Source organism: Chryseobacterium potabilaquae, from assembly GCF_902728265.1.
GTDB classification, from domain to species: Bacteria; Bacteroidota; Bacteroidia; order Flavobacteriales; family Weeksellaceae; genus Chryseobacterium; species Chryseobacterium potabilaquae.
Map to the genome: position 1 here is coordinate 1 of NZ_CACVBR010000017.1, position 57,671 is coordinate 57,671.

General features: G+C 32.6%; 58 protein-coding genes and 1 riboswitch (1 of these 59 running past the window's edge). Of the genes, 27 read left to right on the forward strand and 31 right to left on the reverse strand.

Annotated features, from left to right (window positions below; translation table 11 throughout):
* Positions 1 to 109: 109 nt before the first annotated feature.
* From CHRY9293_RS10260 to namA, 6 genes are all read right to left on the reverse strand, one after another.
* Positions 110 to 1,477, reverse strand: a complete 1,368-nt coding sequence (locus tag CHRY9293_RS10260) for a hypothetical protein (protein WP_162032895.1) — start codon at positions 1,475 to 1,477, stop codon at positions 110 to 112.
* An 11-nt stretch (positions 1,478 to 1,488) separates the two neighbouring features.
* On the reverse strand, positions 1,489 to 3,417 hold the full coding sequence (locus tag CHRY9293_RS10265) for a type VI secretion system Vgr family protein (protein WP_162032896.1): 1,929 nt from the start codon (positions 3,415 to 3,417) through the stop codon (positions 1,489 to 1,491).
* A gap of 160 nt (positions 3,418 to 3,577) precedes the next feature.
* Positions 3,578 to 3,982 carry a type VI secretion system tube protein TssD gene (tssD, locus tag CHRY9293_RS10270; protein ID WP_183147907.1) on the reverse strand — a complete coding sequence of 135 codons (405 nt, stop codon included), beginning with the start codon at positions 3,980 to 3,982 and terminating at the stop codon, positions 3,578 to 3,580.
* Between the two features lie 226 nt (positions 3,983 to 4,208).
* Positions 4,209 to 4,541: a CCC motif membrane protein gene (locus CHRY9293_RS10275; protein WP_122546553.1), complete on the reverse strand. Its 333-nt coding sequence runs from the start codon at positions 4,539 to 4,541 to the stop codon at positions 4,209 to 4,211.
* Positions 4,542 to 4,576: 35 nt separating this feature from the next.
* Positions 4,577 to 4,858 carry a DUF2752 domain-containing protein gene (locus CHRY9293_RS10280; protein ID WP_122546552.1) on the reverse strand — a complete coding sequence of 94 codons (282 nt, stop codon included), beginning with the start codon at positions 4,856 to 4,858 and terminating at the stop codon, positions 4,577 to 4,579.
* 23 nt (positions 4,859 to 4,881) lie between these two features.
* On the reverse strand, positions 4,882 to 5,934 hold the full coding sequence (namA, locus tag CHRY9293_RS10285) for an NADPH dehydrogenase NamA (protein ID WP_162032897.1): 1,053 nt from the start codon (positions 5,932 to 5,934) through the stop codon (positions 4,882 to 4,884).
* An 89-nt stretch (positions 5,935 to 6,023) separates the two neighbouring features.
* Between namA and CHRY9293_RS10290 the strand changes: the two genes are divergently transcribed.
* The 3 genes from CHRY9293_RS10290 (at position 6,024) to CHRY9293_RS10300 (ending at position 9,763) form a co-directional block, all read left to right on the forward strand.
* Positions 6,024 to 6,506, forward strand: coding sequence for a cytidine deaminase (locus CHRY9293_RS10290; protein WP_122546550.1), 483 nt, complete (start codon positions 6,024 to 6,026; stop codon positions 6,504 to 6,506).
* 165 nt (positions 6,507 to 6,671) lie between these two features.
* A riboswitch (cobalamin riboswitch) is annotated at positions 6,672 to 6,849 on the forward strand.
* A 32-nt stretch (positions 6,850 to 6,881) separates the two neighbouring features.
* On the forward strand, positions 6,882 to 8,708 hold the full coding sequence (locus CHRY9293_RS10295) for a TonB-dependent receptor plug domain-containing protein (RefSeq protein WP_162032898.1): 1,827 nt from the start codon (positions 6,882 to 6,884) through the stop codon (positions 8,706 to 8,708).
* 14 nt (positions 8,709 to 8,722) lie between these two features.
* Positions 8,723 to 9,763, forward strand: coding sequence for an LVIVD repeat-containing protein (locus tag CHRY9293_RS10300; protein ID WP_162032899.1), 1,041 nt, complete (start codon positions 8,723 to 8,725; stop codon positions 9,761 to 9,763).
* A 135-nt stretch (positions 9,764 to 9,898) separates the two neighbouring features.
* Here CHRY9293_RS10300 and CHRY9293_RS10305 read toward each other — a convergent pair whose 3' ends face one another.
* Positions 9,899 to 11,317 (reverse strand): CCA tRNA nucleotidyltransferase, encoded by a 1,419-nt coding sequence (locus CHRY9293_RS10305; protein ID WP_162032900.1) that lies wholly within the window; start codon positions 11,315 to 11,317, stop codon positions 9,899 to 9,901.
* A gap of 143 nt (positions 11,318 to 11,460) precedes the next feature.
* Here CHRY9293_RS10305 and CHRY9293_RS10310 point away from each other — a divergent pair, with 143 nt between their 5' ends.
* Positions 11,461 to 12,438 (forward strand): hypothetical protein, encoded by a 978-nt coding sequence (locus CHRY9293_RS10310; RefSeq protein ID WP_162032901.1) that lies wholly within the window; start codon positions 11,461 to 11,463, stop codon positions 12,436 to 12,438.
* Between the two features lie 28 nt (positions 12,439 to 12,466).
* Here the strand turns inward: CHRY9293_RS10310 and CHRY9293_RS10315 are convergent, their stop codons facing one another.
* From CHRY9293_RS10315 to gldB, 9 genes are all read right to left on the reverse strand, one after another.
* Entirely contained in the window at positions 12,467 to 13,015 is a 549-nt protein-coding gene (locus CHRY9293_RS10315; protein ID WP_162032902.1) for an L-threonylcarbamoyladenylate synthase, read from the reverse strand.
* Between the two features lie 51 nt (positions 13,016 to 13,066).
* Entirely contained in the window at positions 13,067 to 13,573 is a 507-nt protein-coding gene (locus CHRY9293_RS10320; protein WP_162032903.1) for a DinB family protein, read from the reverse strand.
* A 30-nt stretch (positions 13,574 to 13,603) separates the two neighbouring features.
* Complete coding sequence (locus CHRY9293_RS10325) at positions 13,604 to 14,059, reverse strand: GNAT family N-acetyltransferase (RefSeq protein WP_162032904.1); 456 nt, start codon at positions 14,057 to 14,059, stop codon at positions 13,604 to 13,606.
* 8 nt (positions 14,060 to 14,067) lie between these two features.
* Positions 14,068 to 14,547 (reverse strand): nuclear transport factor 2 family protein, encoded by a 480-nt coding sequence (locus tag CHRY9293_RS10330; RefSeq protein WP_162032905.1) that lies wholly within the window; start codon positions 14,545 to 14,547, stop codon positions 14,068 to 14,070.
* A 17-nt stretch (positions 14,548 to 14,564) separates the two neighbouring features.
* Positions 14,565 to 15,704 carry a cystathionine gamma-synthase gene (locus CHRY9293_RS10335; RefSeq protein ID WP_162032906.1) on the reverse strand — a complete coding sequence of 380 codons (1,140 nt, stop codon included), beginning with the start codon at positions 15,702 to 15,704 and terminating at the stop codon, positions 14,565 to 14,567.
* Positions 15,705 to 15,743: 39 nt separating this feature from the next.
* Positions 15,744 to 16,070 (reverse strand): gliding motility protein GldC, encoded by a 327-nt coding sequence (gene gldC / locus CHRY9293_RS10340; RefSeq protein WP_122635917.1) that lies wholly within the window; start codon positions 16,068 to 16,070, stop codon positions 15,744 to 15,746.
* 24 nt (positions 16,071 to 16,094) lie between these two features.
* Positions 16,095 to 18,311: a thioredoxin-like domain-containing protein gene (locus tag CHRY9293_RS10345; protein WP_162032907.1), complete on the reverse strand. Its 2,217-nt coding sequence runs from the start codon at positions 18,309 to 18,311 to the stop codon at positions 16,095 to 16,097.
* A 14-nt stretch (positions 18,312 to 18,325) separates the two neighbouring features.
* Complete coding sequence (locus CHRY9293_RS10350; RefSeq protein ID WP_162032908.1) at positions 18,326 to 19,228, reverse strand: ABC transporter ATP-binding protein; 903 nt, start codon at positions 19,226 to 19,228, stop codon at positions 18,326 to 18,328.
* A gap of 137 nt (positions 19,229 to 19,365) precedes the next feature.
* The gene (gene gldB, locus CHRY9293_RS10355; protein ID WP_162032909.1) at positions 19,366 to 20,343 is read right to left on the reverse strand and encodes a gliding motility lipoprotein GldB; all 978 of its coding nucleotides are present in this window, start codon (positions 20,341 to 20,343) and stop codon (positions 19,366 to 19,368) included.
* Between the two features lie 56 nt (positions 20,344 to 20,399).
* Here gldB and CHRY9293_RS10360 point away from each other — a divergent pair, with 56 nt between their 5' ends.
* The 5 genes from CHRY9293_RS10360 (at position 20,400) to CHRY9293_RS10380 (ending at position 23,376) form a co-directional block, all read left to right on the forward strand.
* On the forward strand, positions 20,400 to 21,038 hold the full coding sequence (locus CHRY9293_RS10360) for a leucine-rich repeat domain-containing protein (RefSeq protein ID WP_228455510.1): 639 nt from the start codon (positions 20,400 to 20,402) through the stop codon (positions 21,036 to 21,038).
* A 4-nt stretch (positions 21,039 to 21,042) separates the two neighbouring features.
* Positions 21,043 to 21,573 (forward strand): GNAT family N-acetyltransferase, encoded by a 531-nt coding sequence (locus CHRY9293_RS10365; protein ID WP_185153211.1) that lies wholly within the window; start codon positions 21,043 to 21,045, stop codon positions 21,571 to 21,573.
* A gap of 54 nt (positions 21,574 to 21,627) precedes the next feature.
* Positions 21,628 to 22,422 carry an NAD(+) synthase gene (nadE, locus tag CHRY9293_RS10370; protein WP_122546534.1) on the forward strand — a complete coding sequence of 265 codons (795 nt, stop codon included), beginning with the start codon at positions 21,628 to 21,630 and terminating at the stop codon, positions 22,420 to 22,422.
* 71 nt (positions 22,423 to 22,493) lie between these two features.
* The gene (locus CHRY9293_RS10375; RefSeq protein WP_162032911.1) at positions 22,494 to 23,000 is read left to right on the forward strand and encodes a ribonuclease domain-containing protein; all 507 of its coding nucleotides are present in this window, start codon (positions 22,494 to 22,496) and stop codon (positions 22,998 to 23,000) included.
* Between the two features lie 88 nt (positions 23,001 to 23,088).
* Positions 23,089 to 23,376 (forward strand): barstar family protein, encoded by a 288-nt coding sequence (locus CHRY9293_RS10380; protein WP_162032912.1) that lies wholly within the window; start codon positions 23,089 to 23,091, stop codon positions 23,374 to 23,376.
* A 64-nt stretch (positions 23,377 to 23,440) separates the two neighbouring features.
* Here CHRY9293_RS10380 and pafA read toward each other — a convergent pair whose 3' ends face one another.
* A complete protein-coding gene (gene pafA / locus CHRY9293_RS10385) occupies positions 23,441 to 25,087 on the reverse strand; it encodes an alkaline phosphatase PafA (protein WP_162032913.1) in 1,647 nt (548 codons plus the stop codon).
* 123 nt (positions 25,088 to 25,210) lie between these two features.
* Between pafA and CHRY9293_RS10390 the strand changes: the two genes are divergently transcribed.
* The 5 genes from CHRY9293_RS10390 to CHRY9293_RS10410 all read left to right on the forward strand — a co-directional run bounded on the left by CHRY9293_RS10390 (position 25,211) and on the right by CHRY9293_RS10410 (position 29,357).
* The gene (locus CHRY9293_RS10390; protein WP_162032914.1) at positions 25,211 to 25,750 is read left to right on the forward strand and encodes a GNAT family N-acetyltransferase; all 540 of its coding nucleotides are present in this window, start codon (positions 25,211 to 25,213) and stop codon (positions 25,748 to 25,750) included.
* Between the two features lie 91 nt (positions 25,751 to 25,841).
* Positions 25,842 to 26,426 carry a TetR/AcrR family transcriptional regulator gene (locus CHRY9293_RS10395; RefSeq protein ID WP_162032915.1) on the forward strand — a complete coding sequence of 195 codons (585 nt, stop codon included), beginning with the start codon at positions 25,842 to 25,844 and terminating at the stop codon, positions 26,424 to 26,426.
* A gap of 68 nt (positions 26,427 to 26,494) precedes the next feature.
* Complete coding sequence (locus tag CHRY9293_RS10400) at positions 26,495 to 27,232, forward strand: SDR family oxidoreductase (protein ID WP_162032916.1); 738 nt, start codon at positions 26,495 to 26,497, stop codon at positions 27,230 to 27,232.
* Positions 27,233 to 27,487: 255 nt separating this feature from the next.
* Positions 27,488 to 28,471, forward strand: coding sequence for an SDR family oxidoreductase (locus CHRY9293_RS10405; protein ID WP_162032917.1), 984 nt, complete (start codon positions 27,488 to 27,490; stop codon positions 28,469 to 28,471).
* Between the two features lie 91 nt (positions 28,472 to 28,562).
* Positions 28,563 to 29,357 carry a helix-turn-helix domain-containing protein gene (locus CHRY9293_RS10410; protein ID WP_162032918.1) on the forward strand — a complete coding sequence of 265 codons (795 nt, stop codon included), beginning with the start codon at positions 28,563 to 28,565 and terminating at the stop codon, positions 29,355 to 29,357.
* A 387-nt stretch (positions 29,358 to 29,744) separates the two neighbouring features.
* Here the strand turns inward: CHRY9293_RS10410 and CHRY9293_RS10415 are convergent, their stop codons facing one another.
* The 3 genes from CHRY9293_RS10415 to CHRY9293_RS10425 all read right to left on the reverse strand — a co-directional run bounded on the left by CHRY9293_RS10415 (position 29,745) and on the right by CHRY9293_RS10425 (position 33,555).
* Positions 29,745 to 30,671 carry a malate dehydrogenase gene (locus CHRY9293_RS10415; protein WP_122546525.1) on the reverse strand — a complete coding sequence of 309 codons (927 nt, stop codon included), beginning with the start codon at positions 30,669 to 30,671 and terminating at the stop codon, positions 29,745 to 29,747.
* A 112-nt stretch (positions 30,672 to 30,783) separates the two neighbouring features.
* Positions 30,784 to 31,335 (reverse strand): biliverdin-producing heme oxygenase, encoded by a 552-nt coding sequence (locus tag CHRY9293_RS10420; protein ID WP_162032919.1) that lies wholly within the window; start codon positions 31,333 to 31,335, stop codon positions 30,784 to 30,786.
* 27 nt (positions 31,336 to 31,362) lie between these two features.
* Positions 31,363 to 33,555 carry an ATP-binding protein gene (locus CHRY9293_RS10425; protein ID WP_162032920.1) on the reverse strand — a complete coding sequence of 731 codons (2,193 nt, stop codon included), beginning with the start codon at positions 33,553 to 33,555 and terminating at the stop codon, positions 31,363 to 31,365.
* A 355-nt stretch (positions 33,556 to 33,910) separates the two neighbouring features.
* On the opposite strand from CHRY9293_RS10425, the gene CHRY9293_RS10430 reads away from it, so the two are divergent.
* Genes CHRY9293_RS10430 through CHRY9293_RS10455 form a run of 6 tightly spaced genes read left to right on the forward strand, consistent with a single transcriptional unit; the run spans position 33,911 to position 40,966 of the window.
* Positions 33,911 to 34,963, forward strand: coding sequence for a linear amide C-N hydrolase (locus tag CHRY9293_RS10430; protein WP_162032921.1), 1,053 nt, complete (start codon positions 33,911 to 33,913; stop codon positions 34,961 to 34,963).
* Between the two features lie 32 nt (positions 34,964 to 34,995).
* Positions 34,996 to 36,153, forward strand: coding sequence for a porin (locus tag CHRY9293_RS10435; RefSeq protein WP_162032922.1), 1,158 nt, complete (start codon positions 34,996 to 34,998; stop codon positions 36,151 to 36,153).
* An 18-nt stretch (positions 36,154 to 36,171) separates the two neighbouring features.
* On the forward strand, positions 36,172 to 37,602 hold the full coding sequence (locus CHRY9293_RS10440) for an anion permease (protein WP_162032923.1): 1,431 nt from the start codon (positions 36,172 to 36,174) through the stop codon (positions 37,600 to 37,602).
* Positions 37,603 to 37,619: 17 nt separating this feature from the next.
* The gene (locus CHRY9293_RS10445) at positions 37,620 to 38,276 is read left to right on the forward strand and encodes a succinate dehydrogenase cytochrome b subunit (RefSeq protein ID WP_162032924.1); all 657 of its coding nucleotides are present in this window, start codon (positions 37,620 to 37,622) and stop codon (positions 38,274 to 38,276) included.
* Positions 38,277 to 38,287: 11 nt separating this feature from the next.
* On the forward strand, positions 38,288 to 40,204 hold the full coding sequence (locus tag CHRY9293_RS10450; protein ID WP_162032925.1) for a fumarate reductase/succinate dehydrogenase flavoprotein subunit: 1,917 nt from the start codon (positions 38,288 to 38,290) through the stop codon (positions 40,202 to 40,204).
* A gap of 12 nt (positions 40,205 to 40,216) precedes the next feature.
* Positions 40,217 to 40,966, forward strand: a complete 750-nt coding sequence (locus tag CHRY9293_RS10455; RefSeq protein ID WP_162032926.1) for a succinate dehydrogenase/fumarate reductase iron-sulfur subunit — start codon at positions 40,217 to 40,219, stop codon at positions 40,964 to 40,966.
* Positions 40,967 to 40,994: 28 nt separating this feature from the next.
* Here CHRY9293_RS10455 and CHRY9293_RS10460 read toward each other — a convergent pair whose 3' ends face one another.
* Positions 40,995 to 41,765 (reverse strand): cyclase family protein, encoded by a 771-nt coding sequence (locus CHRY9293_RS10460; RefSeq protein WP_162032927.1) that lies wholly within the window; start codon positions 41,763 to 41,765, stop codon positions 40,995 to 40,997.
* A gap of 29 nt (positions 41,766 to 41,794) precedes the next feature.
* Positions 41,795 to 42,808, reverse strand: a complete 1,014-nt coding sequence (locus CHRY9293_RS10465; RefSeq protein WP_122546517.1) for a nucleoid-associated protein — start codon at positions 42,806 to 42,808, stop codon at positions 41,795 to 41,797.
* Between the two features lie 373 nt (positions 42,809 to 43,181).
* On the opposite strand from CHRY9293_RS10465, the gene CHRY9293_RS10470 reads away from it, so the two are divergent.
* The 3 genes from CHRY9293_RS10470 to CHRY9293_RS10475 all read left to right on the forward strand — a co-directional run bounded on the left by CHRY9293_RS10470 (position 43,182) and on the right by CHRY9293_RS10475 (position 44,191).
* Entirely contained in the window at positions 43,182 to 43,538 is a 357-nt protein-coding gene (locus CHRY9293_RS10470; RefSeq protein ID WP_162032928.1) for a DUF7674 family protein, read from the forward strand.
* 75 nt (positions 43,539 to 43,613) lie between these two features.
* A complete protein-coding gene (locus CHRY9293_RS18880) occupies positions 43,614 to 43,745 on the forward strand; it encodes a hypothetical protein (protein ID WP_262887569.1) in 132 nt (43 codons plus the stop codon).
* 50 nt (positions 43,746 to 43,795) lie between these two features.
* Complete coding sequence (locus CHRY9293_RS10475) at positions 43,796 to 44,191, forward strand: DUF7674 family protein (RefSeq protein WP_162032929.1); 396 nt, start codon at positions 43,796 to 43,798, stop codon at positions 44,189 to 44,191.
* 233 nt (positions 44,192 to 44,424) lie between these two features.
* Here CHRY9293_RS10475 and CHRY9293_RS10480 read toward each other — a convergent pair whose 3' ends face one another.
* The 4 genes from CHRY9293_RS10480 to dnaK all read right to left on the reverse strand — a co-directional run bounded on the left by CHRY9293_RS10480 (position 44,425) and on the right by dnaK (position 49,088).
* Positions 44,425 to 44,937 (reverse strand): thioredoxin family protein, encoded by a 513-nt coding sequence (locus CHRY9293_RS10480; protein ID WP_162032930.1) that lies wholly within the window; start codon positions 44,935 to 44,937, stop codon positions 44,425 to 44,427.
* A gap of 300 nt (positions 44,938 to 45,237) precedes the next feature.
* A complete protein-coding gene (locus CHRY9293_RS10485; RefSeq protein WP_162032931.1) occupies positions 45,238 to 46,491 on the reverse strand; it encodes a type II toxin-antitoxin system HipA family toxin in 1,254 nt (417 codons plus the stop codon).
* 1 nt (position 46,492) lies between these two features.
* Positions 46,493 to 46,774 (reverse strand): helix-turn-helix domain-containing protein, encoded by a 282-nt coding sequence (locus CHRY9293_RS10490; RefSeq protein ID WP_162032932.1) that lies wholly within the window; start codon positions 46,772 to 46,774, stop codon positions 46,493 to 46,495.
* Between the two features lie 421 nt (positions 46,775 to 47,195).
* The gene (gene dnaK, locus CHRY9293_RS10495) at positions 47,196 to 49,088 is read right to left on the reverse strand and encodes a molecular chaperone DnaK (protein WP_162032933.1); all 1,893 of its coding nucleotides are present in this window, start codon (positions 49,086 to 49,088) and stop codon (positions 47,196 to 47,198) included.
* Between the two features lie 237 nt (positions 49,089 to 49,325).
* Here dnaK and ppk1 point away from each other — a divergent pair, with 237 nt between their 5' ends.
* From ppk1 to CHRY9293_RS10515, 4 genes are all read left to right on the forward strand, one after another.
* Complete coding sequence (gene ppk1 / locus CHRY9293_RS10500; RefSeq protein ID WP_162032934.1) at positions 49,326 to 51,398, forward strand: polyphosphate kinase 1; 2,073 nt, start codon at positions 49,326 to 49,328, stop codon at positions 51,396 to 51,398.
* A complete protein-coding gene (locus tag CHRY9293_RS10505) occupies positions 51,395 to 52,279 on the forward strand; it encodes a Ppx/GppA phosphatase family protein (RefSeq protein WP_162032935.1) in 885 nt (294 codons plus the stop codon). Before ppk1 ends, CHRY9293_RS10505 begins: the two co-directional genes overlap by 4 nt.
* A gap of 167 nt (positions 52,280 to 52,446) precedes the next feature.
* Complete coding sequence (locus tag CHRY9293_RS10510; RefSeq protein ID WP_162032936.1) at positions 52,447 to 53,100, forward strand: NAD-dependent epimerase/dehydratase family protein; 654 nt, start codon at positions 52,447 to 52,449, stop codon at positions 53,098 to 53,100.
* Positions 53,097 to 53,240, forward strand: coding sequence for a hypothetical protein (locus CHRY9293_RS10515; protein WP_162032937.1), 144 nt, complete (start codon positions 53,097 to 53,099; stop codon positions 53,238 to 53,240). The genes CHRY9293_RS10510 and CHRY9293_RS10515 overlap by 4 nt, the downstream gene beginning before the upstream one ends.
* 100 nt (positions 53,241 to 53,340) lie before the next feature.
* Here the strand turns inward: CHRY9293_RS10515 and CHRY9293_RS10520 are convergent, their stop codons facing one another.
* The 5 genes from CHRY9293_RS10520 to CHRY9293_RS10540 form a co-directional block, all read right to left on the reverse strand.
* The gene (locus CHRY9293_RS10520; RefSeq protein WP_162032938.1) at positions 53,341 to 54,882 is read right to left on the reverse strand and encodes a flotillin family protein; all 1,542 of its coding nucleotides are present in this window, start codon (positions 54,880 to 54,882) and stop codon (positions 53,341 to 53,343) included.
* A 29-nt stretch (positions 54,883 to 54,911) separates the two neighbouring features.
* A complete protein-coding gene (locus CHRY9293_RS10525) occupies positions 54,912 to 55,478 on the reverse strand; it encodes an NfeD family protein (protein WP_162032939.1) in 567 nt (188 codons plus the stop codon).
* A 266-nt stretch (positions 55,479 to 55,744) separates the two neighbouring features.
* A complete protein-coding gene (locus tag CHRY9293_RS10530) occupies positions 55,745 to 56,704 on the reverse strand; it encodes an alkaline phosphatase family protein (RefSeq protein ID WP_162032940.1) in 960 nt (319 codons plus the stop codon).
* Between the two features lie 219 nt (positions 56,705 to 56,923).
* Positions 56,924 to 57,172 carry a NifU family protein gene (locus CHRY9293_RS10535; protein ID WP_122546504.1) on the reverse strand — a complete coding sequence of 83 codons (249 nt, stop codon included), beginning with the start codon at positions 57,170 to 57,172 and terminating at the stop codon, positions 56,924 to 56,926.
* Between the two features lie 44 nt (positions 57,173 to 57,216).
* On the reverse strand, positions 57,217 to 57,671 hold the 3' portion of the coding sequence (locus CHRY9293_RS10540; RefSeq protein WP_162032941.1) for an Mrp/NBP35 family ATP-binding protein. The gene runs 652 nt beyond the window's last position; the window shows 455 of its 1,107 coding nt (coding positions 653-1,107); its start codon lies beyond the right edge, outside the window — the gene reads right to left on this strand; it ends in the stop codon at positions 57,217 to 57,219.

Here is a 57,671-nt window from a genome sequence, read left to right on the forward strand (position 1 = left end):
TGTCAATCATAACTATGTAATGGTTAAAAATAATAAAAAGTGAGTTCCGAAAAATTTCTTGAGCTGTAAGAGCTCTAAATTTTCCAGAATAACTTTTTAACTTACACAGTTAGTGAGACACTACCGTTTTAGGTGCTTTTCCTTTTTCAAAAATAAACATCCCATTTTCTAATAATCCTGACGGCGACTTTCCAGATGTAGGCAATAGAAATGCACCATCCGGATTCCAAAGAGATTCATCCCATCGGCTATCTCCTAAAGTAGCTCTGTACCAATCTTTTGGATTGAAAGGACTACTTACTTCATCATCTTCAATAGTCATATATTTTGATTTATACTCTTTATTTCCTCCATCCATCCAAGTAGATGTATAATTACTTCTACGCAAAAAGGCATATACTTTTGCATCTACATGTTCTGCTAACTTTTGAGCTAAACTCTCTTCAGGCTTTACTAATTTTATGGTTTCTGAATCATATTTATATCCCGGATTAGCAGTTACTACTCTCCCATCACTATTTCCTGTTCTACATGCATAAGAATATATTACCGGATGCTCCATGAAAGATTCTTTATTAAGCTGCGTCACATGTGATAATTTAAATCTCTGAGCTTCTTCATTTTTCCCGTCCAATCCAAAATCCAAAACACTAGGTAATCCATGTGAAAATATTTTTATTACCCCTATTTTCTGTTTACTTCTATTAATCGTTTTGTCACCATTATTTATATAATTAACTAATTCACTTACTGTATTTATGGGTTTAAAGTATATATTCTTATTTAATTTTTTTGCATCTCTTTTGATAATACTGAGTTGCATTTCAGTAAATTTATCTTTGAAGATAAGAATATTAGCATGTTTATGTTTTTTATAATTCTCCCGTATTTCTCTAACAGCTTGGGCCGGAAACATGAGTTTATTACCATACGATTCAGAATGTTGCTCAGTTCCTACAATAATTAATACTTCGCCTTGTTCAATTTCAACCCCAACACTTACATTCTCATTAGGAGCTTTAAAAAAAGCATACAACTGTAACTTGGAAGAATTATTATTTTCCAGAACTTTATGAGTAATCTCTTTAAATCCTTTACAGGAAACTTGCGCTAATTCTTTCATTGCCTCATCATCATACTTAACTCCCCATCTTAGATTCTGCAGTTCTTCTTTTTTAGGTTCTCGGTTGAACTGAATAGCTTTATAGGTATACCATTTGTTTTTCTCAACAACTTCTACCTTCTTGTTGTTTTCATCAAAAGGACCCTCAATTTTTAAGACTCTTAGCTCCAATGGTACCTGTCTTTCTCTATTTATCTGATAGTTGACTCCACCATTTTTACCATTCTGAAAAAATTGTCCTCCTACAACATTTTTAGTGCGTTTACTTTCTTGAAGGATCTGACCATTTGCATTGCCTGTGATATTTTTGGCAATGATGGTAATACGACCTTTATTTTTTTCCTGCTCAGCCATCTTCTCAAATTTTATGCACTATGTCCTTTTTCTCCCGATAAATTATGAATTGTTTCCTCACTGTTTTGTATATGATCTTTTCCTGCTACAGTATCAATATTTTCTCGGGCACTTGTATGAATGTCATCGGCTTCGTATCGATAATTTTCACTAGCTATTTTAAATATATTGGTAGCATTCAGACTATAATCCAATGTAGCACTCTGCCATATATTAGCTCCCGCTGTTTGAGTAATATTCATACCGACTGTATTACTTTTATTAATCCCTACGGTCGTATTCATGCTTTCCCTTACATTGATATTCATATTTTTACAATTAAGAGTCATAGTCTCAGGAGCTGTTATCGAAATATTACGTCCCGCCGTATCAAGATGAATTTCATTACCTGATTTATCTGTAATAATAATACTCTCATCTTCTGTAAAAACAATCCTATGACCACTTCTTGTCTGAATCGATTTCACTCGATTGTCCAATCCTCCACCTAATCCTATACCTCCATGAAACATTCCTCCCATAACAAAAGGTCGATCCGGATGACTGTGCACAAAGTTTACCATAACCTGATCTCCTACTTCAGGAATAGCCACGTATCCTCTATTCTGAATAACCTGATCTGTTCCTCCCGCATCTGGGCTCATTACTCGAATGAAATGAGTCACCTCTGCTTCTTGCCAATCAAATCTCACTTGTACTCTTCCCTGAGCTTCAGGATCGACATTAGATACAACAGTAGCCAATTGGGGTTCTGCTTTAGGTAAAATATAGTCAGATGGAGGTAAGAAACCTGTATCAGAAGCTATCCCTTCAAAACTCCCTGTATAATGCCCAAGAGTATCAATATCGTGAACTGCTTCCATTATCATAATTTTCGTAAAATATGATGTATCATTTGAGTCTGTTTTTCTCATTTGAATATCAGCAATACAACCTGGATATAAAAAAGGAATCGTTGTATTTCCAGATACCGAAAATACTTGAACCGATGCACTTCCCGATGCACTCTTTTGAGAGTATTCAACATCTAAGTGGGTCGATGCTTTTATAGGAGCAACTTGAAGTGATGGGGTCTTATAAATCTTTTCATTATGTTCATAAGCCACCTTTGCTAACTCCCCAATATGCTGAATAGGAGTAGTTCCTGATATTAACTTTTCATTCTTGCTACTACTATAGCTATAATATTGAGGCTTGGTATGAACAGCTTTAAGCTCTACTTTTATATCATTAACACTACTCCCATACGTAATTTGTATAGGGGTATTTTGCTGAGGAAGCTTCCCAAAATGCAGCACTTCTCCATCATAATAAAATTGTTCTCCATATGCTTCTGCCATTCTAACTAAATAATTATAATGAGTCTCATTATATTGACAACTATACATAATCTGAGAAAAATCATTCGTATCAATTCTTATATCAAAGCGACTGTTATCAATTCCTTGCTGTATTACTTCTTTAGCTATAATACCCATATTCACCGGCTGATCCCCTCCAAAACTCTGAATATGAGAAGCTCCATCCAATAAAATAGTTGGACTATGACCTGAAAGAATAATATTACCTAAACTCATTTTTTCCTGACTGAAAGAAATCCCTGTGATAATCCCAACAAAAGTTCTTTCGGGGCTCTCTTGAATATCTTTATAAGAAATAATCGCTGTAAGGCGCTTTCCCAAAAGCGTATTTACTTCTTCAAGGGTATGAGTTTCTCGACCTCCTAATGCATCATTAGGTAAAATAACCTGGAATTCATGATGCTGTTGAGTGTATTGTTTTAAATGAAAGTGTTTATAATGAGAAATGCTTTTTCCTTCAATAACCAAAGACAGTTTTACTAAACGATTAATACCTGTAAGATAGTTCTCTGAAATTCTTTTTGCATTTTGTACAGGACTAAAAGATTCTCCTCTTGAGTTGTTAGGAGTTGTTGACATAATTTTATGATTGTGTTTTTAAGAATAAAAGTATACAAAACTTTTTTAATTTAAGTCTTGATATTTGACAGAATCTTTATTATAACAATAAGATACATGTCAGACAAAAAAGACCGCCTTAAAGGGACAGTCTTCTTTTATGAATTGTACTATGCATATTCTAGCTGGATGGCCATAGACCTTCATAAATAGAATTACCATAGTGGATTTGTTCCGCACTAATTACAAAACTGATCAACATGCTATTTTCACCAACCGCATCAAAATCTACTTCGTGTTGAATTACATAACCGTTTTCCCAGCTTAAAGTAATCAACGTTCCCTCTTCATGTGATTTGTTAAATGTTATTTCTCCGGCAGTCGGTTTATATTTCCCATTTAATAAACTCTCTAAAATATCTGATTTTTCAGTAGCTTCTACCGTAACTTTAATAATAGCATTTGAAGGATCAGAAGCAACCCTACCCGATACATCAGTAGATCTAGATACACTATAATTAAGTTTTAATAGTTTCTGACCTTCTCCTCCATTGAATTTTAAGATTCCTCTTGAGTTTGCTGCCATAATTTGTAAATTTTAATCGTTAATAATAATTATTTGAGGCGGCAAATATATATATCATGTACTAATCTAAAAAATTTCTCATGCCTGATTTTAGATTATGTAGTAATTCTACGATCATTGAAAAATAAGACTCATCATATAGCCTATTCCTTTTCGATTTCCTCCAATAAGCAAATAAAAAAGACCGCAAAAACTGCGATCTTTTAATGAGATTATCTTCTAATTTTTATTTCCCTGTTAATTCTTTTATTCTTTCCTGCATCAATTGAGGGTCTTTCATCGCATCCCAACCTATAAAAGAAAGTGCAAAGATTAAATATGCTATATATAGCACACTAATTACAATTCCAATGATTCCCAAGATTCTTCCTGTACTTAAATTACTATAATTAGAATACATAGAAGGATTTTGTTTATATAGCTCATTATCTTTTTTGTAAAGAACAAGTGCTATAATCCCGGCAACAACTCCCGGAATTCCGTAACAACAGCAACCTACGATAGAGACAATCCCTAAGATTAAAACAGCTGTTGCATTGGGTAATTTTTGTTGATCCATAGTTATTAGTTTTTAAATTATTGTGTTTATATATACTAAAAGAAATGTTTGTAAAAATAGGAAATTACCATGATAACAGAATTAATAATTGCTAAGAAAATCAACCCATTACCATAATTTCTTTTTTTATCTACAAAATTTATAATTACTAACGTAAAAAACAACAACAAAGTATATACAGCCGGAAACATATGAAAAGCCTCCGTAAATTTCCCCTCAAACACCATTACAATAGCTCTCTGCGTACCACAACCAAAACATTCTATTCCCAAAAATTTTTTACTGGGGCAGGATAACATAAAATCTTCAATCTTCATACTGAGTTTTTAGCATTATAAAATTAAGAAGAAATTTTGGCTCTATCATACTGACTCGGAAAAAAGCAGTTCTCTTTTTCATTCAATGCTCCTTGGATAGCTATGTAGGGATTTCTTAAAATTTCTCTCGCCACCAATATCAAATCGGCTTCTCCTTTTTGAAGAATTTCTTCTGCCTGTTCTATTTTGGTGATCAATCCAACTGTTCCTGTTTTTATATTGACTTCATTTCTGATTTTTGAAGAAAGCGGAACCTGATATCCATCAAAAACCGGAATTTTAACCCCATGAATATTTCCTCCACTAGAAACATCAACCAAATCCACCCCATGAGTTTTTAATATTCTCGCTAATTCCACACTATTTTCAAGATTCCATCCATTTTCTGCATATTCTGTTCCGGAAATCCGTACAAATAATGCCACATTTTCATCAAGTTCCTTATTAACAGAATCTACAATTTCCAATAAAAACCGTATTCTATTTTCAAAACTTCCTCCATATTCATCTGTTCTTATATTTGATAGAGGAGATAGAAACTGATGAACCAAATATCCATGGGCAGCATGAATTTCAATCACATCAAAACCTGCTTTTATTGCTCGTTTTGCTGCTTCCTTAAAATATTGAACAATGTCCTTAATTTCATCAATATTTAATACATGAGGAATTCTCTCCGTAGGATGATAAGGTATAGGGCTTGGCGCTACCGTTTCCCAGCCTTCTTCAACTGAAATTTGAATATTATTCCACGTAGATCCTTTTCTTCCTGCATGAGCAAGCTGAATCCCTATTTTACTATCGGATCTTTTATGAACAAATTCAACAATTTTTTGTAATTCTCTTGCTTGTGCATCATTCCAAATTCCCATGCAATGATTGGTAATTCTTCCACGAGGCTCAACTCCGGTTGCTTCAATAATTAATAATCCTGTTCCTCCTTGTGACCTACTTCCGTAATGTACAAAATGAAAATCATTGGCAAGTCCTTCTTCGCATGAATACATACACATGGGAGACATTACCCATCTATTTTTTAGCTCAACGTTTCTAAATTTGATCGACGTATATAACATATTTTGATTGTATATGGTAAGAATTAAAAATATTGCCTACGTTAGTAAAAAAGGTTAATTTTATCCCCCTTTTTTAATCTCAACAATATATGAAAAAAGAAATTCAATTAGGTTACGAATACTTTAAAAATAGTACTGAACTTAATGATATTGAAAAAAAATTATTTGAAAAAGCAAAATTGGCTCGTGAAAATGCCTACGCTCCTTATTCACAATTTTTAGTAGGTTGTTCCATACTTTTGGAAAATGGAGAAATTTTTTCGGGTAACAATCAAGAAAATGCTGCTTTCCCTTCCGGCCTTTGTGCTGAAAGAACCACTTTATTTTGGGTTGCCGCTAACTTTCCCAATATGAAAATAAAAAAAATATTCGTAATAGGCGGTCCTCGAGAATCTTACGAGAAAACACCTCCCATTCCCCCATGCGGAGCTTGTCGACAAAGCATCATAGAGTATGAAACTAAACAGCATGAAGATATAGACCTTTATTTTTCAAGCATGAATGAGGAAGTAATTAAAATACAAGCTATCAAAGACTTACTCCCTTTTTATTTTGATGCTACGTTTCTGTAAACTACAAAAAAGACACAAGTGAATAAATAAATTAATTCCACAATTTACTTTAAAAAAATAAATACAATACCAAAAATAAAAGTAAAATATAAATATCAATTTTGTATTGTTTTCATTTTTTCATGATTACACCCCTATCTTTTTTGCTTTTTATATTAATAAATTTATCTTTGTAAAAATTTTGGTTTCCAATAGATTTGGAATTAATAGGGAATTGGGTGAAAATCCCAAACTGTCCCCGCAACTGTAAATCGCAATTAAAGTTTCTACGAAAATACCACTGTGAAAATGGGAAGGTGTAGAAAGCGAAAGTCAGGAGACCTGCCAAATTTTATAATCAAAAAAATATTGCTTTCGGAGGAAAGGCAAAATATAATGAATATAAAAAGACCTTTAGTACTACTTTTATTATCCTATACTCTCTTTCTTTCTGCCCAAGAGAAAGTTATAGATACCATTTACTTATTTGACAACCAGATGAAGAAGGTAAAGCTTTTTCATAATGTTACAAGTATCAGTCCTAATGATGTAGAAAAAAACTCAACCAATTTATCCGAGCTTTTACGTTTCCAAACTTCTGTCTATATCAAAGAAAATGGACGGGGTGCCGTTTCTTCTCCATCCTTTAGAGGTACTCTAGCGGGTCATACAGCATTTGTGTGGAACGGAATTAATATTAATTCCAATTTTTTAGGTCAGGGTGATATCAATAATATTCCATTATTTGGATATGATCAGTTGGAAATAAAAGCAGGTGGAGGAAGTGTTATTTATGGAAGCTCAGCCATTGGAGGAAGTATCCATCTCAACAATACTTTGGATTTTAATAAAGGCTTTGAAGGTTCAATATATTCAGAAGCAGCCTCATTTGGCACTTATAATAATTTCGTTAAAACATCTTTTAGCAATGATAAATTCAGTATTAAAGTTTCTGGAAATCATTCTATAAGCCAAAATAATTACGAAGTTAAAGAAAAGGAATACATCAATAGAAACGGAAGATATTATAATACTGTAATCAATATCGGAACTTCCTACAAAATTGCTCCTCATCAAACCCTATCTTGGCAAAATCAAATTTATGATGCTTCACAATACTATCCTATTTTTGTAGAAAACGGAAATAAAACTAAATACAACTCACAAACATTAAGAAATTTAATTTCTTGGGATATTAATAAAAGTAAACTTTCTAATAGCTTAAAAGCAGCTTATACCGAAGATAATTTCCAATATTTTGGAGATATTGATCAACCCAGAACAAGTGGTGCTACGGGAAAAAATTATATTATTAAAAATGATTTCAGCTACTTTTTGACTCCCAAAATAAATGTTAATGCTATTGGTGAATTTCAGGTGAATAAAGGAGAAGGATATCAATCGGGTATTGGAAATATCAGCAGAAATATAGGTTCGGTAGCTGGTTTGCTAAGATACTTCACGACAAAAGACATTTATTTCGAAGCGGGAATAAAAAAAGATTTTATTGAAGATATTAGTTCACCTCTTCTATTTTCTTTTTCAGGGAAGTGGCATGCCAAAAAATGGTATAACCTAGGAATACATGTTTCGAGGAATTTCAAATTTCCTTCTTTTAATGATCTTTATTGGGACAAAGGAGGAAATAAAGATCTAAAGTCAGAAAGTTCTATCCAGGTCGATATGGATCATGAGTTTCATTTTGGTCATTTTAAAATTATTGTAAGTCCTTATTATATGGACATCAAGAATCTCATCAACTGGTTGCCTACACCTTATGGATATTGGGCAGCTTTCAATACAACCAGCGCAGAGTCTTATGGCTTAGAGTCCCAACTTACTCTTAATAAACAATTTGGCAAACATAGATTTGCATTAAATGCAGGATATACCTATTCAAAATCAATTAATAAGTTAACTAAAAAACAATTGATGTATGTTCCTATTCACAGAATTTCAGGACATCTAGAGTATCAATACGATTTTTTGAAAATCTATGTTCAGGGATTATTTAATGGATTAACTTATACCACAACAGATGAAAAAAAAGCAGATGCAATAGACCCTTATTTTGTACTCAATACAGGTATCTCTGCTACTTTATTAAAAAAATATACTTTAGGGATGAAAGTGAATAATATGACAAACATTGTCTACGAGACCGTAGCGTATTATCCTATGCCCAAAAGGAATTTCAGTGTTTTTGCTACAATACATTTTTAAACTAAAAAAATATCATGAAATTAACTAGACTTATACAACTGTTTTTTGTATTTACTTTATTACTGAATATCTCTTGTAGTAATGATGAAGATGCCGCTCCAGAACTCTATTACGGAGATGGTTTTTTGATTACCAATGAAGGTAACTACAAAACACCCAATGCAGAAGTAACTTTTGTAAGTGCCGATTTAAGTATCAAACAAGATAATATTTTCTCAGCCAATAATTCAGGTTCAAATTTGGGAGATGTTTTACAAACCATTACTTTCAATGGAGACAAAGCATATCTTCTTCTCAACAATTCTAATAAAATCCAAATTGTCAATCGTTACAATTTCAAAAAAGCAGGCGAGATCACCAGCCAGCTCAATACCCCTCGCTACATGGCTTTCGCTAATAATAACATCTATGTTACCAATGATAAATATGACGGTGAAAAATTTGTCAGTATTTATAAATCATCAGATTTATCTTTTATTAAAAAAGTTTCTTTTACTGATACTGTCGAAAGAATAGTAGAGGCTGGAAATAATATTTTCGTACAAAATGCTTCTTATGGATACGGAAATAAGATTACTTATATCAACACTACAACTAATGAAATCCAATCAACTATTACATTACCGAATGGTAATATCAACAAAATAATAGCCTATAATAATATCGTATATGCTATTGCCGCAGGAGTTTCTGATTCCTATATCTATCAAATATCAAACACGGGAAATATCACAAAAATAACGACTTTAGCCGGTATATCTGATGCCAAAAACTTAGAAATTGAAAATAATAAATTCTATTTTACTTCTGAAAATAAAGTATATACAATGGACATGAATGCAACCTCAGCTCCTTCTTCTCCATTATTTAGTGTTACCAATAGTATAGATCCTTATTCTAATTTATATGGATTCAATGTGGTGAATGGAAAAATTTTTGTTTCAGATGCCAACGGATTCACAGAAGATAGTAAAGTTACTATATATACCACTTCAGGATCTATAATTAAGACTTTTACAGCAGGAAAGGCCACTAACGGATTTTACTGGAATTAAAAAACGAATATCTAATATATTTCAATGCAACCAGAAAATTTCCGGTTGCATTTTTTATTATTTTGTATTTTCAAATACTGAAATTGAAAAGTAAATTAATAAAAATCGGTATAGAATTAAATGCACCTAAAACATTTATATTTTTAGACCCAGTTTTTCAGCTTCGGCAAGAACAAACTGAGTTGCCTCTTCTTTTTCATTGGGAATATCACCTTCAAGTATTGCTTCTTTTACCTTTTCTTTTAAAATCCCAATTTCACGACCTGGCTTAAGGTTAAACATTGCCATAATTTCTTCACCAGAGATGGGTGGTTGAAAATTTCTTACATGATCTTTCTCTTCCACTTCTTTTATTTTAACAGCAACGTATTCAAAATTCTTTTTGAAACGTTCCTGTTTTTTTGAGTTTTTAGTCGTAATATCAGCTTTACAAAGAGTAAACAAATCTTCTAAATCTTCTCCTGCATCAAATAAAAGTCTTCTCAATGCAGAATCCGAAGTATCATCAGTAATTAATGCAATAGGGCGTGAGGAAAGCTTTACCATCTTCTGAACATATTTCATATCGTTCCCCAACGGTAATTTTAATCTTTGAAACAATGTTTTAGTCATTTTTGAGCCTAAAAATTCATGCCCATGGAAAGTCCATCCCGTTCCTTCAACAAATTTCTTCGTGGGAGCCTTACCAATATCATGAAGTAATGCGGACCAACGAAGCCAAAGATTATCTGTATTTTCAGAAATGTTATCAACTACTTCCAAGGTATGATAAAAATTATCTTTATGGGTTTGCCCTTCTACTTCTTCTACTCCTTTTAAATCAATTAACTCAGGGATGATTAGTTTCATCAATCCTGTTTGTTCCATTAATTTTAGCCCAATAGACGGCTTTGGGGAAAGCATAATCTTATTAAACTCCACCATAATTCTTTCCATAGAAACAATCTTAATCCTTTCCGCTTCTTGTCGGATTGCATCCAATGAATTCTCTTCAATCTGAAATTGTAAAGTGGAAGCGAACCGAATAGCTCTCATCATTCTCAACGGATCATCAGAATAAGTTTGAGCAGGCTCCAAGGGAGTTCGTAAAATTCCTTTTTCCAAATCATTAATCCCATTGAAAGGGTCAATTAACTCTCCAAAATTATTTCGACTTAAAGAGATGGCCATTGCATTCACTGTAAAATCTCTTCTTTTTTGATCATCTTCAATCGTACCCCCTTCTACTTCCGGTTTTCGGCTATTTTCTGTATAGCTTTCTTTTCTAGCTCCAACGAATTCCAGCTCCAAGTCCTTATACTTAATCATGGCCGTACCATAGGTCTTGAAAATAGAAACTTTCAATTTAGGATCTATTTTTTTTGCCACGTTTTCAGCAAGTTCAATTCCATTTTGCTCAGTAACAAAATCAATATCGGTGGAAGCTTTTCTCTTCATTAGCAAATCTCTAACATATCCACCCACAATATATACAGATTGATTGTTTTCGGCAGCTACCTCAGAAATTATTTTAAAAAGCTTTAGATTTCTATTTTGGTTAAGATTGATTGTCATTATTCTTTCGGATGTAAGATTTCAGGTTTCAAATATGAAAAATGAAATTTTTACAAAGATAACAATTAGATTAAATTTTAAATAATTAAAGAATCGTTTACAAAATCTTCTTATCTTTATTAAATAACTAAAAACTAACGATCATGAAAAAGATTTTATTCATAGGTTTCCTATGTTCATTTTTGATTCTTTTTTCTCAAGCCAAAAATGTTCACTATACAGATTTTATAGATTTTACCGATAGCTCCGGGGTAGAATACAATTGTATGATGATTACCGACGAACATGGTGACGATGGACGCGCAGATGCTACTGTAAGAATTCTCTACAATACGGACGATAATGAACATCTGATAGAGTTTTATGCAGATTGCTATTATGAAAAATTAAAAAATGGAAATACACGCATTTCTTTCATACCAACAGCCAACACTCCGGTAAAAATTATCAAAGGAAAAGATGTAAGCTATAATCCGGACACTTTTATATATGAAATTGATTCCAAAACAAGTAAAATAACAGGAAAACAATCGGATAAAAGCAACAGTCCACCCGTTCCTATTTTCTATAGAAATGTAGGAATGTCTACGGAGGAAAGAATGGAGGAAATTGACAAATTTTATTTCAGAGCCGAACCTATGTATGGTCTTCTTAAGAAGTTTTTTGATAAAAAAATGAATGATGCTAACAAAATCAATTCATACTATGATGCTTTGGGCTGGTTTGGAAGCGATGGCACTGCATATCAGGCATTCATTGTTACATTGTATAAAAACCAACAATTTCTAAATGGTGTTGTAAGAATACGATATGAAAAAGACGGTGAAATCAAAATTGTAGAATATGATGCCAATTGTGATCTTGTGGTGCAAAAAGATGACAGCATTAGTATTTCTATCGAACCCAAAACTACAGACGTAAGAAATATTAAAGGTAATGCTAGCTACAGTCCTGATAGTTTTTCCTATACCGTAGATGCCAATGATAAATTCATAAGCGGAAAACAATCTGATGATAATTCTACAGCAGATTTATCTTATATTAAAATCACCAATAGATCAGAATTTGCATTAAAGTTTTATTCAGAAAAAGATGAAATTTATCAAAAGTACCTGAAATAAATATAGTATCTTGCAAGCTTGTGGACCTTTACTCGCGAAGAACTTTTATTCTGTTGTCACTCCAAATTTTGATTACTGAGGACCCGGAATATTTTGATACTTTTTCGCGGTCTTCTTCTACTGCATAATCCACCAAATCCACAATTTTAGGAGAAATATCCCCAAATCTTAAAGGACTCTTATCTCCACTAAAATTGGCAGAGGTAGACACTAAAGGTTTATTCAACTTTGTAATTAATTTTTTACAGAAATCGCTTTTTACAAGACGAATTCCAATACTTCCATCATCAGCCAATAATTCTTTGGGTAATCCCCTAGGATTTTCATATACAATGGTTACTGGTTTTTCACTTAAATCAATAATTTCCCAAGCCAATTCTGGAACATCCACCAACTCTTGGAGACGTTTCTCAGATTCAACCAAAATAATCATAGACTTATTTTTTTCACGTTTTTTAATATCAAAAATTTTATGAATTGCTTCTACATTCGTTGCATCACATCCAATTCCCCATATGGTATCTGTCGGATACAAAATTGTCCCTCCCGCTTTTAATATTTCGATAATACTCTGCATTTTATATTATAGATCGTTTAGATTTTAATAAACTAATTTACTATTAAATTCTTATAATAATTTGGATAAATATCTTTCTTTAATAATATTTAAATGATGGTAATTATGTCCAACAATAAGTTTACCAATAGTTTCCACAGAAATCCTATTTCCATTGGCCATTCCCATGTTGTTTAAAGCTGATTTATCCATTGTTTCCAATAAAATTTGAGAGGACTTTCTGACCCATTGATATTCCTCTAACAAAGTTTGTAAAGTTCTTTCATTAGCAAAGGAATTTTTAGCATAATTCTCTTCATCAAAACCAGGTAATTCATTTTTATCGCCCCTGGCAAAAGCCAAAATACGATATTGAAATACTCTTTCTGTATCGGATAAGTGTAAAAGCAACTCTTTTAACGTCCATTTTCCTGTATCATAGGCAAAATGAGCTTGCTCTTCTAAAAGATTCGAATAAATTTCAATTGTTTTTTCTTTGGATTTGGCCAACTCTTCCAACCAATTCGTAGAAGGTATGTTATCTAAATATCTTTGAATATATTTTTGAAAATCTGTCATTACAATATACAGCTAATAAATAATGTTAATTTAATCTTTCTCCGAATTTGTCCATTCATAAAAGTTTACAGAATCATACAATTCGAAACCACAAGAAGGATATAATATATTTCCGATATCATTCTTTTTTCCTGTTTCCAATAAAATTCCGCAAGCATGGGTTGATTTACACATTTCTTTTGTCTTTTCTATCAAATCTTTCGAATATCCTTTCCCTCTGTAATGATCATTTATGTATAAGTCATTTAGCAACCAATATCTTTTCATTCTTGTTGAAGAAAATATTGGATATAACTGGGTAAATCCAACCAATACCCCTTCGATCTCAGCAACAAAAATTTCAGAATCTTTATTTTCAATTCTTTGTTGTAAAAAATTTCTTGCTGAAGAAATATCAGATTCTTTATGATAAAAAATCCTGTATTGATCAAATAATTCTGCTAATTGAGGTAAATCTTGTAGAGTTGCTTTTCTTATATTTTTCATAGTTAATTTCAGTGATGATCATAGCTAAATACCCGCTTCATTTTCCATTGTTTATTTTCCAATAACCATAAAACAGTAAATTTTGCACGACTTCCTTTATTCCATTTTTCATTATAAAACTCATAAAAATCATGTTCTCCTTCCTGTATAAACGAATAGAATACATTATTCCTATACATAGGAAATACTTTCATACTGTTAGGAACCAATTCACGTTTTACTATATTAGGTCCTCCACAAATATTATTTTTAATGGAAGCCGTAAAAGCTTCTTTGCCTAAGGTAATTCCACCTTTATCATGGTAAAATTCAAGATCGTCACTTACTATAGAATCATAATGAGAAAGATTGCATTGGTTAAATCCAATATCGAATAGTAAACTATCCAATTTTTTGGACGTTTTATAAAGTTCATCCGTTGTTTTTATTTGAGAAAATACCACGTGACAAAAAAAACTAAAAAACAGTACAATTCGAAACTTTCTCATTATGCTTTATTTTAAATTTAAGAAAAAGCTTTTTCCAAATCCGCGATAAGATCTTCTGCATCTTCAATTCCTACACTTAAACGCACCAAATCATCTGTAATTCCTAATTCAGCACGTTTTTCAGCAGGAATAGAGGCATGCGTCATTAAAGCTGGATGATTCGCTAATGACTCTACTCCTCCTAAAGATTCTGCTAAAGTGAACACTTTTAGTCTCTCCAAAAACTTGATTGCATCTTCTTTCTTACCTGATTTAAAAGTGAATGAAACCATTCCTCCTGCTTCTTTCATCTGAGATTTTGCCAAATCATATTGTGGATGAGATTCTAACCCCGGATAAATTACTTTTTCTACTGCCGGATGTTTCTCTAAATACTTGGCTACCGCCAATCCATTATCGGAATGCCTTTGCATTCTTAATGCTAATGTTTTAATTCCTCTTAAAACTAAATAAGAATCATGAGGTCCTAAAATACCTCCACTCGCAAATTGAATAAAATGTAATTTTTCTCCTAATTCAATATCTTTAGCTACTAAAGCTCCCGCAATTACATCAGAATGACCTCCTAAATATTTTGTGGCTGAGTGCATTACAATATCAACTCCTAAATCAATGGGTCTTTGGATATAAGGTGTTGCAAATGTATTATCTACCGCCACAAGAATATCTTTTCCTTTTGCCATTTCTACCACAGCTTTGATATCTACTAATTTCATCAATGGATTAGTAGGCGTTTCAATCCAAATTAACTTTGTTTTATCTGTAATAACTTTTGAAATTTGAGAAACATCATCAAAATTCACAAAAGTAAACTTCAACTGATATTTTTCAAACAATCTTGTAAACATTCTATACGTTCCTCCGTATAGATCATCCACTGCGATTACCTCATCACCCGGATTTAAGAGTTTCAACACACAGTCAATAGCAGCAAGACCAGAACCAAAAGCCAATCCTCTTGCCCCATTTTCAATACTGGCTAAAGAATCTTCCAAAGCTTGTCTCGTGGGGTTGGCAGCTCTTGAATATTCATATCCTGAATGTATTCCCGGGCTTTTTTGTGCAAATGTAGATGTTAAAAATACGGGAACATTAACAGATCCTGTTGTAGATTCATGATGTTGTCCTCCGTGAATAACTTTTGTATTAAAATTCATAATTTTTGTAATTTATAATATTACTGTTTACCCCTAATGTTACATTTTAATGGCAGACTTGATAGCAAACTCTTCAGCCATTTGTTCAATCCATTGTGCTACATCTTCTTCACCTGTTGCTCTTTGGTAAGTACTTCCTAAAGAAATAATAATCTGATGGATAAACATTTTCATCTGATCAACGGGCATTTCCTTTGTCCAAAGATCAATTCTCAAAGCTTCCATTGCTTTTTCATCCCAAACAGAAATCATTGTTGCTTTCGTATCTTCTTTATCAACTCCTCCATCCTGTGCATTCCATGTTATGGTTTCCGGAATGTGATTTTCATCAAGTTCAACATCTATCGTTATTTGAGTTTTGCGCATATCTATATTAAATTTTTTGCTAAGTTAATACTTCTTTAGCTTATCTAAAATATCTACGAAATTATCATCACTTGGAAAAGGAGTATTAAGATTAAATATTTTACCTTTTGGATCTATAATCATAAATCTTGGAATCCCTTCTATTTTATATTGATTCATAAACTTTTCAGCATTAGGCAACCAATATTGCGGAATATGAGAAGGTGTTGTTTTGAGATAATTTATCCATTTCGATTTATTTTCATCTATACTTATAGAAATAAATTGAATTTCCCTATTGTATGCATATTGAAAACTTCTTGTATCAAAAATAGGTCTCACTTTTCTACAAGGGCTGCACCAAGTTGCCCATAAATCTATGACAACATATTTATCTTTATACTTAGATAATTTTACTTCGTTTCCTGTTTCATCCATAAGAAGGAGATCAGGAAATGGTGCTCCTTTTTGAGATAAATTAATTTGTTTTAATCTAGAATAGAGCATATTCTTATAATCTTTATTCTCTATTTTATTGATTTGAGAGGTAAAAATATGATTCCTTGAAGCACTATCTGTTTTTAATTCAATATTTTGTCCTAAATGTTTGGTCAACAGACGATCTTTATCTACTCCTTTCGGGAGGTGATCCAATTTTACAAAAAGTATACTATCCCTATTAGAAACAGATTCCTTCGCTGTAAGGAGTTGATCAAGTCTATACTGAAGATATATATCATCTTTACTCAATAGCCTTCCAGGCTTTTGCGCGTATTTATTGAGTTCATCTACAAACTCCTTAGAGTCTACTTTATCCGTAGTACTAAGAGGTGATAATTTCTTATACTTATCAATTTCTGCCAGATATCTAATAGCCAATAATTGTTTTCTATATTCTTTATACTCATCAGAAAGTCCTTCATTTTCAGGATCTATATAATGATCAATTTTTTTTAGATTATCTGTCCAATCTTCTTGGGCTACCTTATAAAATTCCGTAGGATCATTCGTTGGATTTTCTCTATCTAAAACGGAATAAAAATTAAATCCAAAACTTTCTAGTCCATTATCATACTCCAATTTAGCCTGATAAAACGCTTCCGCTTTTCTATTCGATTTCAAAAAAATCTTCTGCTTAGTTTCATTCCATTGAATATTTAAATCAACAACGTCACCATTTCCCATAAAAATAGAAAGTTTTTTACCCCCAAACTCTAAAATATAATTATCCAAAGGAAGTTTTTCTAAAGTCGTCCAACTAAATTGATTATTCTTTATAGGAACTACACCCAATTTTTTATGAAATTCTTCCGAATATATATGCATTGAATCCACTGCAAAAGTTGCTTTAATTGAGCCTTTAACGGTTACCCCTACTCCTTTACTAGTATATGATTTGGGCTTTTTTAAAATAAAAAATATTCCTGAAAAAATGGCCAAACTCACGACAGAAACTAAAATTTTACTTTTATTTTTCATAAAAGCATTTTTAAAACCTTTTCTACTATACCAAAAATATCCTAATACTAAAAAAACGATAGTCCAAAAAAGACTTACATGTTCAGAAAAAGAAATAAAATGCTCTAGCCCCCTTATATCACCTGATGCTTTAAACAATGATAATGAGTTGTAGGGAGAGTATAAAAAATTTTCTCCGGCATTCAGGAAATACAGATTCAGAATGAGTCCTAGGATTCCTATCAAAAAAGACCAAAGAAAACCCGAAAGAATAACAGCAAGGCACAATTGTAAAGCTGCAATACCTAAAATAGTAACAAAGACCTTTAAGTATGTTTTTAACATCCAAATTATATCTATACTTACCATTTTTGCAGGATCAGGATGCACAAAATAATCCAGTAAAGAAAACATCATATTAGAAATAAAATAGGATGTGATACACCATAAACTTAAAAATAATAAGATGACATATTTTGCAGTATATATTTGAAATCTACTGACGGGTTGAGTTTCTATCAATTGCCAACAGTTATTTTTATGATCGACCTGTGCAATTCTGCTTGCTGCAATAATTATATAGATAAACAATATAAATAATACAAAGTTTCCTATATTTTGTGAAATGGAAGATTCAAAAATTGAATAAGAAATTTCACCTTCTACTACCGTAACATCCTGAAATAAAGAGGGTACAAATTTTACAATGGGAATTATAGCCCCTAAAATAAGTGCCACATACGTGAGCTCCAATTTCCTTATTTTCTGCCATTCAACACTTATTGTTATCATTAATTTATTCATCTTTGATGTGTTTTCTAATTTTTTATAATATCCATAAACCATTCTTCAAAGCCCAAACTGCTTTTTAATTCAAAAATTTCGGCGCCAGCCATCACCATTTTTTTCACAAGAGTAATAATTTCCTCCTTAGACTCAACCACAATTTCCAATGTATTTTCGTCAATTTGATTGGGAGAATTTTTTTCAGGAATTTCTTTAATATAATGTTCCGCATTATTAATTCCTATTCTCATTCGCGTATGTTTATAAAGCGTAGTAAGATCTTTTACACTTCCGGAAAATTTTATTTCACCATGAGAAATAATGGCAAGATGTGTGATCATCTTCTCAATTTCCTGTAACAGGTGACTGGAAATAAATATAGTGACACCTTGTTCTTTATTCAATTTAATGAGCAATTCGCGAATTTCCATCATCCCATTGGGATCAAGACCGTTTACGGGTTCATCCAGTATAAGTAAATCAGGGTTTCCAAGCAATGTTATGGCAATTGCTATCCTCTGCTTCATTCCTAAAGAACATTTTTTCATTTTCACATGTCGGTTTTCCCACATATCTACAAGATGCAAAACCCTTTCACATTCTGATTCGGGAAGTTCTCTCAACTTAGACATGGCCAAAATATTCTCCCAACCTGATAAATGATCATAAAAAGCTGCGACATCTATAAGACTCCCAATTCGATGAAACCCTTCAGGATAAAGGTTGGATACACTTTGATTAAAAATTTTAATGCAATTTTTTTCATCAGGAATGGCTCCAATAAGCATTTTCATTGTGGTAGACTTCCCTGCTCCATTAGCTCCTAAGAAACCAAAAATACTTCCTCTAGGTACTGAGAGATTAATATTTTTAAGAATAGGCTTGTTTTTTGAAAATCCAAAATTAAGATCCTGTATTTCAATTATTTTTTCCATACATGTAATTTTTCTTCGCAAAGATATGATTTAGTAAGTGTTATAAATACAAAGTAGTAATACTTCTACATAGCATCTGATAAAAAAGACCTTACAAAATATTGAAAGGTCTTTACATCTATTAATATACGTTATAGTTATTTAGGTTTATAAGCCGATTCGTTGAAAATGGTAGTGGCATCCATTTTAAGAAAATCAATTAACTTTTTATCAGTTTGTTTCTGTAAATATTTTTTACAAATCTGCCAACCAATAAATGTTCCTACCATAGGTGATGATTCATTATCAATATCAGTATAAAATTTAGAAAAAGGACCTGGTGAGATGAACCGCTCTACTAATCTTGCATCATCACTGAAGATTAAATTGCTTTCTACAAAATAATTCCAAATATTAGCTTCATTGGCTACAGACCACTCGTATTGCTTTTGGGTATAGTTCATTTTAAGATACTCAGGATAGTTGGGAAGGAAAGCATCCTGAAGGATCATTATTTTTCCATTAAGAATTAACTGATCAAGAAATTTCTGGTGGTCAGGAGAAGACATTATGGCTTTTTCAGCAAAAATCTGTGAAACTTTTGGTACTATATTATTCGGGTTCATTGATTTTTGAAAATATAATTCTAACCCTTTATAATTTGAATTTCCATCTCCCATAAAACCTGTGACATCAATAAATAAAAGATTGCCTTTAGGATCATAAAAAATCGGATCTTGAACCATTTGTAATGCCGATGAGAATACATATACTTTCGGGCTATTAAATGATGGAAAATAATATTTTATATGCGAAAATAGATCTTGAAGATCTTTCTGTAATTTATTTTGATCTATTTTTCCTATAGCTTCTTTATATATTTTGATTTCTTCAGAGTCGGTTCTTCTTTTAACAAAATCTTCATCAGAAACAGTCCCTTGAAACCATGGAAAATCAGTTTGAAATTTCTCTAAAGAGATATTGGGATTATAAAATGCGCTTGAAATATCCTTGATTTCTACTTTCTCCGTTGGGGTTTTGATTTCTACGTTCCATCGATTTTGGTTTTCTCTTTTACAGGAGTCCAAAACCAAAACTAAAATTAAGGAAAGTGTAATAATTCTAAAAATCTTCATTATTTTTACCATAGAATTTAAGTTTACAAAAATAACGATTTAAACAGAATATAATGATGAAAAAGAAAATATTAACAATTCTCAGTTCCCTTGTGATCGTTGCTTTTTCAAATGCCCAAGGACTTAGTTTCAAGGATAAAAATTTTGAAAAAGCCGTTATAGAAAACTTCGACACCAATAAAGATCGAAAAATTGACCAATCTGAAGCCGACAACGTACAAAATTTATTTCTAACAGGAAAAAATATTGAATCTGTAGAAGATCTTGTCCACTTTAAGAATGCAAAAATGGTTTTAATGGACAGTAATATGATCCTCTTTATAGAATTAAAAAACCTCAAAGCATTAGAACTATTTTCATGTACAAATTGTAAAACTGTAGCATTCAAAGCAGAAAACCTTCCCTCACTCACTTCTCTATATCTTGATAATAATAAAATTGTGAATGCTTCATTCAAAGACATTCCAAAGATCAAGCAGCTTACTATCCCTTTTAATCAATTAAAAGCTATTGACACTAATTTATTAACCACACTTCAAGATTTGAATATTGAACATAATCAAGTTCAAAAGCTAGATATTTCAAAAAATAATAAACTCCAATCATTAAACGTAAAAGGAAATCCACTGAAAGAAACTGATATAAAAAAAGGAACAAAAACAGATATAACCATTTTTGGATTTCAACAACAATAAAAATATGCAACTAGAAACTGAAAGATTGATTTTGAGAAAATTCGAAAAAACTGATGTAGAACGACTATTTCTATTAGATTCGAATTCAGAAGTCATGAAATACATTGGAATGCCTCCATTAACTGATATCAAAGATTCTCTAAAAGTTATTGATATGATACAGCAACAATACATAGATAATGGAGTGGGAAGACTTGCTGTCATTGAAAAAAACAGTGATTTATTAATTGGTTGGAGCGGATTAAAATTATTAACAGACGAAATCAATGGATACAGCCAGGTGTATGATCTTGGATATCGATTTCTTCCCGAGTTTTGGGGAAAAGGATATGCTTTAGAGTCGGCAATTGCCTCTCTTAATTTTGGATTTAAGACCTTACCCATTGATACAATTTATGCTCATGCGCATGCTGAAAATATGAGCTCTAATTGTATTCTAAACAAATTAGGCTTCCTTAAAACCAGTGAGTTTACCGAACCTGATGGAATATGTTTCTGGTATGAACTAAATGCTCAAAAATATTTCAGTTCATAAAACCCCTTCAACATCATATAATATTATAAAACTTGAAATAGTAAAAAATAAATAATGCAGACACAAAAAGTAATAGATCACATTGTCAATTGGTTAAAAGAGTATGCTGTAAAAGCCAATGTGAAAGGATATGTAATTGGCGTTTCAGGAGGTGTTGATTCCGGTGTTGTTTCTACACTTTGTGCCATGACCGGGCTTGAAGTTTTGCTTCTCGAAATGCCCATCCGCCAAAAAGAAGATCAAGTCAATCGTGCTCAAGATCATATTGAAGATCTAAAAAGAAAATTTCCCAATGTGCAAGGAGAAACAATTAACCTTACTCCTGTTTTTGAATCCTTTGAAAATACTGTTCAGGATCATGTAGAAGGAAGATGGAGTAATAATCTAGCTCTTGCCAATACCCGATCACGCTTCAGAATGCTCACATTATACTACTTTGGTCAGCTTCATGGTTTATTGGTTTGTGGTACAGGAAATAAGGTGGAAGATTTTGGGATTGGTTTTTATACAAAATATGGAGACGGAGGTGTTGATGTATCTCCTATTGCAGATCTCTATAAAACAGAAGTGTATGCATTAGCAAAAGCGTTAAATCTTATCGAAAGTATTCAAAATGCTATTCCTACGGATGGGCTTTGGGATGCGGATAGAACGGATGAAGATCAAATAGGAGCCACTTATCCTGAACTTGAAAAAATTCAAAAAGACTACGATACCAAAACAGCAGAAGATTATAAAGGTCGCGATAAAGAAGTTTTTATGATTTTCGACCGAATGCATAAGGCAGCAAAACATAAAATGACTCCTATCCCGATTTGTGATATCCCTGAAGAATGGCGAGAAGGATAATAAAGTGAACCACCCTCCTTTTATAATTGATATTTGACATAAGAAATTAACCTCATAATTATTGAAAAAATATGAATGGTAAAATAAGATCCCTATTTTTTATTTGTCTGGGACTTCTCTTCGGAATGTCTGTAATGTATATTTATAATCATTTTATTACGGATAAAAAAGACAAATCCTTTGATAGTAGTCCATCATATAAGATTACTGAATCGCAATTAAATAATACAACTTTAAATTCAGATACGGTACATATTGGTACTTTAACTAATGAAAAAACAGTCATCCGCTATCTAAAGACTTATCATAAACTTCCCGATTATTACATTACAAAAAACGAGGCTAAAAAACTCGGATGGACTCCTTCAAAAGGAAATCTATGTGATGTATTGCCCGGAAAGGCAATTGGAGGAGATTATTTCGGAAATAGAGAAAACCAACTTCCAAAAGGTAAAAAGTATTTTGAAGCTGATATTAATTATCGTTGTGGAAACAGAAATTCAGACAGAATCATTTTTACTAAAGAAGGTGAGATTTATTTAACTAAAAACCATTATAAAAGTTTTACCAAAATGTAACTATCGAGTCGTATCGATATAGAACGATTCCCTAATTCAACAACAACTTTTAAATGCTTACAGATCAAAAACATTGACAATTAAAGAAATGAAAACAATATATATAGATTTTACAGAGATAGGAGATTACGATGATTTTTATACTCAACTCAAAGAGAAAATTTCTCTTCCTGACCATTTTGGGGACAATCTGGATGCTCTGTATGATATCATTACAGGAAATCTAGAAATGCCTTTACATCTTGAATTCGTTAATATGACTGTTGATCAACTTGAAGTTTTCGAAGATTTACTGACCACTTTAGAAGACGCTGAAGAAGAATTAGACAGCTTTAGTTTTAGCTATTATCTTGAACAATATGAAGATGAAGACTAGCATATACAAAAAAAGAGACTGTTTGAGCAGTCTCTTTTTTTGTATTTTTATATAATTTATAAATCTATTTTCCTATCACCTCTGTAATCGGATTTCCAATATTTCCGCTCGGGAACTGGATTTTTAACAAAGAAGAAACTGTTGGAGCAATATCTGTCATATTATACGGCTTATTACTTTCTCCCTGTTGAATTCCCCATCCCATAAAAATTAATGGAATGTGTGAATCATATGAATTCCAAACACTATGTGTTGTTCCTGTTTTAGAATAAGGAGGCAACATACCATCATGAGAAATTAATTGAATATCACCACTTCGTTGTCTATTAATTCCATTAATAATCTTTTGCTTAATAGGCTCTGGAATGGTTGCTTCTTGAACCGCTGTTACAGATACGGCATATAATACCGTAGGATTATTTTCTAATTCGTGAATCGTGAATTCAGTTATTTCATCCAGCTCTAATTTATTTTCTTTCATTAATTTTCTATCGAAATAAATCTGATTATTATCAATATTATTGATTAATTTATCCGTTCCAAATTTATCTTTCAGCTTTTGATTCATCTCTTTTTCCATATCTTCTCCGAAAAATCCTGTGAGGATCTTATGCTCTTTTAAGAATCCCACCGAATGAGCTCCTCCATGATCAGCAGATAAGAAAATTGTGTACTGTCCTTTTCCTACTTTTAGGTCGAGATAGCTAAAGAATTTAGCCAAATCTTGATCCAATCTTAAATATACATCCTCTACTTCAATAGAGTTAGGGCCAAATTTGTGTCCGGCATAATCAGTAGATGCTAAATTGATTGCTAAAAAATCCGTAATATTATCGTCACCCAATTTTTCTCCTTCTATGGATGCTTCAGCAAGTTTTAATGTTAATGTATTTCCAAAAGGAGTATAACGAATATTTTCTTTTTTAGCATTATAATCAGCTGCTAAATTATTATATGGAAAAGTGGGTGTTTTCGCACTTCCTAATAATCCTTCCCAAGAAGAATTGTCTGGTGAACTTTCCGTATATTGATTAATAGGCAATAACGTATTCCAACCATCAGCTACCAGCTTCTCCGGTATTTTCTTTGAATTAAAAGATTGTATCCATTGTGGCAACTCATTCATATACCAACTACTTGTAATAAAATTACCCGTAGTCGCATCAAACCAAAATGCACCGTTAGGAGTATGTCCGGCAGGAAGAATCGATGCCCTATCTTTCAATGAAAGCCCAATTACTTTTCCTTGAAAATTGGTTGCTAATCTAAGCTCATCCGTCACTGTAGTTGACCAAAGGTTCTTTGGAGAGTGGCTTCCTGATTCAACACTCGTTGTTCCCACAGGATGTACATTCTCATCGGTTGTACAATATACATTTTTACCCGTTTCCTTATCTGTCCAATCATTTCCGGCAATTCCATGAATAGCCGGAACAGAGCCTGTATAAATACAAGTATGACCTAAAGCTGTTACCGTAGGAATATAATTGATATGAACATTATTCAACGAATATCCTGTATTCAGCAATCTTTTAAAGCCGTCATTACCATATTTATTATAATAACGATATAAATAATCCCATCGCATTTGATCAACAACCAAACCTACAACTAATTTTGGCCTTTCCAGTTGAGTTGTTTTATTTTTTTGTGCATTAATCGTAATGGCAGATAGAAAAAGAGCTCCTGCTATCGAAATTTTCCCAAGCATTTAATAAATTTTTATTGGACACAAATTTACATCTTTTGAAATGTTTGGAATGTGAAATTTTATTTAATTTTGAAGTAATGATTTCTTTCATACTTTATAGACAAAAATCACAAAACTTTATACATGGTTGAAATAAAAAAATTAGAAATTCTTCTTTCTAACCCCACTCTTAATTGGGGACATAATGGATATAAAACCGATAAAATTTTTATGGTTTCAACCATTGAAATGGGGAATTCTTTTGAATTTAGTATTAGAGAGAAATTTCAGCCGTATTTGAAAACTTGGGATCTTCATGATCAAGATATTCTTGAGCTTAATGAAATTATTAGGAAAGGGCATTCTTTTGGAGCTTTTCATCATGAAGAACTTATAGGTTGGGCCATCTGTGATATAAGAGAAGATAATAATAGTTTATCTATTCAAAATATGTTAATTAGTGAACAATTCAGAAGGCAGAATATAGGAAGATTATTGATCAAAAATATTAACAAAAAAGCCAGAGAGTTACAATGCAGAATCGTAGAGCTAGAAATTCAGAATACCAATTATCCTGCTATTAAATTCTATCAAAATGCTGGATTTCGATGGACAGGAATTAATACTAAATTGTATAATGATTCGACAGAAACAGCCTTATTTATGAGCTTTGATGTCGTTTAACTCTTTATTGACAAAAACTATAAAAGATATTTATTTTTTTATTTTGTACCATTTGGTACAATTGTATATCTTTGTCTTATAAAATTACCATATGGCAGGTAGACCCAAAATATTTGACAAACAGCAAGCAATCGAAAAAGCCACTGAGGTCTTTAGAAATAAGGGGTATGACATTGCTTCTGCCGATGAATTATTAGATGCAATGGGAATCGGTAAAGGAAGCTTTTATTTAGCTTTCAAAGGTGGTAAGCAAGAACTATATGTTCGATCAATCTGTCAATTTGCAGAAAATTTCAGCCAAAAAATGACTCAATCCATTGAAAATTCTGAAGATCAGATACAATTTATAAAACAGTTGTTTTTGCATCTTGCTGATCCTAAAGACTGCCATGTGGAAAGAGGTTGCTATCTCGGGAATGCCTTGGTTCAACTTTCTGAAAAAGATGAAGCCATTAAAAAGATAACAGCCGAACTATTGAAAGGTTTACAGGAGATTTTTGCGAAAGCCATTAAAAAAGCACAAAGAAATGGACAGTTAAAAACAAAAGAAGATGCTCAAATTTTAGCTTGGCACTTAACCAATTTATGGAATGGAATTCATGTAACGAGACGAATGGAAATTTCACCAACCATTCTTCATTCTCTTATTGAAATGAACCTTCGATTATTAGAATAATTTTTTTATTCAATTTTGTACTAAATAGTACAAAATAAAATTAATATCCAATACTTTAAACATTTATTATGAACATTACAAACAACATCATTTTGATCACTGGCGGAGGTTCAGGAATCGGTTTAGAAATTGCAAAAGCATTAAGCCCTGCAAATACAGTCATTATTGTAGGAAGAAATAAAGAAAAATTAGATCTTGGGGCAAAAAATTTACACAATGTGTTTCCTATTCAGGCAGATATTACCAACGAAAATGATATCAACAGATTGTATGAAGAAATAAAAATAACTTTTGGAGGCTTGAATATTTTAATCAACAATGCCGGAAATGCGTATGTATACAACCTTGCCAATGATGGGGAAATTTATAACAAAGCCATGGCCGAATTTACGACCAATTATTTTGCTCCTCTGCGATTAACAGACAAATTTCTGCCTTTATTAAAAGAGCAAAACGAAGCGGCAATTATCAACGTTTCTTCCATTGTAGGATTTATACCCGGTTCACATATTCCCACCTATTCGGACTCAAAAGCAGCATTACATTCCCATACAAGACTCTTAAGATATGAATTGGCAAAAGAGACCCAGGTAAAAGTCTTTGAATTAATGCCTCCTTTAGTAAATACTGACTTTTCAGCAGAAATTGGAGGTAAAGAAAATGGAATTCCCGCATCTGAAGTGGCCAATGCTTTGGTAAAAGGTCTGAAAGAAAACATCTATGAAATACGTGTAGGAAATACCGAATTAATTTACAAGAACTTCTTTGCAGCCACAGAAGGCGCATTTACTGCTTTTAATAATTAAGTTTTTATTATTTCCGATTAGGAATTAATTTTTCATATTTTATTTTTATCTCTCACAGATTTTGTGAGAGATTTTCTATGTTACTTGGTATCATTTCAACTACTATCCTATTAAAGTTGATAAACTTTTATAGTGATATAAGAGAATTAAAATTTTTCAACAATTAATGAACTCCACAACAAACCAAAATTGAACTCTACAACAAAATATCCAACCGAAATAATCAACAACTTTGTATCGTAATATTTAAATAAAATGAAAAACTTACAAACAAAAACAACCGTTTTAGTAACAGGAGGTACTGGATTTTTAGGCGTTCATACCATCTTACAATTATTACAACAAGGATTTGAAGTAAAAACGACGCTTCGTTCATTGGCTAAAAAAGATAGCATTATAAAAGCATTGGAGAAAGAAGGAATTACCGATTTTTCATCTCTTTCATTTATTGAAGCCGATCTTATGAGTGATAACAATTGGGATCAAGCTGTAAAAGATTGTGATTATGTTCTCCATTTAGCTTCTCCTTTTCCCGCTCAAAATCCAGAAGATGAAAATGAGGTTATTATACCCGCTAGAGATGGGGCTCTACGCGTTTTAAAAGCGTCACGTGACGCAGGAGTAAAAAGAGTGGTTTTGACTTCATCTTTTGCTGCAGTAGGATATAGTATGAATACTAAAGATCATGTTTTCACAGAATCGGATTGGACTGATACAGATACAAGCTCCAACATTTCTGCTTATGTAAAATCAAAAACTATTGCTGAAAAATCTGCCTGGAAATTTATTGAAAAAGAAGGTAACGGTTTAGAATTAACGGTAATCAACCCTGTAGGTATTTTTGGTCCTGCCATTGGTAATATAACTTCTACTTCATTGGATGTGGGAGTTTCAAGTATCCTAAATGGAACCTTAAATTACACACCATCATTTACAATGAATATCGTAGATGTAAGAGATGTTGTCGATCTCCATATCAAAGCTATGCTCCATCCTAAAGCTTCAGGTGAACGTTTTATTGCAGCATCAGAAGGAGTAATGAGTTTCTATGATATTGTAGAACTATTCAAAAAAGAAAGACCTCAATACACCAAAAATATTCAAACATTGGAACCCATTGGAAAAGAGTTTTATAAAAAAATATCCAATGAAAAAGCAAAAACGATCTTACAATGGAATCCAAGAAACCATGAGGAATCATTGCTTGCCAGTATAGATAGTTTAATGACAAATCCATAAATTTGTAAAAGGAAGTTCCTGTAAAACAAGGGTTAAAACAGGAACTTGTTTTAATAATGGCATAGGAAACTAAAACATAAAAAAAGCAAAATTGAAATTTAATAATCTACAGTCTTGTCATTTAGGACCTGAAATATCTTCAGAACAATTTATTCCTGAGCATTTCTTTCTATTTTTGCTAAAAGGTTCTATGGCTTCATATGATGGTCATAAGCACTACACAATGGAACCTGGTGATTATTGCATTGCAAGAAAAAATCATTTGGTTCGATATACCAAATATAAAGAAGAGGATCAATTTGAAAAAGTAATCATTTCTTTTGATGAAATATTCTTAAAAAAATTTCTAGAGCGTCATCCTTATCAAGTGGAACCTATAAATAATAATGATTCTTTTCTATTCATTAATGAAGATAGGCTCATTAAAAGTTTTATTCAATCATTAGAACCTTATTATCAAGGTATGGCACAATTAGATCATGCTTTTGAAGATATTAAGCGAGAAGAACTTTTAATGATTCTATTAAAAAATAATCCTAGCCTGAAGAATATTTTCTTTAATTTTAATATTCCTCATAAAATTGATTTAGAAATATTTATGAATCATAATTTTAAGTTCAATGTAAGCCTAGAACGTTTTGCTTTTATGACAGGGAGAAGCTTATCCACCTTTAAAAGAGAATTTAGATCTATTTTTAATATGTCTCCGGGAAAATGGCTCATCAATAAACGTCTTCAGGAAGCTTATTTTCTTCTAGATAAAGAACATAAAAAACCCACCGATATCTATATTGATTTAGGCTTTGAGGATCTTTCTCATTTTTCTTATGTATTCAAAAAGGAATATGGAATTTCTCCTTCTATATTAAGTAAATCAAACAGATGAAGACTTTATCTTGAGTGAGGTATATGTTGTGGCTAAAATAAACCATCTCATTATTATCTGAATCTCCTATTTCATTTTTAAGAAAAATAAAAAACTCACAGTTTTTTTGAATATATAATAATCCATATTAAATAAATTCATATATTCGTTAGATACAAAATAAGAAAGCTTTTTAGTGAAAATACCATATTAAAAATTACTTTCACAAGCTTTGCCCACTCAATTCAGATAAATATTAAATAATTGTTAGATAATTTCTTAAGAGCGGTATTTACCGCTTTTTGTTTTTTATATAGTGTAATTTTTTCAGATAAATTGAAGTAAACGAGCAAATACTAAGAAAGCGTATCCTTTTGAATACGCTTTCTTATATAAAAAATAAATGAATTAGAATTTTAAGTCACCATTGACTTCTCTTACTGCTTTGGCAGCTTCAGCAAACTTCAATTGCTCATCTACAGTAAGTGTTACATTAACAATTTTCTCTACCCCATTTGCACCAATGATAGCAGGAACACCTAAGCAAATGTCACTTTGTCCATATTCACCTTCAAGCATTAAAGAACAAGGAATCATTTTTTTCTGATCACATGCAATAGCTTGAACCATTACTGAAACAGCAGCTCCTGGTGCATACCATGCAGAAGTTCCTAATAATTTAGTAAGAGTAGCTCCTCCTACTTTGGTTTCTTCGATTACATATTGTTGTTGTTCAGCGTCCAAGAAATCAGTTACAGGAACCCCATTTCTTGTTGCTTTGCTCAATAATGGAAGCATACCTGTATCACTGTGAGCAGCGATAACCATACCATCCACATCAGAAATAGGACTTTCTAACGCTTCAGCTAATCTGTATTTAAATCTTGCAGAATCTAATGCTCCTCCCATTCCAATAATTCTGTGTTTTGGAAGACCAGATGTTTTGTGTACAAGATATGCCATAGTATCCATTGGATTAGATACAACAATAATAATCACATTTGGAGAATGCTTTACTAAGTTTTCTGTAACTTCTTTCACAATTCCTGCATTGATACCTATAAGCTCTTCTCTCGTCATCCCCGGCTTTCTTGGAATACCTGAAGTAATCACTGCAACATGAGAATCAGCCGTTTTACTGTAGTCTCCTGTTGTACCTGTAATTTTTGTATCAAATCCATTAAGTGATGCTGTCTGCATTAAATCCATAGCCTTACCCTCAGCAAAACCTTCTTTAATGTCTACCAAAACTACTTCTGAACAGAAGTTTTTCATTGCGATGTATTCTGCACAGCTTGCTCCTACAGCGCCTGCACCTACTACAGTTACTTTCATAATGTATTTACTTTTAAATTATTATTTAGTTTAAAATTGAAAACCCCCAAATTTAACAATTCCCGAAAAATTGAGCAATTTTTCGGGAATTTTAATTATATTTTAAAGAAGCTTAATTGAGGTTAAGTAAGAATGTATATAATTTTTTTGCTCCAGATAACACTTCATTGTAATTTTCTTCTTTCACATTAGTATCAAGAACTTCTTTAAAGGTTTTCCACATCGAACCCGTATTTTCGTGATAACACCCAAAAAAATTGAATGTAACATTTTCAAAGCCTCCTGTTTTAGAAAGTTGTTTTGCAATTACATGGCCTCCTAATGTAGAACCTTCAATCACATATAAAGCTCCTAATGCTTCATTTTCATCATCAAATTCAATATCATAAGAAGGTATTGTCTCCTTTACAGAAAGACTCTCCAAATCCATTTCAATAAGAAATAGCTTTTTTCTTTCTATCAATTGGAGCTTTCCTTCATAGGTACTGGAAAGACTATTGAATATTTTGTCTTCCGAATTCAATAACATGACGTAGTTTGTAACTATAATTTTCTTATAATCTTCTAAAGTAAAAGTCCGGTTAAAAATTTTTTCAGAGTTAAAAAGCTTTTCTGCAGCATCATGGTATTCTGCAGTATTACGTTTAAGATATTCCGATAACATAATAAGGGATTTTAGTTTATCTCAAAATTAAGGTTTTTTAAACGTTAAAATGAAAGAGGTTCCTTCTTTATTACTTTCATAATCAACACTCCCTCCAATTCTACTCATAATTCGATGAACAATTGATAGACCTACCCCATTTCCTTTAAAATTCTTCGCATTATCCATTCTACTAAAAATTTTAAACATTCTATGTTTTTCTTCTTCAGGAATCCCAATTCCATTATCTGAAATGGTATAAATAATAGAGGGGCCCTCCTCTACACCTTCTACTTCAATCCTTGGATTCTCTTGATTAGAAGAGTATTTTATAGCGTTATTGATAATATTTAAAAATACTTGATGAAGCAATGTTTTATCAGCAAGTACTTCAGGACATTCTTTAATGATCACCTCACTATTCATACTATTATAAGTAATCTTAGCGTTTTCTGAAATTTTATGAATCGTATGTAGAGTCTCCAAGCTTTCCAATTCTATTTCACTATGTTTTGCCCTACTCAACTGTAAAACATCATTCATCATTTCCGACATGCCGTCGATTTCTTCTATAATGGCATTGATTTTATATTTACTCTTTTCTGATTCACTTGTGAGCATATTCAGAAGCATTTGAGCGTTCAGCTTTATAACCGTTAAAGGAGTCCCTAGATCGTGTGATATGGTGTATGAAAAACTATCCAATTCTTCATTGACTTTTTTAAGCTCATCATTAAGACGTTTAATCGCACTATAATTTTTATGGGAAGTTTCTAAAATAAGATCTCTTACCGCCTGTATAGCGTTTATATTTCTAGCATTCCATCTCTTAGAGTTTCCTTTAATATTTTCGGTAAAAATATGGAAAGAAGTTCTTGGAGAAATGATTTGTTTATCCTCGCCATTTTGTGAAAGTACACCTATCTTTTTATCAGGTTTTCCTGCCCAACTGATATGTTCATCAAATTCCTTTCGGAACCAAATCAGCATTTCATTTTTAGATCTTTCCGCAAAATAGATCGCAATCCCGGCAGCCGTTTCATCTAAACCTAATTCTTCCCCATAGTCTTTAAGAAAGCTACGACTTACAAAAATACTTTCGTAGGTATTTTCATGCGCCCATAGAACAATTTTTTCAAGAATATCCCAGGAAGGAGTGACTCCATCTCTCACCACTTGTTCATCCGAAATAATAACAAGTCCATCTGCCTCCGCTAACTCCTTAATTTCTGTTTTACTCTCCACTAATGAATCAAACAAATTACTATGTTTTAAAAATTCAGTTTTTAGTTGAGAACATTTTTTATTTAGGCTTAAACGATATTTTAATTCTTTTTTTGATTTGAAAGAAGAATAGGCATTGGATGCTAAAGCAGTAAAAACACCTGCTTGTACACGATCTTCTAGATCAATATGTTTCGGAGCAGAATTTTGACAAGTCACCAATCCCCAAAGATGGTCGTCAATAATAATTGAAATACTAAAACTGGAAGAAGCTCCAGAATTTTTAACATACTGAGCATGAACAGGTGACATCCCTCTAGAGGCCGTAAAAGAAAGATCAATAGGGTCTACATTTTTACTCAAAAGCGGAACAACTTCCGAATATACATTACTGAAAATTCTTTTCCTTTTTTTAAGATAAAGTTCTCTTGCTTGCTTAGGAATGTCAGATTCTGGATAATGTAATCCCAGATAGCTTTCCATATTTTCCGCTCTCCGTTCAGCAATCACTTTTCCCGAACCATCCATCATAAATTTATAAATCATCATCCGATCATAATTCACAATATTAGAAAGGGTACTTAACAATTGATCCCAAATATCTTTCTCATCCTCAATAATATAGAAATTATCATATTTATTAGTAATTCGCTTGTTAGGATTATCCATTACTTCTTCAAACTCTAAAAAAATATGTCCCTTATTCTTAAAAATAGAAAAGTGATACTCTTTTTTCTTAAAAAAAACCTTATCAAAATGGGTCTCGTTTTCTCTTTTGGTAAATCTTTCTAGAGAATTATAAATATCAGAATTAATAATACTTTCAAAACTTTCAGGGAAATCTATAAGTCTTTTATCGAAAAGTTCTTCTTTATTTTCGATATCAAAAATATCTTCAATATTCCCGCTGAAAAAAGTAATGGTGTGAAATTTCGCATCAATACCAATCAGATAACCAAAACTTTGTATATAACCCGGAATATGAATGGGCTCTTCATGACACTCTACAAAATTCATATGATTCATTAACCTACCAAATATAACGCTTTTTTTTAATCAATATTGCTTTATATTAATTAAATATAAAAGAAAAGGAAAGATTAATTCTCTAAAATATATAACCGCCGTAAACCTGCTAGCATTGTATGAAAAATGACTTTTTTACAACTTTATCTACGTCGATTTCCGACACATCAATTTTTCTAAAAAAACATACCCAATTACAATTAAGAACACAAAAATAACATTAATCGTAAAAATTATAAATTAATTAAAGCAAAATAATTAAATTTATATCACCAAACACCCAAAATAAAGTGAACTGAAAAAATTAAATTATCTATCTTTCACTTATAATTTCAATAATATAACTATGAAAAAATTCTCTTTACTCTCTTTTCTTTTCATTTTTTTTCTAGGAATATGGAGTTCCTCAGAAGCATGTACAAGAGTGGTTTACAAAGGACCCGATAACACTGTCATTACCGCTCGTTCTATGGATTGGCGTGATGAAATACCTGCTAATCTATGGATTTTCCCAAAAGGAATACACCGTACCGGAGAAGTAGGTCCTCTATCATTACAATGGACTGCAAAATATGGAAGTATCATTAGTAGCTCTTGGGATATTGCAACCTCAGACGGAATGAATGAGAAAGGATTAGTTGCTAATTTATTATGGCTTGGAGAATCACAATATCCTAAATTTGACCCTAAAGGCCAGCAAAAAGGAATCGCCATATCTTTATGGGCACAATATTTTCTTGATAATTTTGCAACTGTAAAAGAAGCCGTTGAATACTCAAAAAATGATCCGTTTATCATTGTAAGTGATTATATCCCAGGAACCGAAAGATTCGCTACTGTACACCTTTCTCTATCTGATGCTACAGGGGATAATGCCGTTTTTGAATATATCAATGGAAAACTTGTTATCCATCATGATCCATCTTACACTGTAATGACCAATTCTCCAATATTTGAAGAACAGCTTGCATTGAATAATTATTGGAAAGGTATTCCGGGAACCGTTATGCTGCCTGGTACCAATCGTGCTGCAGATCGCTTTGTAAGAGCATCATATTATATTAATGCTATTCCTCAAACTTCTAACATAAGAACTGCCATTGCAAGTACATTCAGTGTGATCAGAAATTGTTCTGTTCCTTATGGTATTTCTTCAGAAACAGAGCCTAACATATCTTCAACCAGATGGCGTTCCGTTTCGGATCAAAAAAATCTTGTTTATTATTTTGAAACAGTCTTTACCCCCAACACTTTTTGGGTGAATTTAACCGATTTTGACCTAAGCGCAAAAGGTAAAATAATGAAACTCGATCTTAGTAATTTTCAAACATACAACGGAAAAGCAAACAAAGACTTTAAAGATTCAAAGTCCTTCAAATTTTTAGGTCTTAATTCTTAAAATAAAAATTCATACTCAATAAACTATCTATTATGATCTTTTTTTCAAAAAGAAAGAGGTGTCTGCCATTGTACTTTCTTTTATTTACCTTTTCAATAAAGGCACAAGTGCCGGATTCCCTACAAACCCAACCTGAGGAAGATAATGTGAAATATCCACAACTTCTAATCAAAGGTCTTTTTCAAGCCCGTTATCTCGTAGGAATGACTAAAGATGTGGATGTAAATGGCCTTCAGCATAGCGATGAATCAGGTACAAGCAATAGCTTTATGGTTAAATACATGAGGGTTCAGGTACATGCTCAGATCAGTAAAAGAACAGAGGTTGTTGCCTTGGTCAATTTAGCCGATTTTAAGAATGATCCTAAAACAAGAGTTCTTGAGAATGCCTATCTGAAATACACATTTAACCCTAAACTCGCTATTACAGTAGGACAATTCAGACCTTGGTTTGGCCTTGAAGAAACCTACCCTATTGACATTATCAAATCATTAGACTGGTCCAATCAGTATTTAGAATTCGGAAAACTCGGTTGGACTAGTTTCCAAATAGGAATGTCTGCTACAGGACAACTTAAATTGGGTGAAATCCCATTTCAATATGGAGTTTCAGTGGTAAATGGGAATGGAAAAAATCAAGTTAACGACAATAATGATGGAAAGCAATATTCAACAAGATTAGTTTTCGAGCTCTCTAAAAAATATAATTTTAATATGGGTTTAAATGGGGGAATTGGTGATGTTTTTAGTAAAAAAGTATATGCTTTAGGAATAGATTTTAGCTCTCTTATTAATTTTAATCCTAGATGGTCTTTGGATATGCAGCTAGAAGCAAAACAGGCAACCAACCATCCCTTATATTTTGCTGTAGATCCGGAACTTCGGCCTAAAAACCCTGATGAATATTTAATTCGAGGTGCTTATTTTCTTCCAGATGTAAGATATAAAATTGATCACAAAAATCTGAGTGCACTTGAATTCTCATGTCGTTACGAATATTTAGATAGTAATTTCAGATTAAACTCAAATCCTAGACAAACTATTACCCCGATGCTTGGCTTAGAATTTTTGAAAAATTATGGCGCAAGAATTCAACTGGGTGTACAGTTTGACCGCTATAAACACCAAATTGCAAATACATCACAATATAATAATAATCTATTCATTATTCAGGTACAGAGTAGATTCTAATTACTTAAACTTATAATCATGAAAGAAATTAATATCAAAAACGTAGCAATAACATTGACTATTGCTATTATTATTTGGTTTATCCCGGTACCAGATGGTGTAACTGAAAATGCATGGCACCTTTTTGCTATTTTTGCTGCAACAATATTGGGAATCATTCTAAAAGCCGCTCCCATGGGAACAATGTGTATGATGGCAATAGGATGTACGGCTCTTACACAAGTAGTCGCACCGGGAGATGCCGGAAAATCAATCACAAAAGCTCTTTCCGGTTTTGGAGATAAAGTAATTTGGCTTATTGGGATTTCATTTTTTATTGCCCGTGGTTTCATTAAAACAGGATTAGGAAATAGAATTGCTTTTTTATTTATTAGAATTTTTGGAAAAAGCTCTTTAGGTCTCGCCTATGGATTAGGATTAGCTGACGTATGTTTAGCTCCGGCTATTCCAAGTAATACAGCAAGAGGCGGTGGTATTATATATCCTATTATGAAATCAATGGCTATAAGCTTTGATTCTGTCCCCGATAAACCGGAAACTCACAGAAAATTAGGCTCATATCTTACATTGAATAGCTATTATATGAATCTCATTGCTTCCTCTATGTTTTTAACAGGAACTGCCAGCAACCCTATGTGCCAAAAATTTGCAGCCAATCTGGGAATCAATATTACTTGGATGTCTTGGGCTGCTGCAGGATTTGTTCCCGGGCTGGTCGCTTTTTTCGTTGTTCCTTTAGTATTATACAAATTATACCCACCTGAATTAAAAAAAACAGGAGACGCTCCTAAAATGGCAGCCCAAAAGCTTAAAGAAATGGGACCGATTTCAAAAAATGAATGGCTCATGTTATTGGCATTTTTTATATTATTGGCTTTGTGGATATTTGGAGGTACACTTTCCATTGATGCAACAACAACAGCTTTTATTGGCCTAACCCTTCTGTTACTTACCTCTGTATTAACATGGGAAGACGTAAAATCAGAAAAAGGAGCTTGGGATACCATTGTTTGGTTCGCTGTTCTGGTTATGATGGCCAGCTCTTTAAATGAACTTGGATTTATTGGTTGGTTTAGTGATCTTATTAAAGCTAAAATTGGAGGACTAAGTTGGCAGGTAGCATTCCCTGTTATTATTGTAGTCTATTTTTTCAGTCACTATATTTTTGCCAGTGCGACGGCTCATGTGGCAGCTATGTATGCCGCATTATTAGGTGTAGGCGTAGCGGTAGGGATTCCTCCTATGTTATTAGCTATGATGCTTGGTTTCTTAGGCTCAATTTATGGAGTTCTTACCCATTATGGTCATGGTCCTGCTCCCGTTTTCTTTGGTAGTGGATATGTTGAACTAAAAGCATGGTGGCTAAGAGGTCTCGAAATAGGAATTGTACTATTAATTATCTATATGATTGTTGGTGGACTTTGGATGAAAGTTTTAGGATATTATTAATCATTAAAATTAAAAAAATGCAATCAACGTTATTAAGTAAAATGTTGATGTGTCTTACAGGTCTTTTCTTAAGTTTCTTTTTGTTAATACATTTTTTAGGAAATCTTCAGTTATTTTTACCTAAAGAACAAGCACATCTTCAATTTAATGCTTACTCCCATTTTTTATCGGGAAATATTGTGATCAAAACTATTTCCTATATCTTGTATGCAAGTATTATTCTTCATGCTTTAGATGGTTTACTTATTACCTTAAAAAATAAAAGATCAGCCGCAAACTATCAGACCGACAGACGTGGGAGAGCTAGTAAATGGTACTCTAGAAATATGGGAGTATTAGGAACACTTATACTAATTTTTCTCGTTATCCATTTTCAGAATTTCTGGTATGTCTACAAATTTGGGAATCTGCCGTTGGATAAGAATGGCAATAAAGATTTGTATATCCTTGTGGTGAATGTTTTTAAAGAATGGTGGTACGTCCTTATCTATATTATTTCTATGATTGCATTAGGTTATCATCTTATCCATGGGATTTACAGTGCGATTAGGACCTTAGGATTGTATCATCCAAAATTTATAAGATGGTTTAAAATCGTTGGAATTGCATATTCTGTAATAATCAGCCTTGGATTTACCTTAATGCCGATTTATCTATTTTTCACTTATCACTAAATTGAAAGATTATGATTTTAAATTCAAAAATACCAGAAGGCCCGTTAGAAAAAAAATGGGAAAATTATAAAAAAACGGCTAAGCTTGTCAATCCTGCTAACCGAAAAAAGCTGGATGTTATTGTGGTTGGAACAGGATTAGCAGGAAGCTCTATTGCTGCATCTTTAGGAGAAATGGGTTATAATGTAAAATCTTTTTGTTTTCAAGATAGTCCCAGAAGAGCTCACTCTGTAGCAGCACAGGGAGGAGTAAATGCTGCTAAAAATTACAAAAACGATGGCGATAGTATTTACCGAATGTTTGTTGATACATTGAAAGGGGGTGATTTCCGAGCCCGAGAAGCCAATGTGTATCGAATGGCAGAATGTTCATTGAACCTAATTGATCAAGCTGTTGCTCAAGGTGTTCCTTTTGGAAGAGAATATGGAGGATATCTGAATAATCGTTCTTTTGGTGGAGTTCAAGTAAGTAGAACATTTTACGCAAGAGGCCAAACTGGGCAACAATTGCTTTTAGGAGCATATCAGGCATTGATGAGACAAGTGGGTAAGAAAACAGTACAATTATTTTCCAGACACGAAATGCTTGATTTAGTCGTAATAGAGGGAAAAGCAAGAGGAATTATCGTAAGAAATTTAGACACCGGAAAAATTGAAAGACATGCTGCCCATGCAGTAATTTTGGCAACAGGAGGATATGGTAAAATTTATTACTTATCCACCTTGGCGATGGGCTGTAATGGGTCTGCTATTTGGAGAGCCCACAAAAAAGGAGCATTAATGGCTTCCCCAAGCTGGATTCAGGTACACCCTACTTCTCTACCCCAGTCCGGAGACTATCAATCAAAATTAACCCTCATGTCCGAATCCCTCCGAAATGATGGCAGAATATGGGTACCTCTACATAAAGAGGAAAATCGCCAACCCAATGATATCCCTGAAAATGAAAGAGATTATTACTTGGAAAGAAGGTATCCTGCTTTTGGTAATTTAGCTCCAAGAGATATTTCTTCAAGAGCTGCAAAAGAAAGAATTGATGCAGGCTTTGGAATTGGGCCTTTAAAAAATGCTGTTTATCTCGATTTCTCTAAAGCAATCAAGGAACAAGGAAAAGAAAAGATTGAAGAAAAATATGGTAATCTTTTCGATATGTATTTAAAAATCACAGGATATAATGCCTACGAAGAACCCATGATGATTTCTCCGTCCGCCCATTTTTCAATGGGAGGTCTTTGGGTAGATTATGAATTAATGACCACCATTCCAGGGTTATTTGCTTTAGGAGAAGCTAATTTTGCAGATCATGGAGCTAATAGATTAGGAGCCAATTCCTTACTCCAAGCTTCTGTTGATGGATACTTTATTGCGCCTTACACAATTGCCAATTATTTGTCTAATGAAATTCATACCGGAAAAATTTCAATTGAACACCCAGAATTTGAAAAAGCAGAACAGATCGTAAAAGAGCAGATCAATCATTTAATCAATATTAAAGGGACAAAAACAGTTGACTATTATCATAAAACTTTAGGCAAATTACTGTACGAGTATTGTGGTTTAGCTCGAAATGAAAAAGGATTAAAATATGCTATTGAAGAAATCCGAAAACTAAAAAAGGAATTTTACAACGATGTAAAAGTTTCTGGTCATGAAGATACAATGAATACCGAATTGGAAAAAGCAGGCCGTGTTGCCGATTATTTTGAAATAGGCGAACTGATGTGTTATGATGCATTAACACGAAACGAATCTTGTGGCGCCCATTTTCGGGAAGAGTTTCAAACCCCTGATGGAGAAGCCTTAAGAAATGACAACGAATTTCAGTTCATATCCGCATGGGGATGGGCAGGCGAAAATAATGAGCCAGAACTCATCAAAGAACCCTTAATTTTTGAAGAAATACAACCTACCGTAAGAAGCTATAAATAAAAAATAAAGCTCATGAATTTACATCTGAAAATTTGGAGACAAAAAGATCGTCAAAGTGAAGGAAAACTGTATAATTACAGTTTAAAAGACCTGAACCCTCATATGTCTTTCTTAGAAATGCTGGATACCTTAAACGAACAACTTATTCTTGAAGGTAATGAACCTGTTGAATTTGATCATGATTGTCGTGAAGGAATTTGCGGACAATGTGGAATGATGATCAATGGAATTGCTCATGGACCTTTAGAACATACCACAACATGCCAACTTCATTTACGCTCTTTTAAAAATGGGGAAACCATTATTATTGAACCATTCAGAGCAGCTGCATTTCCTATAAAGAAAGATTTAAAAGTAGATCGATCAGCCCTGGATAGGATTATATCCTCAGGAGGTTTTGTTTCAGTGAATACAGGTCAAGCAACCGATGCAACAACAATCGCTATCACTCATCAAACGGCAGAAGAAGCATTTGATTCCGCAGCATGTATTGGGTGTGGAGCATGTATTGCCACTTGCAAAAACGGAAGTGCCGCTTTATTTACCTCAGCAAAAATTTCACACATGGCCTTGCTACCACAAGGGAAAGAAGAACGTAACCAACGAGTTCTCAATATGGTTAAACAAATGGACTCTGAGCATTTTGGACATTGCTCCAACACAGAAGCATGCGAAATAGAATGTCCACAGGGTATTTCTGTATTAAATATCGCAAGAATGAACTATGAATATAATAGGGCATTATTTTTTAGAAAGAAATAATGCTAATCTGAAATATAATCTTTGAAAATTATTCAATAATGGCAACAACTCTAGCGGGAGCTGCGGATCCTCCCACAATTTTAAGGGGAAATACACAAACCTTAAATCCTGTAGGAGGTAATGCTCTCAGGTTTGTCAACTGCTCTATGTGCAGATATTCTTTTTCTATACCAACGCGATGCCCTTCCCAGAAATATTCCGGATCGTTCAACTCTTTTGCTTTTTGAGCCATAAATTTCAATGGTAAATCCCATCCCCACTGGTCAATTCCCATTACCTTTACTCCTTGATCGATCAGCCATTCTGTAGCCTCACGACTTATTCCTGTTCCTTTATTTGGAAAATCCGGCGTTCCCATCAATTGATCTCGGTCTGTTCTTATCAAAACAATATTTCCTTTCCTAATGGTAATTCCATTTTTATCAAGATCTTTCTTTAAATCATCCACAGTAATTGCTATGAAATCTGCTTTATGACTACAATCAATTACAATTCCTTCGCCATAGCACCATTCCAAGGGGATCTGATCAATTGTTTTGGCGGGTTTACCTTCCACCATAGGTCCATAATGCCAAGGAGCATCAATATGGGTTGTGGCATGAAGTCCCATATTTTTGATACAATCATCTGCCCATCCTACCCAATTTTTAGGAAATAATCTTAAAGGAAGTCTTAATGCAAGACGAATCAACCAATGTGATTGACGATGTGACTTATGTTTAATCTTTACCTTCATGAACCATGGATCTCCAGCATTATACTGAATAGGTTTAGAAAGATCAATGATTTGGTGTTCCATAAGCCATAGATATTAATTTTTAATTCAAATTAAACTTCCTTATCAAAATAGAGCATATAATATTTTCCTTTTTCGTCCTGACCTTGAGCAATCATTTGTCGGTCACCATGGATATAGATATGGAAATTTTTATCTAATTTAATGATACTTTTAAAATGTCTTTGTGTTTTTTTCACTGCTGCCTCACTGATTGGAAACTCCTCTGCAATATTAATCTGCATATCCTGCTCATAATCGGTCTTAAAGTTATTAAAACTTTCGATCACATGCTCATCTCCTAATACCTCATTTGCAAATTCATCCAGTTTAAACTCTTCTTTTTCTTTAAAGAAATTGATCGATTTATTCAAAAAATCAGCCTGATCAGCTTTTGAGACTTCAAATTCCTGTGGCAATTGCTTCGTGATATAATCTTTATAGACCATTAAAGCTTCTTGTGTATGAAAATATTCATCATCCCGTTGTTTAACTTTTAAAAAATCCTCGAACCAATAATACATGTCTCCATTTTTATTATTGTCTACAACAGAAAGTACATATCCTGTTTCTTTATCGTTATTGTAGATTAAAGCTGCTTTATCAATTTTAGACAACCCAATTCCTTGGTCTTTCTCGATATCAAAAGTTTCATTTTGAGGGAAGATTTTCAGGAAAGATTCTCTTTTTTCAGTTTTAAAAATTCCAATTTTATCCACTTTTTCACCATTTTCTCTCTCATCTTCAAAATATACAATAAACAACTCTCCTCCTTGAACTCTTGGATTTTCTGCAGCTTCAAAAAGATGCTTTGCAATATTCTCAGACTCCCAAAGAAACTTGGCTTTATCATCAAAAATTTCGGATACAGAACTATAAATCGGATTATTTACCAAATAAGAATCGCTGTAAAACTGAAAAGTTTCTTCCGATTTAAAAGAGCCTAAAAAGTAGTTTTCAAGCAATTCTATCATGCCCTCATCCAACCTCAACTCTTCTTGGGAAAGTATTAAAGATTCTCCATTGATTTTATTTCCTACTCTATGTACTACGATTTTTGAAAACATTGTCTTGAATATTTGGAGTGCAAAGATATTAATTATATCAAACAATCCATATTATTTCATTCTGATAAAAACCTTATCATTTTGAGAAGCTCTACTTATTTAATCGCATTTACAAAAACATAGCAACATATTAATTTACAACAACTTACACAAAAACAATATTCAAAGGAATACAATTGGCTTCATTTTTCTAAAAACATGAGAACATGAACCTAAAAACCTTAAATAGAATCGATAAGCTAAGAAGATTAAAAAGCAAAGGCCCCAAAACACCACAATGGTTAAAGCCCTATCATATGGTCTTGATTGCTTTTTTCCTCCTCTTCATTTTCAGTGTATTTATAAAAGTTGTAGAACAAAATAACAAATAACAATGGATTATTTAATGACCTCTCAAGAAATTACAGAAATGATTCCTTCTATTCAATATGAATTAAAAGATAGCAAGGTGCAAAACTCTTATAATGTGATTCAAACCTTTACAAATCATATTAAAAATATGATCAGACAAAATGATAGAAATATTTTATTTGAATGTATCAAAAAAATGAATTATATTTATACAAACGGTGACAAAATGTTAAAAGATGCTATAGAAGGCACCTTTATTTATTCCATAGACAACTATACTTTGTTTTGCAATGAAGAATATAAGAAAAAGATTTTTAGTCATATATCAAATGAGTTACAAAAAATACATTCAAGACAAATTTATAGCCCTAGTATATGAATATAATTAGTTCCTATTTTATACAATAAATCAAAGCAAAAAAACATAAAAAAAACCATTCAAAATCAATCATTTATGAAAACAAAAATCAGAAAAGTATCCGATTGGAAAACTAAGGAAACTACTACTATCAAAAACAATTTAGAAATTCTAGCCACTCACATTGCAGTGATTATAAGTACATTTATTTTTGCCTTGTTTTTATAATTTTGGTACAGTTTTCGCAGCGATAACTGTGTTCTGAAAAATATTTAATTATGATGAATATGCAAATGAAAACTATTAATCCCAAAATAGCTATAGAATATTTAAAGTTTTTCTATCCTCCTCTTCAAAAGGAAATCACTCAACTGTCCGTACAGGACAATTTTGCAGGGGTAATTCAAACAACCGTTGATTATTTAAAAAAGCTTTTACAAGAGTCAAAAGTCAATATTATTTCCCATCACATTAAACTGATGGACTGGTTGTATAGGAATGGTAATTCTTATGTGAGAGATATTATAGAAAATCTTTTTGTGAGATCATTTGAAAGTTTTAAAAAACATGCTAAAATACAGCATTGGAAACTTTTATATCAATATATGCCTATAAGTTTCCAAATCATTTATAATGAACAACAGAAGCAGGATAAAATTTTCTTTGGTAAGTAAAAAAGATGTCAATAGAAAGCTTTGAGCAAAATATAAACTGCAAGAAAAAGCTTAGATAAAATTAAACAATATTCTTATATGAAAGAGTTCGGTATAGTACCGGACTCTTTTTCCATTTAAAGAAATCCAAGTCCTAACTTTTTAACTTACATACTTGGTTGGATAGTATCTTGGATTTTTTCCTTTTAGATTAGGGGTGAATACTACAATATTATCTCTATACAAATTAACCTTTATTTCTTTTCAAAAGCTTTTTGAATGATTTGTTGCTCCTCTATACTCAGTTTGGTACTTTTTTCTAGTTTTGTAAGAAAGGTTTCCACTTCTTCAGGTGTTGCGGGTGAACCTAAATTATCTCCATTGTTATCAAACGAATCCGTAATGAGATTGCCTTTTGGATCCAATATCAACCAGAAAGGTAATCCTGCATTTTCACCTTTATATTGAGTTATCATCTCTTGTCCTCCAGGATTTTCAAGGCTTTTCTTATCTCCTACTTCCTGAACATCAATATAGGCTATTACAAAATTTTTGTCGAATATGGGCTTTACTTCTGGAAGATTCATATTGTTTTCCATTGTCTTACACCATTTGCACCATGAAGCATGAAACACGACAAGAACATTTTTGTTATGGGTATTCGCTTCCTGATATGCCTTTTTTAAAATTACATCTGCATTTTCCTGTGCGAAACTCAATTGAAAAAACAATAGTCCTAGTACTACAATTACTTTAGACATTTTCATCTCTTTATGTTTTTAATTAATTATTCAACAAATATAAACAATGTTGAAAATAATAAAAATACCCCTAAAAGTAAGATACTTTTTAGGGGTATTATATGTAATTAACTCGGTAAGTTATTTCTTCTTCAAAAATAACCATATCTAATTACCAGTTATTTATAATTCTAAGGTACAAATAAGATACAAAATTAGAGTTATAGCTTAATAATAAAATGTCGTTATCGGCAAATATATGATAGATTTTAAGTTTTAAACAATCGCCTTTTGCCGATAAGAATAAAAGAAATTGGAGTTTCTCACTTAAATAAATCTGAAAGCTGCCTGCATTAATTCTTGCTCTGATCTTGAAATACCAATTTTATGAGCGATTTCTTTCCATCGTTTTACGGAATTGAAAACTTCGTTCAATATTTTGTTCATTTCAGATTGATTTAATCTAAAAAAATCGCCTACGCTTTTAGCTAACTCAAAATCTAATGCATTGTTATCCATATCAATATTTAAAGCTAAACCGTCTTTATCAATGGAAGGGTTTAAATCATAAGCTGGAGATAATACCCAACCTTCATTGTTCAAAATAAATCCATGATTGCGAAGATGGTCGTCCGTATTAGAAACAGCAATATTAAAAACGATTCTTCGCCACAATTGGTGCAAATTTTCGTTGACCGTACGACCATAATTCTGAATAAATTCCACTATATCCAAATAACTTGCCGGTTGATTTTTAATCGTGTCTTCATTGTTTCCTGTCATCGTCATTGCCGATGAAAAATGAATTCTTTCCTGAGTGACTCGATCAAAGCGTTTAGTAAAAAAGGTGTGATAAGTTCCACTTACTTTTTCAATTTTACATTCTGCCATTTCGATTCCGGCTTTTATCGCTAATTGGTATGTTAAATATTCCCAAGCGGCTTTATCAATTGTATCATTTTTGGAAGGGAATTTCGCAATCCAAAGTTGATTCTTATCGTCTAAAATATTGGCTTTGGGTCTTGCACCCCCCAAGGAAGATCCTGGTGCTATTAATACTTTAAGCCATTTATTTATCGCTTCGTCCTCCGCATCATTTTCATAATGAACAACCGCTTGTTGCAATTCCCGAACCGTTGACCAAGGCGGTGTAGATTTTTCGGAGTCATTATCTAAAAAATCTCCATCAGGATCCAATTTAAACCGAAATGCCCCCATTCTTGTTTCGTCAAAAACGCCCAATAAATAATCAATATCATACAACGTTTTAGGATTTTCGCCTTTCGCTTTGGCTAACTGAATTTCACGACGTTTCATTAATGTTCGTCCCCAAGTATCGGGCATGCTGTCTAAGAAAATTCCGAAATTCTCTTTATTATTTGGAAATTGTTGCCCAGAATAAAATTGAATATCAGGATCAATCAGCCTTTGAGCATTGGATTTTAACCAATTTTTGTCATATTCAAAACTAAAAGCCTTTCGTCCTTTGGCTTGATGTACAGATAAAATACCTAACAACACCGGTTCGACTAATCCAAGCCAGTGTGCATAAACATAGATACCGGTTTTATTTGTTGCCATTTTATAATAGATCTAAATCTTGTAGTTTTCTACCCAATTCATCATCAGATGCCAATTTTAAAAAATCGTTTTGCAAGCCTAATACACGCAATACATTAAAATAAGTACCCATTGCCACGCTACTATCACCTTTTTCTACTAAATATAACGTAGAACGAGCAATACCTGCACGCTCAGCAACTTGTATTGCCGTTAGCTTTCTACGCTTTCGAGCTAATTTTATGTTCTCGCCCATTTGCTCTAAAATAGCAGTGTGTTTGGGTAAAACAATTTGCTTTTTCATTTAAAATGATTGTTATTTCATACAAAAATAAACAAAATGATTGAAATATCGAACATTTTCGAAATAATTGGATGTATAATTCTTGATATTCTTTACTCAAAAAGTATAAATAGTCAGCAAAAAGTGCACTGATTGGGGAATTTCAGAATATATTCTTGGTAATATTCAAACATAAAATCACCATCGTTGGTTTCCGTAACGACTGCGAAATGATCTTGATAAAAAACTTTTCCTTGTCTCATTTTTCATTTTTTTTTAGGTTGGCAGGAACTAGTCCTAGTACTACAATTACTTTAGACATTTTCATCTCTTTATGTTTTTAATTAATTATTCAACAAATATAAACAATGTTGAAAATAATAAAAATACCCCTAAAAGTAAGATACTTTTTAGGGGTATTATATGTAATTAACTTTGTAAGTTATTTCACTTCTTCAAAATCTGCATCCTGTACATCTTCCGCACCTGAAGCACTTCCTTGATTTTGAGCACCTGCATCGGTACCTGGAGTTTGTCCTGCTGCATATAATTCTTCTGAAGCGGCCATCCAAGCTGCATCTAATGCTTCAGTTTTCACTTTTACATCATCAGAATTTTTAGCTTCAAAAGCCACTTTTAATTCAGCTGCTGCTGCTTCAATTGCTGCTTTTTTATCAGCAGAAAGCTTTTCTCCAAACTCTTTCAATTGTTTTTCAGTCTGGAAAATCAATCCATCAGCTTTATTAAAGATTTCAACTTCTTCTTTTCTCTTAGCATCCGCTGCAGAGTTTTCTTGAGCTTCTTTTTTCATTCTTTCAATTTCTTCATCAGAAAGTCCAGAAGAAGCCTGGATTTTAATAGATTGCTCTTTACCTGTTCCTTTATCTTTAGCTGAAACACTTAAAATACCATTAGCATCAATATCAAAAGTTACTTCAATTTGAGGAACTCCTCTTGGTGCTGGTGGAATATCGGTAAGATCAAATCTACCAATTTCCTTATTATCGTTGAACATAGGTCTTTCACCTTGTCCTACTCTGATACTTACAGCTGGCTGATTATCAGAAGCAGTCGAGAACACCTCAGATTTTTTAGTTGGAATAGTTGTATTTGCATCAATTAATTTAGTAAATACTGATCCCATTGTTTCAATACCTAAAGAAAGAGGTGTAACATCGAGAAGTAATACATCTTTTACGTCTCCTGTTAAAACTCCCCCTTGAATAGCTGCACCTACTGCCACTACTTCATCAGGGTTCACTCCTTTAGAAGGTTTTTTACCAAAAAACTTTTCTACCTCTTCTTGAATGATTGGGATTCTTGTAGAACCTCCTACCAAAATTACCTCATCAATATCAGATGTTGATAAACCTGCATCTTTTAATGCTTTTGCAACAGGCTCCATTGATCTTCTTACTAAATCAGATGCTAGTTGCTCAAACTTCGCCTTAGTTAAAGTTTTTACTAAGTGCTTAGGTCCTGTAGCTGTAGCTGTGATATATGGTAAATTAATTTCAGTTTGAGGAGAAGAAGACAATTCAATTTTTGCTTTTTCAGCTGCTTCTTTCAATCTTTGAAGAGCAATTGCATCAGCTTTTAAGTCTACTCCTTCTTCAGATTGAAATTCTGAAGCCATCCAGTTGATAATTACATCATCAAAATCGTCACCTCCTAAGTGGGTATCTCCATTAGTGGATAATACTTCAAATACACCATCTCCTAAATCAAGGATCGAAATATCGAAAGTACCCCCTCCTAAGTCATATACTGCAATCTTTTGATCCTTATGATTTTTATCCATACCATAAGCCAATGCCGCAGCAGTAGGCTCATTAATAATTCTTTCTACTTTCAACCCTGCAATTTCTCCAGCTTCCTTAGTTGCTTGTCTTTGTGCATCGTTGAAATAAGCAGGAACTGTAATTACCGCTCTTGTTACTTCTTGTCCAAGATAATCTTCAGCGGTTTTCTTCATTTTTTGAAGAATCATTGCAGAGATCTCTTGTGGAGTATATTCTCTATCATCAATTTTTACCTTTACAGTATCATTTGCCCCACTTACAACTTCATAGGGTACTCTGGAAATCTCACTTCCATCATCTTTAAAATGGGTACCTATAAATCTTTTGATAGAGTAAACGGTTTTCTTTGGATTTGTTACAGCCTGTCTTTTTGCAGGATCTCCTACTTTTCTTTCACCATCTTCTGTAAATGCCACAATAGAAGGAGTTGTTCTTTTACCTTCCGCATTAGGGATCACTACAGGATCCTTACCTTCCATTACAGCCACACAAGAGTTGGTTGTTCCTAAGTCAATTCCAATTATTTTACTCATAATATTTTTATTTTTTCTAATTTTTTGATTTACACTCAAAATTTCTCAATATCTATACCATTCATTTTTTTATGACAAAATGACACATCCATTTTATTCTCATCATGAAATAGTGTTAAAATGTACCATTTAAAGCATTTTTCACGTTTAAAATCATAAAATTTAATCAAAGTTTAACCTTCATAATATCCATAAAAAGATTGTGAATTAGTATTTTTGATAAAATAAACTATACTAATGTCATTACATTTTAATCCTAGAGATATCACTTGGTTAGCATTCAATGAAAGGGTATTACAAGAAGCCATGGACGAAAAGGTACCTTTGTATTTAAGAATTCGTTTCTTAGGAATATTTTCTAATAATTCGGATGAATTCTTCAGAGTACGAGTGGCCGGATTAAAGCGTGCGATGGATTTTAAGGAAAAAGTAATTGCAGAGTCCTTTTATCAGCCTCCTTCTAAAATCCTACAAAGAATTAATGAAATAGTTATCAAGCAACAACAAAATTTTGATAAAACTTGGAAGAAAATTTTGTCAGAAATGGCAGATCATAAAGTATATATCAAAACGGCAAAAAATTTAACTGCACCTCAGAAAGAATTTGTAAGAATGTATTTTGATGAAGTGGTAGAATCTAATGTAATTCCTATTCTGCTTCATGAGAATACCCCTATGCCTTACCTAAGAGATAAAAGCCTATATCTTGGTGTTGCCATGAGAAAAAAAGACTGGCAATATTCCAGTAATTATGCTATTATTGAAATCCCTTCTCGTTTTGTCGGAAGATTTGTTCTTCTCCCTACAGAAAACCCTGAAGAGAAAAATGTAATGCTCCTTGAAGATGTCATTACATTTAATTTGCCTCATATTTTCTCTTATTTTGGGTATGATGAGTTTGCAGCTAATGCATTCAAAGTAACAAAAGATGCTGAACTGGATCTTGATAATGATATCAAAACCAATTTTGCGGAAAAAATAGAGAAAGGTATCAAGAATAGAAGAAAAGGAAAGCCCACACGATTTGTATTTGATAAAGACATCGATAAGGCTTTATTGGAACTCCTCATCAGGAAATTGAATTTAACAAAAAAAGACAGCATTATACCCGGAGGTAAAATACATAATTTTAAGCATTTCATGGATTTCCCAGATGTTTTCGAAGCTTATGAAAAACCTATAGAAAGAACCTCATTTACCCACCCTTCATTTGAACATGGGGAAAGAATAACAGACGTCATTATGAAACACGATGTCTTACTTTCGTTTCCTTATCATAAATACAATCCAGTAATTGATCTTCTCCGCGAGGCAGCTATGGATCCTGATGTAAAGTCTATTCAAATTACTGCATACCGTTTGGCGAGTAGCTCCAAAATCATCAATGCATTAATTTATGCTGCAAGAAATGGCAAAGAAGTTACTGTTATGCTAGAGCTTCAGGCGAGATTTGATGAAGAATCTAATCTTGAATGGAAAGAAATGCTGGAACCGGAAGGAATTATTGTTCTTGTAGGACTTCCTAATAAAAAAGTCCATGCTAAACTTTGTATTATTAAGAAAAGAACTCACAATAAAACTATTCAATATGGATTTGTAAGTACGGGTAATTTTAATGAAAAAACAGCAAGAATTTATGGTGATCATTTATTAATGACTTCGGATCGTAACATTATGGCAGATATTAATAAAGTATTTAACGTTCTAAAAAAGCCAAAAGAAGATTACATTTCCGTCTTGAAAACTTGCAAAAACTTATTAGTTTGCCCTGATTTTATGCGTGAAAAGATCATTCATCATATAGATAAGGAAATTGAAGAAGCCAAAGCAGGTCGAAGATCCGAGATTATTGTAAAAGTTAATTCAATGAGTGACAGAGGATTAATCGAAAAAATATATGCTGCTGCCCAGGCGGGGGTCGTCATAAAAATAATTGTAAGAGGTATATATTGTGCTGTTAATCAAAAAGAATTCAAAGAAAAAATTAAAGCAATCAGTATTGTTGATGAATATCTAGAACATGCAAGAGTTATGTATTTCTATAATAAAGGAGCAGAAGATATATATATTTCCTCCGCAGACTGGATGACCCGAAATCTTGATTATCGAATTGAAGCTGCTGCAAAAATCATAGATAAAGATCTAAAAAAAGAATTAAAAGAGATTCTTGACATCCAATTAAAAGATAATGTAAAAGCTCGTATCCTAGATAAAAAGCTGAGCAATGAATATATCAGAAATGATAAAAAAGAGTGTCGTTCTCAAATTGAGATTTATAAGTATTTAAAAGCTAAAAAAAGTATAAAATGAAGATTGCAGCGATAGATATAGGAAGTAATGCCGCCAGGCTTTTGATCAATGAGGTTAAAATAAATAATAGGAAACCCGAGTTTATTAAACTTAACCTTTTGAGAGTTCCTTTAAGATTAGGCATGGATGTTTTCACGTTGGGGAAGATTGGGGAAGAAAGAGAAAAAATGGTCCTTGATTCTATGAAAATTTTCAGCGATTTAATGAAAATATACCAAGTCGATCACTACAGAGCGTGTGCCACGAGTGCTATGCGAGATGCTTCAAATGGTAATGCCATCATTCAAAAAGTAAAAGATACCTCAGGGATTACTATTGAAATTATCTCCGGAGATGAAGAAGCTACCCTAATCTATGAAAACCATGTAGCAGAAGGCTTGGACAAAGAATTTGCCTATCTCTATATTGATGTGGGAGGTGGTTCAACTGAACTTACATTCTACGAAAACGGGAAAATGATGTATGAAAAATCTTTTAATATTGGGACTATCCGTTTATTAAATAATCTCGTTTCGCCAGCAAACTGGCAAGAGATGAAAGAAGAGATCAAAAAAAACATCATCAGCAAAAAACCTATTATTGCTATTGGTTCAGGAGGAAATATCAATAAAATTTTCTCCATGAGTAAAACTAAAGATGGAAAACCTATGTCACTATCTTATTTGAAAAAAACTCATAAAGAGCTCAATGAATTGACCGTTGATGAAAGAATGACAAAATATAACCTTAGAGAAGATAGAGCGGATGTTATAGCGTATGCATTAAAGGTATTTAATAATGTGATGAGTTGGTCGGATATTAATAAAATATTTGTTCCTAAGATTTCTGTTGCAGATGGACTTATTCATAATATATATAGCCAGTTACAAAACAAAAAATAAGGGTTATACCTCTCCGTATAATAAAAACCAGCTATCAATATAGCTGGTTTTTATTATAGTCATTTACATTACAAGTAATTAACCATCTATTGAAAAATATTTTTTTACTTTAAAATAAAGTAATAGTAAATTTTAAACCGTTATAATAATATATATCAAAAATAAATATGGAAACTATCAAAATAATTATTACCGGAGCAACAGGAATGGTAGGTGAAGGAGTTTTAATGGAATGTCTTCAAAATCCAAACGTTTCGGAAATTCTAAGTGTAAGCAGAAAGCCATCGGGGAAAAAACATGCAAAACTAAAAGAATATATCCTTCCCAATTTTCTCCAAATTGATATGAATGATCAAAACTTTAAGGGCTATGATGCGTGTTTTTTCTGTGCGGGGATAAGCAGTATTGGGATCAATGAAACTGATTATACCACGATTACCTACGATACTACCTTACATTTTGCAAAAGTTGTTTTAAATCAAAATCTGGAAATGGTATTTAATTATGTTTCAGGAGCTCATACCGATAGTACGGAAAGTGGAAAACTTATGTGGGCAAGAGTAAAAGGAAAAACTGAAAATACCTTAAAAAAACTGGGCTTTAGTTCCGTATATAATTTTCGCCCCGGATTCATGAAACCTATTGAAGGGCAGATTAATGTAAAATGGTATTTTAGGCCCTTTATTTTGCTTTTTCCTATTTTATTTCCTTCAAAATCATTAACTTTACATGAAGTTGGAAAAGCAATGATCAATGCCGTAAAATATGGATCCCCTCTATCAACTTTAGAAATTAAGAACATTAAAGATTTAGCCATATGAAAGAAACTTTAAAAAGAATTGTTCTTGTTATTTTTGTTTTACTGCTATTGACTGCAATTTCAGGTTTTTTCTATATGCAAAAACATCCTTTAGAAAAAGCATTTAACAAGAAGATGTATCTCACTCACCCTAAAGAATAAACTTTATATTTGCAAATGCTTTAAGAGAATTTTCATTAATACCTATGAATAAAAAACAGGCCTTTAGACCTGTTTCCTATTTACTATTTTTACATAATTTTTAATAAGTCACTTCCTCATCAGAGGCTGCATCATCTATTTTATTTTCTTTTTTTGTAGGAGCATCTTCAGGCTTACCTTTTAAATAATCCGGTAAATTTAAGCCGGCCATATTAAAAAGATCATTCAAGGGAGGTACCGTTTTCATCATACCGGAAACAAAATTAGCTGTAGAACTGTTACCATCCTGCCCATTACCGCTATCCCAAACCGTTACTTTGTCTATTTTAATATTTTTAACCGCCTCAACTTGAGTTCTAACCAATTCCGGCAATTTTTCTATAAGGAGCAACTGGAATGCCTTATTTGCATCACCTCCAGCCACTTTAACCACTTGATCATACCCTTCCGCTTGTTTGGTAAGTATTTCATAGAGCCCTTTAGCTTCTGCTTCCATTTTCGCAAATATAGCATCTGCCTCTCCTTTTGCCTGTAATCTGATTTTTTCAGCCTCCGCTTGTGCATCGATAATCGCTTTTTGTTTGGCAATTTCTGCCGGAACCACAATATTAGCCTGTTGAGTAGAGCGCTCTCTTTCTGCCCTTGCTGCTTCCGCTTTCTGCTCTGCAACATAAGATTCTTCTAACGCTCTTGCCGTTTGTACTTTTTCGGCTGCCGTTGCTAACCTTAATGCCTCTGCCTCTTTTTCTCTTCTTTCAGCATCTGAGTTTGCAATGGTAATTTTTGCTTCGTTTTCTCCTTTAACAGCTAGTGAATTTGCCAAAGATGTTGCAATTCTAGATTCTTTTTCAGCTTCCGCCTTACCAATAGACTCATCTTTCATTGCTGAAGCAATACTCACTTCTTTATCTTTCTGGGTTATTGCAATTTTTACATCCCGATCCCTATTAGTCTCTGCAATGACAACATCCTTTTCCCTATCAGCACTTGCTTTACCTGTCTCTCCAATTCTTTCTTGCTCAGCAACAGAAATTTTTGCTTCATTAATGGCTTTTGCAGCGGCTTCCTTACCAAGAGCTTCAATATAACCGGATTCATCTTTAATATCCGTAACATTTACGTTAATCAGTTTTAATCCAATCTTTTTTAATTCAGCATCTACATTTTTAGAAATATTATCCAAAAATTTATCTCTATCTGAATTAATTTCTTCAATAGTCATGGTAGCAATCACCAAACGCAACTGTCCGAAAAGTATATCTTTAGAAAGTTCCTGAATTTGTTCCTGCCCTAATCCCAATAATCTTTCAGCAGCATTTCCCATAGAGTCTGGCTCTGTAGAAATTGCGATGGTAAATCTACAAGGTACATCTACACGAATATTTTGTTTTGATAATGCGTTAGTAAGGTTTGCCTCGATAGAAATCGGTTTAAGATCTAAATAGGCATAATCTTGAATAACAGGCCATACAAAAGCTCCTCCTCCATGAATACATTTTGCAGAAGAACCTCCTGTTTTACCATATATTACCAATATTTTATCCGAAGGACATCTTTTGTATCTTGAAATAAGAGCCAAAAACGTCACGAATAATAAGACTACAATAACGACTATAAGAATAAGTGTTCCGGGTACTGCCATAAATTAAAGAATAAATATGTTATAATAAATTAAATTTTAGCGACAACAAGTGTATTATCATAAATGTATATTACTCTCACCGAATGACCGGTAGCAATGTCCATATCTGATTCTGTCATTGCCTGAAGTTCATGATGAGTTCCTTTCATCGAAATCAATATTTTTCCTTTTCCTTTCATATTTGCAGGGATGTTAAGATACACCTCTCCTACTGCTCCAATGAGATCATCTAGTTTGAAGGTATTATCTTCTGTTAGTTTTAAAATTTGAATAATAAGAAAGAAAAATATAAGTACAAACCCTACCCCTATTAGGCATGCTATAAAAATTAATAACCCTTTACTTTCCATAGAATCATAAAAAGCAACCCCTGTCCACCCAAATCCCAGCAGAAAATTAATCAAGTTTCTTAAAGAGAATAGTTGAAAAGGAGTCTCATGAGTAACTTCACTGTCAAAATCAACATCAAAATCGTCACCATAATCCCCTCCTATAAAAGTAAGAACGGTCTGGATTAAAAAAATTAAACTCGAAGCTAAGGCAATATACCAAAACCCTTGATGAAGTGGTTCTATATCTTGTAAAAATGAAAACATTCTTTGTGCTTTTCTCAAATATAATCAAAAAATAATAATATATCAAGTATATATCATAAAAACTCATATGATTTTTTGGATTATACAAAATAAAAAAATCACTTATTAAAGAAAAAAACTAGTTTGCCTCATAGGCCAAATTGTTCCCATTGGAGGAAAAGTAGTACCTTAAATAGTCTATTATTTATAAACAAAAAAAGCTTCTAACGAAGCTTTTTATACATATAAAATTCAATTTTTATGGATCTATAAGGATCATTACTTATTTATTTGAATATACTTTTTATTACTTTACCGTTACCATATTGTAGTGGAAACTGTAAAAGTTCTGCTATAGTACTTGGTACATCTATTTGTTCATAATCTCCTGTACTAATAACAGTATTTGTCTTAAAATCTGGTCCGATTGCAAAAAATTCAATATGTCTACATCCTGCACAGTTGTCACCGTGTTGAGAAAAGCCTTCTTCATTTCCATCTAAATGTCTTCCATGATCGTTAGAAACAATAAGTGTTGTTTTATCCTTATATTGAGGTAATGATTGAATATAATCCCAAATTTCTTTAATAGAAGCATCCGTTCTTTTTATTGCTTGTAAATATCCATCCCAATTCTCAGCATGCCCATTTACATCTACATCTTTCAGATTCATGACAATCATATTTGGACTGTATTTTTTCATTATTTTTTTAGCATTCAATACTGTAACAGCATCCTCTCTAAATCCAGAACCATTTCCATTAATACCACAGTCAACGCTTGGCTGGAACTTATTTTTCCATAGATCTAATTTACAATTGTTAAGCACTTCTAATTTATCTTTAGACATGATAAGCCAAGCTTTTGTTTTATCAACTCCTGTAAATTTCAGCCACTGTTGCATCATAGAAGGATATCCAGGTAGTTCTGTTCCATCATTTTTAATATTTTCATATACTCCGCTACATAAAGCACTATGTCCGGAATTTGTAAATGTTATCCCTTTATTTTTGAAATTGCTAATAAAAACCCCTTTCTTCAAAAGGTTCATTCTGTTGGGAATATTTTCTTGATTAGCAGATTCCCATGTTTCAGAAATACGAGGACCATCCACCACAAGTAATACCACATTTTTTGTTTGATACTTATCTGGTGTGGTTGGAGAAGAAATATCTAAATCACTACTATTACAAGAGAATAATAAAAATAAAGACATTAAAGAAAGTAGTAATGCGTTTTTTGTCATAATAATTTTTTGGCTGCAAAAATACATTATTTATATATCACTTAAAAATGAATTATATTAATTTATGGTTCCAAATATTCTTGAGAAAAATATTTACACTTAACATATTCATAATCAATTAATACCAACTAAAACATCCATTTATCATACTAGATACAGCCACAAAAAGGGCTGTCTTACTATAAAAACAGCCCTTAAAAATATATTATTGAGATATTTTTACTCTATATTGATAACTTTTTCAATTTCCGGAGCATGTTGCTTAATTGTATTTTCCACTCCTAACTTTAGCGTAGAAAAGTTTAGAGAACAACCAGAACAATTTCCTAAAAGTTTTACAAAAACTTGATTATCCTTCACATCAATAAGCTCAATATCCCCCCCATCTTTATTCAAAAACGGACGAATGCTTTCTAGCGCTTCCATCACTCTTGTTACGATATCTTCGTGTGTTATATTTGTATTCATATTTTTCAGTTCAATTCGGTTTTTTCAAGATATTTTGAAATTTATTATTTTGCTTTAGGAGAACATCCTGCCATTGTAGAGATTTTCACGGCTTCCGTAGGAGGAAGATTTTTATTTCTTTCTACTAAACTTTCAACCATTTTACGTGCCATCTCTGTATAAATTTCTGAAATTTTAGAATTTTCTTGTAAAGCGGCTGGTCTACCTACATCTCCTGCTTCTCTAATACTTTGAATTAATGGTATTTCTCCAAGCACAGGAATCCCTAAATCTTCAGCCAAATATTGTGCTCCTTGATTTCCAAAAATGTAGTATTTATTATCCGGCAATTCTTCAGGAGTAAAATAGGCCATATTTTCAATCAAACCAAGAACAGGAATATTAATACTTTCCATCTGGAACATCGCAATACCCTTTCTTACATCGGCTAGCGCAACATGTTGAGGCGTACTTACAATCACAGCACCTGTTACAGGCACTTCCTGAATAATCGACAAAT

Bases quoted from the DNA above. Each gene is read 5' to 3' on its own strand.
- CHRY9293_RS10260 (WP_162032895.1), bottom strand. From the start codon at position 1,477: ATGGCTGAGCAGGAAAAAAATAAAGGTCGTATTACCATCATTGCCAAA.
- CHRY9293_RS10265 (WP_162032896.1), bottom strand. From the start codon at position 3,417: ATGTCAACAACTCCTAACAACTCAAGAGGAGAATCTTTTAGTCCTGTA.
- tssD (WP_183147907.1), bottom strand. From the start codon at position 3,982: ATGGCAGCAAACTCAAGAGGAATCTTAAAATTCAATGGAGGAGAAGGT.
- CHRY9293_RS10275 (WP_122546553.1), bottom strand. From the start codon at position 4,541: ATGGATCAACAAAAATTACCCAATGCAACAGCTGTTTTAATCTTAGGG.
- CHRY9293_RS10280 (WP_122546552.1), bottom strand. From the start codon at position 4,858: ATGAAGATTGAAGATTTTATGTTATCCTGCCCCAGTAAAAAATTTTTG.
- namA (WP_162032897.1), bottom strand. From the start codon at position 5,934: ATGTTATATACGTCGATCAAATTTAGAAACGTTGAGCTAAAAAATAGA.
- CHRY9293_RS10290 (WP_122546550.1), top strand. From the start codon at position 6,024: ATGAAAAAAGAAATTCAATTAGGTTACGAATACTTTAAAAATAGTACT.
- CHRY9293_RS10295 (WP_162032898.1), top strand. From the start codon at position 6,882: ATGAATATAAAAAGACCTTTAGTACTACTTTTATTATCCTATACTCTC.
- CHRY9293_RS10300 (WP_162032899.1), top strand. From the start codon at position 8,723: ATGAAATTAACTAGACTTATACAACTGTTTTTTGTATTTACTTTATTA.
- CHRY9293_RS10305 (WP_162032900.1), bottom strand. From the start codon at position 11,317: ATGACAATCAATCTTAACCAAAATAGAAATCTAAAGCTTTTTAAAATA.
- CHRY9293_RS10310 (WP_162032901.1), top strand. From the start codon at position 11,461: ATGAAAAAGATTTTATTCATAGGTTTCCTATGTTCATTTTTGATTCTT.
- CHRY9293_RS10315 (WP_162032902.1), bottom strand. From the start codon at position 13,015: ATGCAGAGTATTATCGAAATATTAAAAGCGGGAGGGACAATTTTGTAT.
- CHRY9293_RS10320 (WP_162032903.1), bottom strand. From the start codon at position 13,573: ATGACAGATTTTCAAAAATATATTCAAAGATATTTAGATAACATACCT.
- CHRY9293_RS10325 (WP_162032904.1), bottom strand. From the start codon at position 14,059: ATGAAAAATATAAGAAAAGCAACTCTACAAGATTTACCTCAATTAGCA.
- CHRY9293_RS10330 (WP_162032905.1), bottom strand. From the start codon at position 14,547: ATGAGAAAGTTTCGAATTGTACTGTTTTTTAGTTTTTTTTGTCACGTG.
- CHRY9293_RS10335 (WP_162032906.1), bottom strand. From the start codon at position 15,704: ATGAATTTTAATACAAAAGTTATTCACGGAGGACAACATCATGAATCT.
- gldC (WP_122635917.1), bottom strand. From the start codon at position 16,070: ATGCGCAAAACTCAAATAACGATAGATGTTGAACTTGATGAAAATCAC.
- CHRY9293_RS10345 (WP_162032907.1), bottom strand. From the start codon at position 18,311: ATGAATAAATTAATGATAACAATAAGTGTTGAATGGCAGAAAATAAGG.
- CHRY9293_RS10350 (WP_162032908.1), bottom strand. From the start codon at position 19,228: ATGGAAAAAATAATTGAAATACAGGATCTTAATTTTGGATTTTCAAAA.
- gldB (WP_162032909.1), bottom strand. From the start codon at position 20,343: ATGAAGATTTTTAGAATTATTACACTTTCCTTAATTTTAGTTTTGGTT.
- CHRY9293_RS10360 (WP_228455510.1), top strand. From the start codon at position 20,400: ATGAAAAAGAAAATATTAACAATTCTCAGTTCCCTTGTGATCGTTGCT.
- CHRY9293_RS10365 (WP_185153211.1), top strand. From the start codon at position 21,043: ATGCAACTAGAAACTGAAAGATTGATTTTGAGAAAATTCGAAAAAACT.
- nadE (WP_122546534.1), top strand. From the start codon at position 21,628: ATGCAGACACAAAAAGTAATAGATCACATTGTCAATTGGTTAAAAGAG.
- CHRY9293_RS10375 (WP_162032911.1), top strand. From the start codon at position 22,494: ATGAATGGTAAAATAAGATCCCTATTTTTTATTTGTCTGGGACTTCTC.
- CHRY9293_RS10380 (WP_162032912.1), top strand. From the start codon at position 23,089: ATGAAAACAATATATATAGATTTTACAGAGATAGGAGATTACGATGAT.
- pafA (WP_162032913.1), bottom strand. From the start codon at position 25,087: ATGCTTGGGAAAATTTCGATAGCAGGAGCTCTTTTTCTATCTGCCATT.
- CHRY9293_RS10390 (WP_162032914.1), top strand. From the start codon at position 25,211: ATGGTTGAAATAAAAAAATTAGAAATTCTTCTTTCTAACCCCACTCTT.
- CHRY9293_RS10395 (WP_162032915.1), top strand. From the start codon at position 25,842: ATGGCAGGTAGACCCAAAATATTTGACAAACAGCAAGCAATCGAAAAA.
- CHRY9293_RS10400 (WP_162032916.1), top strand. From the start codon at position 26,495: ATGAACATTACAAACAACATCATTTTGATCACTGGCGGAGGTTCAGGA.
- CHRY9293_RS10405 (WP_162032917.1), top strand. From the start codon at position 27,488: ATGAAAAACTTACAAACAAAAACAACCGTTTTAGTAACAGGAGGTACT.
- CHRY9293_RS10415 (WP_122546525.1), bottom strand. From the start codon at position 30,671: ATGAAAGTAACTGTAGTAGGTGCAGGCGCTGTAGGAGCAAGCTGTGCA.
- CHRY9293_RS10420 (WP_162032919.1), bottom strand. From the start codon at position 31,335: ATGTTATCGGAATATCTTAAACGTAATACTGCAGAATACCATGATGCT.
- CHRY9293_RS10425 (WP_162032920.1), bottom strand. From the start codon at position 33,555: ATGAATTTTGTAGAGTGTCATGAAGAGCCCATTCATATTCCGGGTTAT.
- CHRY9293_RS10430 (WP_162032921.1), top strand. From the start codon at position 33,911: ATGAAAAAATTCTCTTTACTCTCTTTTCTTTTCATTTTTTTTCTAGGA.
- CHRY9293_RS10435 (WP_162032922.1), top strand. From the start codon at position 34,996: ATGATCTTTTTTTCAAAAAGAAAGAGGTGTCTGCCATTGTACTTTCTT.
- CHRY9293_RS10440 (WP_162032923.1), top strand. From the start codon at position 36,172: ATGAAAGAAATTAATATCAAAAACGTAGCAATAACATTGACTATTGCT.
- CHRY9293_RS10445 (WP_162032924.1), top strand. From the start codon at position 37,620: ATGCAATCAACGTTATTAAGTAAAATGTTGATGTGTCTTACAGGTCTT.
- CHRY9293_RS10450 (WP_162032925.1), top strand. From the start codon at position 38,288: ATGATTTTAAATTCAAAAATACCAGAAGGCCCGTTAGAAAAAAAATGG.
- CHRY9293_RS10455 (WP_162032926.1), top strand. From the start codon at position 40,217: ATGAATTTACATCTGAAAATTTGGAGACAAAAAGATCGTCAAAGTGAA.
- CHRY9293_RS10460 (WP_162032927.1), bottom strand. From the start codon at position 41,765: ATGGAACACCAAATCATTGATCTTTCTAAACCTATTCAGTATAATGCT.
- CHRY9293_RS10465 (WP_122546517.1), bottom strand. From the start codon at position 42,808: ATGTTTTCAAAAATCGTAGTACATAGAGTAGGAAATAAAATCAATGGA.
- CHRY9293_RS10470 (WP_162032928.1), top strand. From the start codon at position 43,182: ATGGATTATTTAATGACCTCTCAAGAAATTACAGAAATGATTCCTTCT.
- CHRY9293_RS18880 (WP_262887569.1), top strand. From the start codon at position 43,614: ATGAAAACAAAAATCAGAAAAGTATCCGATTGGAAAACTAAGGAAACT.
- CHRY9293_RS10475 (WP_162032929.1), top strand. From the start codon at position 43,796: ATGATGAATATGCAAATGAAAACTATTAATCCCAAAATAGCTATAGAA.
- CHRY9293_RS10480 (WP_162032930.1), bottom strand. From the start codon at position 44,937: ATGAAAATGTCTAAAGTAATTGTAGTACTAGGACTATTGTTTTTTCAA.
- CHRY9293_RS10485 (WP_162032931.1), bottom strand. From the start codon at position 46,491: ATGGCAACAAATAAAACCGGTATCTATGTTTATGCACACTGGCTTGGA.
- CHRY9293_RS10490 (WP_162032932.1), bottom strand. From the start codon at position 46,774: ATGAAAAAGCAAATTGTTTTACCCAAACACACTGCTATTTTAGAGCAA.
- dnaK (WP_162032933.1), bottom strand. From the start codon at position 49,088: ATGAGTAAAATAATTGGAATTGACTTAGGAACAACCAACTCTTGTGTG.
- ppk1 (WP_162032934.1), top strand. From the start codon at position 49,326: ATGTCATTACATTTTAATCCTAGAGATATCACTTGGTTAGCATTCAAT.
- CHRY9293_RS10505 (WP_162032935.1), top strand. From the start codon at position 51,395: ATGAAGATTGCAGCGATAGATATAGGAAGTAATGCCGCCAGGCTTTTG.
- CHRY9293_RS10510 (WP_162032936.1), top strand. From the start codon at position 52,447: ATGGAAACTATCAAAATAATTATTACCGGAGCAACAGGAATGGTAGGT.
- CHRY9293_RS10515 (WP_162032937.1), top strand. From the start codon at position 53,097: ATGAAAGAAACTTTAAAAAGAATTGTTCTTGTTATTTTTGTTTTACTG.
- CHRY9293_RS10520 (WP_162032938.1), bottom strand. From the start codon at position 54,882: ATGGCAGTACCCGGAACACTTATTCTTATAGTCGTTATTGTAGTCTTA.
- CHRY9293_RS10525 (WP_162032939.1), bottom strand. From the start codon at position 55,478: ATGTTTTCATTTTTACAAGATATAGAACCACTTCATCAAGGGTTTTGG.
- CHRY9293_RS10530 (WP_162032940.1), bottom strand. From the start codon at position 56,704: ATGACAAAAAACGCATTACTACTTTCTTTAATGTCTTTATTTTTATTA.
- CHRY9293_RS10535 (WP_122546504.1), bottom strand. From the start codon at position 57,172: ATGAATACAAATATAACACACGAAGATATCGTAACAAGAGTGATGGAA.